General features: G+C 67.8%; 57 protein-coding genes, 1 tRNA gene, 3 pseudogenes and 1 riboswitch (2 of these 62 only partly in view). Of the genes and pseudogenes, 35 read left to right on the top strand and 26 right to left on the bottom strand.

Features of this window, described 5'->3' with window-relative positions:
• Positions 1-590: the start of an adenylate/guanylate cyclase domain-containing protein gene (locus G6N07_RS16470; RefSeq protein WP_085188311.1), read on the bottom strand. The gene continues 997 nt to the left of window position 1, outside the view; the window shows 590 of its 1587 coding nt (coding positions 1-590); it begins with the start codon at positions 588-590; its stop codon lies off the left edge, out of view.
• Positions 591-671: 81 nt separating this feature from the next.
• On the opposite strand from G6N07_RS16470, the gene G6N07_RS16465 reads away from it, so the two are divergent.
• The 3 genes from G6N07_RS16465 to G6N07_RS16455 all read left to right on the top strand — a co-directional run bounded on the left by G6N07_RS16465 (position 672) and on the right by G6N07_RS16455 (position 2457).
• Positions 672-1880: a DNA polymerase III subunit delta' gene (locus G6N07_RS16465; protein ID WP_085188313.1), complete on the top strand. Its 1209-nt coding sequence runs from the start codon at positions 672-674 to the stop codon at positions 1878-1880.
• A 65-nt stretch (positions 1881-1945) separates the two neighbouring features.
• Positions 1946-2018 (top strand) — tRNA-Thr (locus tag G6N07_RS16460).
• A gap of 253 nt (positions 2019-2271) precedes the next feature.
• Positions 2272-2457, top strand: a complete 186-nt coding sequence (locus tag G6N07_RS16455; RefSeq protein WP_085188315.1) for a hypothetical protein — start codon at positions 2272-2274, stop codon at positions 2455-2457.
• A 507-nt stretch (positions 2458-2964) separates the two neighbouring features.
• On the opposite strand, the gene G6N07_RS16450 is transcribed toward G6N07_RS16455, so the two are convergent.
• Both G6N07_RS16450 and G6N07_RS16445 read right to left on the bottom strand, forming a co-directional pair.
• Positions 2965-3660 (bottom strand): hypothetical protein, encoded by a 696-nt coding sequence (locus G6N07_RS16450; protein ID WP_133055516.1) that lies wholly within the window; start codon positions 3658-3660, stop codon positions 2965-2967.
• A gap of 194 nt (positions 3661-3854) precedes the next feature.
• Positions 3855-4148: pseudogene (locus G6N07_RS16445) on the bottom strand (IS3-like element IS1141 family transposase); the annotation flags it as partial.
• Between the two features lie 42 nt (positions 4149-4190).
• Here G6N07_RS16445 and G6N07_RS16440 point away from each other — a divergent pair.
• Together G6N07_RS16440 and G6N07_RS16435 are read left to right on the top strand one after the other, a co-directional pair.
• On the top strand, positions 4191-4439 hold the full coding sequence (locus G6N07_RS16440; protein WP_085188319.1) for a type II toxin-antitoxin system Phd/YefM family antitoxin: 249 nt from the start codon (positions 4191-4193) through the stop codon (positions 4437-4439).
• Between the two features lies 1 nt (position 4440).
• Positions 4441-4836 carry a type II toxin-antitoxin system VapC family toxin gene (locus G6N07_RS16435; protein ID WP_085188320.1) on the top strand — a complete coding sequence of 132 codons (396 nt, stop codon included), beginning with the start codon at positions 4441-4443 and terminating at the stop codon, positions 4834-4836.
• A 910-nt stretch (positions 4837-5746) separates the two neighbouring features.
• Here the strand turns inward: G6N07_RS16435 and G6N07_RS16430 are convergent.
• Entirely contained in the window at positions 5747-6073 is a 327-nt protein-coding gene (locus G6N07_RS16430; protein ID WP_085188322.1) for a hypothetical protein, read from the bottom strand.
• A 917-nt stretch (positions 6074-6990) separates the two neighbouring features.
• Complete coding sequence (locus tag G6N07_RS16425) at positions 6991-7269, bottom strand: hypothetical protein (RefSeq protein WP_085188328.1); 279 nt, start codon at positions 7267-7269, stop codon at positions 6991-6993.
• Between the two features lie 250 nt (positions 7270-7519).
• Between G6N07_RS16425 and G6N07_RS16420 the strand changes: the two genes are divergently transcribed.
• Positions 7520-7912: a hypothetical protein gene (locus tag G6N07_RS16420; RefSeq protein WP_133055517.1), complete on the top strand. Its 393-nt coding sequence runs from the start codon at positions 7520-7522 to the stop codon at positions 7910-7912.
• Positions 7913-8155: 243 nt separating this feature from the next.
• Here G6N07_RS16420 and G6N07_RS16415 read toward each other — a convergent pair whose 3' ends face one another.
• Positions 8156-8836, bottom strand: coding sequence for a DUF899 family protein (locus tag G6N07_RS16415; protein ID WP_085188331.1), 681 nt, complete (start codon positions 8834-8836; stop codon positions 8156-8158).
• A gap of 25 nt (positions 8837-8861) precedes the next feature.
• Between G6N07_RS16415 and G6N07_RS20750 the strand changes: the two genes are divergently transcribed.
• The gene (locus G6N07_RS20750) at positions 8862-8987 is read left to right on the top strand and encodes a hypothetical protein (RefSeq protein WP_263858046.1); all 126 of its coding nucleotides are present in this window, start codon (positions 8862-8864) and stop codon (positions 8985-8987) included.
• 123 nt (positions 8988-9110) lie between these two features.
• Here G6N07_RS20750 and G6N07_RS16410 read toward each other — a convergent pair whose 3' ends face one another.
• On the bottom strand, positions 9111-10409 hold the full coding sequence (locus G6N07_RS16410) for a class I SAM-dependent methyltransferase (protein WP_085188333.1): 1299 nt from the start codon (positions 10407-10409) through the stop codon (positions 9111-9113).
• 629 nt (positions 10410-11038) lie between these two features.
• Here G6N07_RS16410 and G6N07_RS16400 point away from each other — a divergent pair.
• Both G6N07_RS16400 and G6N07_RS16395 read left to right on the top strand, forming a co-directional pair.
• The gene (locus G6N07_RS16400) at positions 11039-11368 is read left to right on the top strand and encodes an ArsR/SmtB family transcription factor (RefSeq protein WP_085188335.1); all 330 of its coding nucleotides are present in this window, start codon (positions 11039-11041) and stop codon (positions 11366-11368) included.
• A pseudogene (locus tag G6N07_RS16395) lies at positions 11365-11613 on the top strand (SRPBCC domain-containing protein); the annotation flags it as partial. The gene G6N07_RS16400 and the pseudogene G6N07_RS16395, both read left to right, overlap by 4 nt.
• Here the strand turns inward: G6N07_RS16395 and G6N07_RS21200 are convergent.
• From G6N07_RS21200 to G6N07_RS16365, 7 genes are read right to left on the bottom strand one after another with little or no spacing between them, the layout of a single operon-like run.
• On the bottom strand, positions 11562-11921 hold the full coding sequence (locus G6N07_RS21200; RefSeq protein ID WP_420866508.1) for a hypothetical protein: 360 nt from the start codon (positions 11919-11921) through the stop codon (positions 11562-11564). The pseudogene G6N07_RS16395 and the gene G6N07_RS21200 overlap by 52 nt on opposite strands.
• Positions 11873-12052, bottom strand: coding sequence for a hypothetical protein (locus tag G6N07_RS16390; RefSeq protein WP_085188336.1), 180 nt, complete (start codon positions 12050-12052; stop codon positions 11873-11875). Before G6N07_RS16390 ends, G6N07_RS21200 begins: the two co-directional genes overlap by 49 nt.
• Before the next feature lie 56 nt (positions 12053-12108).
• Positions 12109-13863 (bottom strand): hypothetical protein, encoded by a 1755-nt coding sequence (locus G6N07_RS16385; protein ID WP_099050140.1) that lies wholly within the window; start codon positions 13861-13863, stop codon positions 12109-12111.
• Positions 13860-14849 (bottom strand): UDP-glucose 4-epimerase GalE, encoded by a 990-nt coding sequence (gene galE / locus G6N07_RS16380; RefSeq protein ID WP_085188338.1) that lies wholly within the window; start codon positions 14847-14849, stop codon positions 13860-13862. Before galE ends, G6N07_RS16385 begins: the two co-directional genes overlap by 4 nt.
• Positions 14846-16126, bottom strand: coding sequence for a lipopolysaccharide biosynthesis protein (locus tag G6N07_RS16375; protein ID WP_085188339.1), 1281 nt, complete (start codon positions 16124-16126; stop codon positions 14846-14848). Before G6N07_RS16375 ends, galE begins: the two co-directional genes overlap by 4 nt.
• Positions 16123-17451, bottom strand: a complete 1329-nt coding sequence (locus G6N07_RS16370) for a M1 family metallopeptidase (protein WP_085188341.1) — start codon at positions 17449-17451, stop codon at positions 16123-16125. The genes G6N07_RS16375 and G6N07_RS16370 overlap by 4 nt, the downstream gene beginning before the upstream one ends.
• Positions 17448-21383, bottom strand: a complete 3936-nt coding sequence (locus tag G6N07_RS16365) for a Pls/PosA family non-ribosomal peptide synthetase (protein ID WP_085188342.1) — start codon at positions 21381-21383, stop codon at positions 17448-17450. The genes G6N07_RS16370 and G6N07_RS16365 overlap by 4 nt, the downstream gene beginning before the upstream one ends.
• Before the next feature lie 277 nt (positions 21384-21660).
• Between G6N07_RS16365 and G6N07_RS16360 the strand changes: the two genes are divergently transcribed.
• Positions 21661-22689 carry a TerC family protein gene (locus G6N07_RS16360; RefSeq protein ID WP_085188344.1) on the top strand — a complete coding sequence of 343 codons (1029 nt, stop codon included), beginning with the start codon at positions 21661-21663 and terminating at the stop codon, positions 22687-22689.
• Positions 22690-22806: 117 nt separating this feature from the next.
• Here G6N07_RS16360 and G6N07_RS21095 read toward each other — a convergent pair.
• The 4 genes and pseudogenes from G6N07_RS21095 to G6N07_RS16340 form a co-directional block, all read right to left on the bottom strand.
• A pseudogene (locus G6N07_RS21095) lies at positions 22807-23467 on the bottom strand (hypothetical protein).
• 32 nt (positions 23468-23499) lie between these two features.
• Positions 23500-24510: an allantoicase gene (gene alc / locus G6N07_RS16350; protein ID WP_085188346.1), complete on the bottom strand. Its 1011-nt coding sequence runs from the start codon at positions 24508-24510 to the stop codon at positions 23500-23502.
• A gap of 22 nt (positions 24511-24532) precedes the next feature.
• Positions 24533-25054 carry a 2-oxo-4-hydroxy-4-carboxy-5-ureidoimidazoline decarboxylase gene (locus G6N07_RS16345; RefSeq protein ID WP_085188348.1) on the bottom strand — a complete coding sequence of 174 codons (522 nt, stop codon included), beginning with the start codon at positions 25052-25054 and terminating at the stop codon, positions 24533-24535.
• Positions 25055-25137: 83 nt separating this feature from the next.
• Positions 25138-25626, bottom strand: a complete 489-nt coding sequence (locus G6N07_RS16340; RefSeq protein ID WP_085188350.1) for an inorganic diphosphatase — start codon at positions 25624-25626, stop codon at positions 25138-25140.
• A 126-nt stretch (positions 25627-25752) separates the two neighbouring features.
• On the opposite strand from G6N07_RS16340, the gene dacB reads away from it, so the two are divergent.
• Genes dacB through hpt form a run of 4 tightly spaced genes read left to right on the top strand, consistent with a single transcriptional unit; the run spans position 25753 to position 29754 of the window.
• The gene (gene dacB, locus G6N07_RS16335; protein ID WP_085188351.1) at positions 25753-27141 is read left to right on the top strand and encodes a D-alanyl-D-alanine carboxypeptidase/D-alanyl-D-alanine endopeptidase; all 1389 of its coding nucleotides are present in this window, start codon (positions 25753-25755) and stop codon (positions 27139-27141) included.
• Positions 27138-28181 carry an Rv3626c family coenzyme F420 biosynthesis-associated protein gene (locus G6N07_RS16330; RefSeq protein WP_085188573.1) on the top strand — a complete coding sequence of 348 codons (1044 nt, stop codon included), beginning with the start codon at positions 27138-27140 and terminating at the stop codon, positions 28179-28181. Before dacB ends, G6N07_RS16330 begins: the two co-directional genes overlap by 4 nt.
• A complete protein-coding gene (gene tilS, locus G6N07_RS16325; protein ID WP_085188353.1) occupies positions 28160-29122 on the top strand; it encodes a tRNA lysidine(34) synthetase TilS in 963 nt (320 codons plus the stop codon). Before G6N07_RS16330 ends, tilS begins: the two co-directional genes overlap by 22 nt.
• Positions 29123-29169: 47 nt before the next feature.
• Positions 29170-29754 (top strand): hypoxanthine phosphoribosyltransferase, encoded by a 585-nt coding sequence (gene hpt, locus G6N07_RS16320; RefSeq protein ID WP_179959997.1) that lies wholly within the window; start codon positions 29170-29172, stop codon positions 29752-29754.
• Between the two features lie 26 nt (positions 29755-29780).
• On the opposite strand, the gene G6N07_RS16315 is transcribed toward hpt, so the two are convergent.
• Complete coding sequence (locus tag G6N07_RS16315; RefSeq protein ID WP_085188575.1) at positions 29781-30506, bottom strand: SIMPL domain-containing protein; 726 nt, start codon at positions 30504-30506, stop codon at positions 29781-29783.
• Between the two features lie 10 nt (positions 30507-30516).
• Positions 30517-30822, bottom strand: coding sequence for a hypothetical protein (locus tag G6N07_RS16310; RefSeq protein WP_133055518.1), 306 nt, complete (start codon positions 30820-30822; stop codon positions 30517-30519).
• Positions 30823-31014: 192 nt separating this feature from the next.
• Here G6N07_RS16310 and ftsH point away from each other — a divergent pair, with 192 nt between their 5' ends.
• The 11 genes from ftsH to G6N07_RS16255 all read left to right on the top strand — a co-directional run bounded on the left by ftsH (position 31015) and on the right by G6N07_RS16255 (position 40705).
• Complete coding sequence (gene ftsH / locus G6N07_RS16305; protein WP_085188359.1) at positions 31015-33357, top strand: ATP-dependent zinc metalloprotease FtsH; 2343 nt, start codon at positions 31015-31017, stop codon at positions 33355-33357.
• A gap of 46 nt (positions 33358-33403) precedes the next feature.
• Positions 33404-34009, top strand: a complete 606-nt coding sequence (gene folE / locus G6N07_RS16300) for a GTP cyclohydrolase I FolE (RefSeq protein WP_085188577.1) — start codon at positions 33404-33406, stop codon at positions 34007-34009.
• Positions 34006-34833, top strand: coding sequence for a dihydropteroate synthase (folP, locus tag G6N07_RS16295; RefSeq protein WP_085188361.1), 828 nt, complete (start codon positions 34006-34008; stop codon positions 34831-34833). Before folE ends, folP begins: the two co-directional genes overlap by 4 nt.
• Positions 34830-35207: a dihydroneopterin aldolase gene (gene folB / locus G6N07_RS16290; protein WP_085188363.1), complete on the top strand. Its 378-nt coding sequence runs from the start codon at positions 34830-34832 to the stop codon at positions 35205-35207. The genes folP and folB overlap by 4 nt, the downstream gene beginning before the upstream one ends.
• The gene (folK, locus tag G6N07_RS16285; RefSeq protein ID WP_085188364.1) at positions 35204-35734 is read left to right on the top strand and encodes a 2-amino-4-hydroxy-6-hydroxymethyldihydropteridine diphosphokinase; all 531 of its coding nucleotides are present in this window, start codon (positions 35204-35206) and stop codon (positions 35732-35734) included. Before folB ends, folK begins: the two co-directional genes overlap by 4 nt.
• On the top strand, positions 35734-36213 hold the full coding sequence (locus tag G6N07_RS16280; protein ID WP_085188367.1) for a DUF3180 domain-containing protein: 480 nt from the start codon (positions 35734-35736) through the stop codon (positions 36211-36213). The genes folK and G6N07_RS16280 overlap by 1 nt, the downstream gene beginning before the upstream one ends.
• Positions 36214-36289: 76 nt before the next feature.
• Complete coding sequence (locus G6N07_RS16275) at positions 36290-37495, top strand: DUF6779 domain-containing protein (RefSeq protein ID WP_085188579.1); 1206 nt, start codon at positions 36290-36292, stop codon at positions 37493-37495.
• Between the two features lie 83 nt (positions 37496-37578).
• Positions 37579-38520: a Rossmann-like and DUF2520 domain-containing protein gene (locus G6N07_RS16270; protein ID WP_085188369.1), complete on the top strand. Its 942-nt coding sequence runs from the start codon at positions 37579-37581 to the stop codon at positions 38518-38520.
• Positions 38517-39458: a pantoate--beta-alanine ligase gene (gene panC / locus G6N07_RS16265; RefSeq protein ID WP_085188370.1), complete on the top strand. Its 942-nt coding sequence runs from the start codon at positions 38517-38519 to the stop codon at positions 39456-39458. Before G6N07_RS16270 ends, panC begins: the two co-directional genes overlap by 4 nt.
• Positions 39458-39880, top strand: a complete 423-nt coding sequence (panD, locus tag G6N07_RS16260) for an aspartate 1-decarboxylase (RefSeq protein ID WP_085188581.1) — start codon at positions 39458-39460, stop codon at positions 39878-39880. The genes panC and panD overlap by 1 nt, the downstream gene beginning before the upstream one ends.
• A gap of 24 nt (positions 39881-39904) precedes the next feature.
• The gene (locus tag G6N07_RS16255) at positions 39905-40705 is read left to right on the top strand and encodes a type III pantothenate kinase (RefSeq protein ID WP_085188372.1); all 801 of its coding nucleotides are present in this window, start codon (positions 39905-39907) and stop codon (positions 40703-40705) included.
• A gap of 133 nt (positions 40706-40838) precedes the next feature.
• Here the strand turns inward: G6N07_RS16255 and trxA are convergent, their stop codons facing one another.
• Positions 40839-41336 (bottom strand): thioredoxin, encoded by a 498-nt coding sequence (gene trxA / locus G6N07_RS16250; RefSeq protein ID WP_085188583.1) that lies wholly within the window; start codon positions 41334-41336, stop codon positions 40839-40841.
• A gap of 483 nt (positions 41337-41819) precedes the next feature.
• Between trxA and lysS the strand changes: the two genes are divergently transcribed.
• The 6 genes from lysS to G6N07_RS16220 all read left to right on the top strand — a co-directional run bounded on the left by lysS (position 41820) and on the right by G6N07_RS16220 (position 48517).
• Positions 41820-43346 carry a lysine--tRNA ligase gene (gene lysS / locus G6N07_RS16245; protein WP_085188375.1) on the top strand — a complete coding sequence of 509 codons (1527 nt, stop codon included), beginning with the start codon at positions 41820-41822 and terminating at the stop codon, positions 43344-43346.
• A 114-nt stretch (positions 43347-43460) separates the two neighbouring features.
• Positions 43461-43802 (top strand): histone-like nucleoid-structuring protein Lsr2, encoded by a 342-nt coding sequence (gene lsr2 / locus G6N07_RS16240; RefSeq protein ID WP_085188377.1) that lies wholly within the window; start codon positions 43461-43463, stop codon positions 43800-43802.
• 352 nt (positions 43803-44154) lie between these two features.
• A complete protein-coding gene (gene clpC1 / locus G6N07_RS16235) occupies positions 44155-46698 on the top strand; it encodes an ATP-dependent protease ATP-binding subunit ClpC (protein WP_085188378.1) in 2544 nt (847 codons plus the stop codon).
• A gap of 86 nt (positions 46699-46784) precedes the next feature.
• Positions 46785-46974, top strand: a riboswitch (cobalamin riboswitch).
• Positions 46975-46980: 6 nt separating this feature from the next.
• Positions 46981-47145 (top strand): CbtB domain-containing protein, encoded by a 165-nt coding sequence (locus tag G6N07_RS16230; protein ID WP_085188585.1) that lies wholly within the window; start codon positions 46981-46983, stop codon positions 47143-47145.
• Between the two features lie 29 nt (positions 47146-47174).
• On the top strand, positions 47175-47969 hold the full coding sequence (locus tag G6N07_RS16225) for a CbtA family protein (protein ID WP_085188380.1): 795 nt from the start codon (positions 47175-47177) through the stop codon (positions 47967-47969).
• The gene (locus G6N07_RS16220; RefSeq protein WP_085188382.1) at positions 47966-48517 is read left to right on the top strand and encodes a histidine phosphatase family protein; all 552 of its coding nucleotides are present in this window, start codon (positions 47966-47968) and stop codon (positions 48515-48517) included. Before G6N07_RS16225 ends, G6N07_RS16220 begins: the two co-directional genes overlap by 4 nt.
• 8 nt (positions 48518-48525) lie before the next feature.
• Here G6N07_RS16220 and G6N07_RS16215 read toward each other — a convergent pair whose 3' ends face one another.
• Positions 48526-49905 (bottom strand): serine hydrolase, encoded by a 1380-nt coding sequence (locus G6N07_RS16215; protein WP_085188383.1) that lies wholly within the window; start codon positions 49903-49905, stop codon positions 48526-48528.
• Positions 49880-50209 carry a mycobilin-forming heme oxygenase MhuD gene (gene mhuD / locus G6N07_RS16210; protein WP_085188385.1) on the bottom strand — a complete coding sequence of 110 codons (330 nt, stop codon included), beginning with the start codon at positions 50207-50209 and terminating at the stop codon, positions 49880-49882. Before mhuD ends, G6N07_RS16215 begins: the two co-directional genes overlap by 26 nt.
• A gap of 38 nt (positions 50210-50247) precedes the next feature.
• On the opposite strand from mhuD, the gene G6N07_RS16205 reads away from it, so the two are divergent.
• A complete protein-coding gene (locus tag G6N07_RS16205) occupies positions 50248-51018 on the top strand; it encodes an alpha/beta fold hydrolase (RefSeq protein ID WP_085188386.1) in 771 nt (256 codons plus the stop codon).
• On the opposite strand, the gene G6N07_RS16200 is transcribed toward G6N07_RS16205, so the two are convergent.
• On the bottom strand, positions 50992-51255 hold the full coding sequence (locus G6N07_RS16200) for a hypothetical protein (RefSeq protein WP_085188388.1): 264 nt from the start codon (positions 51253-51255) through the stop codon (positions 50992-50994). The two genes, G6N07_RS16205 and G6N07_RS16200, sit on opposite strands and share 27 nt — an antisense overlap.
• A 71-nt stretch (positions 51256-51326) precedes the next feature.
• Between G6N07_RS16200 and G6N07_RS16195 the strand changes: the two genes are divergently transcribed.
• The gene (locus tag G6N07_RS16195; RefSeq protein ID WP_085188390.1) at positions 51327-52307 is read left to right on the top strand and encodes a GlxA family transcriptional regulator; all 981 of its coding nucleotides are present in this window, start codon (positions 51327-51329) and stop codon (positions 52305-52307) included.
• A gap of 16 nt (positions 52308-52323) precedes the next feature.
• Here the strand turns inward: G6N07_RS16195 and G6N07_RS16190 are convergent, their stop codons facing one another.
• Both G6N07_RS16190 and G6N07_RS16185 read right to left on the bottom strand, forming a co-directional pair.
• Positions 52324-54186, bottom strand: coding sequence for a putative bifunctional diguanylate cyclase/phosphodiesterase (locus G6N07_RS16190; protein WP_085188391.1), 1863 nt, complete (start codon positions 54184-54186; stop codon positions 52324-52326).
• A gap of 60 nt (positions 54187-54246) precedes the next feature.
• Positions 54247-55113 (bottom strand): HhH-GPD family protein, encoded by an 867-nt coding sequence (locus G6N07_RS16185; protein ID WP_085188393.1) that lies wholly within the window; start codon positions 55111-55113, stop codon positions 54247-54249.
• A 29-nt stretch (positions 55114-55142) separates the two neighbouring features.
• Here G6N07_RS16185 and G6N07_RS16180 point away from each other — a divergent pair, with 29 nt between their 5' ends.
• Together G6N07_RS16180 and G6N07_RS16175 are read left to right on the top strand one after the other, a co-directional pair.
• A complete protein-coding gene (locus G6N07_RS16180; RefSeq protein WP_085188395.1) occupies positions 55143-55763 on the top strand; it encodes a carbonic anhydrase in 621 nt (206 codons plus the stop codon).
• A 57-nt stretch (positions 55764-55820) separates the two neighbouring features.
• Positions 55821-56236, top strand: the 5' portion of a protein-coding gene (locus G6N07_RS16175) for a hypothetical protein (RefSeq protein WP_085188396.1). It continues 355 nt past the right edge of the window; only the first 416 of its 771 coding nucleotides appear in the window; the start codon lies at positions 55821-55823; the stop codon falls past the right edge of the window.

The following is a 56236-nucleotide window of genomic DNA, read 5'->3' as shown; positions in this document are numbered from 1 at the left end:
ACGACACCGGGCGCACGGAAGTTCTCCGGCACGCCGCCGCGCAGTGCCGCCACGGCGACCGGACGCAGCACCCGCTCGGACTGCAGATAGCCGATGATCGCCGTGGCCGTCGCACCCAGCGCGGTGGCAACGGCGACGACCGGCGCCGACTTACTGGCGACCGGCCAGCTCGCGACGATGAAAACGATCGACCCGAAAAACCAGTTCGCGAGGCTGATTACGGTCCGGTAGAAGGGCATCCGCAGCGCGCGGGCCCTGGCCAGGTCGGTGGTGTTGGTGTCGCCGTCGGCCAAGAGTGTGTCGCGGCGCTGCCATCGGATGACGGGGATGAGTAGCCGCAGGCTCAGGAAGGCGCCGACGACGAAGGACACGAACAGGTACCCCAGGAAGATCGCGAGGTTGAGCCGGGGTAGGTCCTGGAGGTGGAGGCGGTCCTCCGGCGGCAGGCCGAACCGCAGGAATCCCAGCACGAACAGTGCACCGATGATGTCGGCCTGCAGCATGCCGAGGGTGAAGACCGGCCATGGTGTACGCGCGACCCACCGGACGAATGCGCTGATTCGCCTGATCGGTATCGCTTCCGATGCCACTCGTTTACCGTATCGGGCGAAGGCGACGTTGAGCGTCGCTGTCAGCGAGTTCTGTCGGTCTGCCCACTATTGTCGGCGGTGATGGCTGGAGTTTTCTCCCGTTTGGTGGGCCAACCCGCTGTTGAAGCGGAGTTGGTCGGTGCTGCGCACGCTGCCCGCGGTGACGGCGGTCACAGTGCCTTGGCGACCCGCACCATGACACACGCATGGCTGATCACAGGTCCGCCGGGCTCGGGGCGGTCGATCGCGGCGTTGTGCTTCGCCGCCGCCCTGCAGTGCACCTCCGAGGGCGTTCCCGGCTGCGGGGAGTGCCGGGCCTGCACCACCACCATGGCGGGGACACACGCCGACGTCCGGCGGATCATCCCCGAGGGTCTGTCCATCGGGGTCGACGAGATGCGCTCCATCGTGCAGATCGCCTCCAGGCGTCCGGGGACGGGCCGCTGGCAGATTGTCGTCGTGGAAGATGCCGACCGGCTCACCGAGGGGGCGGCTAACGCGCTGCTGAAAGTGGTCGAGGAGCCGCCGCCGTCGACAGTGTTCCTGCTGTGCGCCCCGTCGGTGGACCCCGAGGACATCGCGATCACGCTGCGGTCGCGCTGCCGGCACGTCGCTCTGGTGACGCCGTCGGTGGAGGCCATCACCCGGGTGTTGATCGAGGGTGACGGGCTGACCGAGCAGGACGCCCGCTGGGCGGCGTCGGTGAGCGGCGGGCACGTCGGGCGGGCGCGCCGGCTGGTGGTCGACGAACAGGCGCGCGACCGCCGCAAACGCGCGTTGAGCCTGGCGCGGGACGCCGCCACACCGTCACGGGCCTACGCGGCGGCCGAAGAGCTGGTGGTGTCGGCGGAAGCCGAGGCCAAGGCGCTGACGGTGGACCGCAACGAGGCTGAGGCCGAGGAATTGCGCACGGCGCTGGGCGCGGGCGGCACGGGGAAGGGCACCGCGGGCACGATGCGTGGTGCGGCCGGCGCGATCAGGGATCTGGAGAAGCGGCAGAAGTCGCGCCAGACCCGGGCATCCCGCGACGCCCTCGACCGCGCGCTGATCGATCTGGCCACGTACTTCCGGGATGCGCTGCTGGTCGCGTCTGGGGCCGGACATGTGCAGGCAAACCATCCGGACATGTCGGACAACGTCGCGGCGTTGGCGGCGCATGCGCCCCCGGACAAGCTGTTGCGCTGCATCGAGGCGGTGCTGGAGTGCCGCGAAGCGCTCGCGGTCAACGTCAAGCCGAAGTTCGCGGTCGACGCGATGGTGGCCACCGTCGGGCAGGCGCTGCGAGACTGACCTCCGGCCTTTTTGGAAGCCGGTGGGCGCTACCGTAGACTCGTGCCGCCTGGCTCGCCTGGCACGCCGCCTTAGCTCAGTCGGTAGAGCGATTCACTCGTAATGAATAGGTCAGGAGTTCGATTCTCCTAGGCGGCTCTCATCTCGTCCCGCTTCGGGAGGCCGAGACGGGTTGTTGACGCCGTTGCTGGCGTCTCGCGTTTCGTGTCATCAGCCGTAGGCTCGGAGTCGTCGACCATCGGCGCCACCTCGTCGAGGTGGGTCTCCAACAGCCAGTGCCCGCCGCCGATCAAGGTGCACTGGGCGTCGGGCAGGTCTCGGCGGTAGGCGCGGGCCGACTGCTCGGGCAGGTAACCGTCGTACGGACCCAGACGATCAGTGTGGGCGGGCGATGCTCGCGGAGGTCGGCCAGTTCGTCGGCGAGCCACTGCAGCGTCGTGGGCTGGTCCTCCAGGATCTGATGACGTTGGGGATGCGCTCAGGAGGGTTCATCAGCGGCCGACGCAGGAGTGATGCGGTCGGCGACGTCGGCGGGCAGCTCGCCGAGGAACTCGGTCCCTTAAACCGTGGAGCCTGACGGCTGGGCAATCTTGCGTCGGTGCCGGCGTTGTTCCAGCAGTCCTCACGGAAGTGGTACTGGGACCGAAGGCGTCTTCTCTCGAGGTGAGTGAGGAACCGTGGGGAGGAGTTCGGCGGGACCGGCCGCGCGGTGGACGGTATCGATGCCGGCGACGGTGGTGCGGTGGTGGTGACGGGTCTCAAGTCGCTTCCAACACATCCGCGCACATCCGCGCCGCGCCATTCAATGCCGAGTTTTGCGTCGGCGATCCGGCGTCGCCGCTGGCGGTAGATCACCTCGGCGATTTCGTCCTCGGTCAGCCCGTTGATCAGGATGCCGATGGTGGCGAGGCTGCGGTCGCGACGGCTGAGGCCCTCGCGGCTCCAGAGCCGACCGAAGGTGTTGCCGCCGCCCATCTCGAGAAGGTACTCGCCGATGCGGCCGTCTTTACGAACTTGTCACCTTCGGGCAGAACGCCGGCGAGGAGTCACGGAGCGCCTGAATAATCCTGTTCGCGCGCGTCAGTCATGAGATCCAGGGTGGCATGGCTACTAAGGAAGGGGTTTCCGGCCAACCCGGGCTCGCGGGTGCCGTCGGGAAGAAGTCACGAGGATGTGACCCATCGATGATTTCGGCTCGCACCGGTGCAGGGTCGGGGGCTTTGTCGACGCACGTCCTCAGATCGGCCTCGTAGGTAGGCCATGCTTCGTCGAAACCTTGCTTTCCCTGCGTGAAGGAATCCAGTATGCCGCGGAAGCGCCAGTCACCGACGACGTCATCGACGGGGTCGGGGCGCGGGCCGGCTTGCGGCGGCATCGATGGCGAACGACCTGTCAAGCCAACTTTGGTGACGTATATCCCGCGCGTGTCCTTCGGTCCGGCGCCTGCCACGCTCCGATACGATCGGTCATCAGATTTCGAGGCAAGACGGTAGCTGTAACTACAAATTATTGCGGAGACATCCCCATCTGTGCGGATTATGGAGAGAAAGTGGTGAGCGATGTTTCCTACCGCCGGCTCATCACTAGGAACGTCGAGAGCTGGCCTGGTGACCCAAAGTTCGAAGCCATTTTCAGGCACCGCTCGGTCGAACCCCGGGTACGCATAGGCCATGTCCCCCACATACTGACTAAGCATGAACGATTCGATGAACGCGCGAACCAGCACGGCAGGGCCGGTCAGTACGTCGATTTCGGGTTCCGCGGTCCACAGGTACCTCATCTCTGCGATAGAACCCTGCCAGCGCTCGACACCGGGGTCGCTCGTGCACGCTGCAAGTAGGAGAGCGATGAGCAGAGTCGTGGCGATTCGCTGAAACACCCGCATCAGCCGCCGCCACCCGGGATTTCGGAACCTGTCAACCTGAATGAGGCACCGTTGCGCGGTATTTGCTGAGCGTCCTCCTCTGGATGGTCGGGTCGGTTGATCCACGAGATTTCGGGGATCTTCGGCGGTTCGGGCGGTTTGCGGGCGAACCGTTCCGGGTGTTCGGCGTAGGCGGCGTCGAGTACGCCGGCACGCTTCTCGCGAACTGCCTCGGCCAGGCCGTAGTGAACGTCAGCGGCGGTATGCAGGCCCAGCCCGCTGTGGCGATGTTCATCGTTATCCCAACCGAAGAAGACTTGGCAGTGCAATCGAGCTTCCTCGATCGAGCCGAACCGGCCGGGGAAGTCGGGCCGGTACTTCAACGTCTTGAACTTGGCCTCGCTGATACTGTAGCGAGGTGTAGCACACTATGCTACAGTCGCCGAATGGCTAGGACTATAGGGCAGCGTGAACTACGCAATGAAAATGCGAAAGTGATTGACGCCGTAGCGGCAGGCGAGTCATTTGTGGTTACCCGCAACGGCGAACCCGTCGCCGAGCTGTGTCCGATACGGGCCGGCCGGCGCATTTTCGTTACTCGTGATGAAGTGGCGAGTCTGGCGGGCGCGGCGGTGCGCATTGATCATCGTCAATTCCGCGCCGACCTCGACAAGCTGATCGATCAAGGACTGTGAGGTGGCGTCCGGTCTTCTGGATACGTCCGTAGTGATCGACTGGCACGATCCGGCGGTGATCGCCGGATTACCAGATGAGATGGCGATTTCAGCAATTACGGCGGCAGAGCTAGTCGCTGGTCCCCTGCTGGCCAAAACTCCGTTGGAGGCGGCCAAGCGCCAGGCGCGATTGCAAGAGGTGGAATCTCGGCTCGAGCCGATTCCTTTCGACAGTGGCGCCGTGCGCAGTTTTGGACTCGTCGTCGCGGCGGTGGTACACGAAGGACGAAATCCGAGAAGCAGGCTCGCCGATCTGTTGATCGCCGCGACGGCGCACGCGAATCGCCTGGATCTGTACAGTCGCAACGCCGACGACTTCTCGGGGTTGGATAACCTGATCCGCGTCGTGACCGTCTGACAATACTCGTTCGTTCTGCTCCAAACCACGATCCGCCGCCCCAGCGCCGCCGACCAGTACCAACCCGGATAGCTCTGCCCCCGAAACGACCGCACCGGCCCGCCGATCCCGTCGACCACCAGCGGCAGCGCCGCTACGGCACCAGCCGCCGCTCCCCCGACGCGGTCACAAATACCGCGTCCAACCCGTCCTCACCATTCGGCGGCCAAACCGGTGGGCGCTCGAAAGTATCCACCACCAAGTACATCCTCGCCACATTCGGCGAGAATTCGCCACAGCTACGACAAATCATCTAAAATTCGCCGATCAGCTGTGAGAGGCCGCAGCTCGTTGTCAGTGGTTCGGTCGTCCAGATGTCAACGCACAGCTCATCCGCCGGCCCTTTTGGCGGTGGGGATCCTGATGCTCCTCGGTGCTGTGGCCATTGAAGGTGGCGTCGGGGCTCGTGATCGTATGGCGCAAACGGCAGACGGACAATTTCCAGCATTGGCCGCCGTGGTGGGCAGCGGGTCGTCGAGACCGCGCGGCGCGTACTCGACTACATCGGCGCCGGCCTGGTGATGCCATGTACTGGCGCGAGATCAACCGGTCTCGCCCAACACCCAGTCCCGGTACGACACGTCGTCGATCGCCGACCAAGAAACCCTCCGAGGGCGCATCGAGGGCGAACACGCCATCCCTGCCCGTTCCGCGTCCAATGCCTCGAGCCCTACGCCGAGGCGGCCCGCACGTGTGAGTGGGGAGCGACGGCCTTGATCCGCGATGAAGCCGGTGTCGAACTTGCTGCCCAAGTACGGGGTATACGTACAGGTAAGGCGTGACTGCCGGGTCTGGAGGAGATTCGCGGCCCGGTAGGGGTGCTGATCGGGGCAGCGTGATCTTGCAGTGCGCCGCGGCCGCGCCGATATGCTCAAAGGTGAAACTCGTCGAGGCGAACACGCCGCCCCGTGGTGTTGTCGGACTCGGCGGCGAAGCAGCGGACCGCCTGCAGCAGCGGTCGGACGGCGGGCGGGACGGGGAAGACGGCGGTGATCGGGTGATGCCGCGAATCGTGAATGTGCTCGTAACCAGGGTGGCGTGTTGCGAGAACCAGGTCAGGCGCAGCGTGGCGGTCGACACGCAGCGCGTCGTTGACCGGTGAGAGCGTCTCCCAGGGCAGGCTGTGCAGGAACAGGATCGGCAGCTGGGTCAGGGAGGCTGAGCGCGATCCCGGTACCGATCGTCGGGTGGGCGACACCGGCCCGGATCCACTGCAGGACCGGCACGCTCAAGCCAGCGGCGCGCGTCCAGGCCCGGGCCGGTCAGCTGGCCGGTGACCATGAGCTGCCACGGAGGCAGCTTCAGGTCGAAGCTGCGGGCCGGAAACCGGCCTGGGCCCCCCGCAGCCGCGCAGGCTGTGATTGCGGGTCGGGCCGTCCTGGGCACGAGCTCGGTCAAAAACAGCTGCACCCGCTCGATGTCGAGAACGTTCCCCGCGCCGGTGAGGTGGGTGTCCAACCAGGCGCCGGCCGCGGCCCGCCCCTGCTTGTACACCGCGTCGTCTGCAGGAACCCCCGCAGGCCGATCGCCGCTGGCGCCGCGCTACGGTAGGTGTCGATTTGCTCGGTGGCGTAGAGCGGCAGATCGACAGACTCCGGCGCCGGCGCACGACCGCAATCGCAGCCTGGCGCGGCAGGGCCCGCCGCAGGTCGGTGAGGATCGTACGTGGTGCCCTCCAGGACGTCGGCCAGGGTCGGTGGGACGGCCTGGACGTGGCAGATGAGCAGAAGACGGGTGCCGGTGCGTCGGCATACCGCCAGCAGCCAGTCCCAGCCGGCCGCCGAGAGCCGGTCGGCGCGCAGCACCACTGAGTATCGGGCGGCCGAGAAGCTCCATGGGATCACCAAGAAGATCGTCGACGGTGAAGCGCCGCGCGATCGATACAGGTGGCGTGAGCGGTATTGCGTGGACCAGCGGTCCCGGGTTGTGTACGGGCCCGAAGACCACTTCGAGATCCCGCCGACGTATCGGCTCTGGTTGTGGCCCGCCGACGTTCAACCGGGCCGTGGGAGAGCTCAATCTGACACCCTGGCCACGACTCGCCGGCGCCGAGTAACGCCTCTGCCAGAATACATGGGACGAAATACTCCCCTCCTGGTGTACGGGCCCGCAGGGCTAGGCGCAGCGGAGTCGGTTCAGATAGTCCCGCAATTGAGCCGGGTCGGTGCAGGCGGTGGTGTTATAGCCGTCCAGCCATTCGTGTAGCCGCGCGATGACGTGGCCGGGTATGGCGCAGGCCCCGTGGACCGCCGCCCGAACCATGTCGTCAATGGCCAGGTCGCACTCGCCGACGCCGAGCTCGAGGGCAATCACCCTTTGGTCGCTCCAGGGCAGATGTTGGCAGGTACATTGCGCCAGCTCCTCGGCCAGCGCCGAGACATCGCGGTGATCCATGCCTCCAGACGGTAGCGCCCGGCGCTTAGAGCCCTCTGAACGACAGGTGATGTCGCGCGTAATTCCATGGCCAGGAATGATGCTGCGGGAAACTGGTGCGCCTCGGCGTAGGTTGCCGATGAACTTAGCCAATGTTTGCACTCCCGGCACCGCTACCATGCCGGTGAACCGGTCGCCCACCTGGCATACGGTCGCTTCGTTGCCAACGTCGACGGCCGGGTGAACATCCGCGTTCAGTGAATACGAAGTTGTGCTGCTGGTCGTCATCGTTGTTTTCCCTGTCGGAACAGGACTGAATCGGTCGGTGCAGAGTCTTTTGTCGTGGTTGAAAACTGATGGGGGCCGGCTGACCCCAGGGGGCGAATGGGCGATGCACCCACGTAACGTGCGTCCCGTTTACCGTGGCGACGCCGGCCGATTCGACCGCGAGGCTTCCGGTGAGCGCTTCCAGCGCGATCGAGGCGTTGAGGACCGCAACATACAGCCATCGCCTTGGATTCCCGCCGCCGAGGGACATGATGAGCAGGGACGCGGCGAGAAGGGCGACACCTCCGAGCAGCGGCTACCGCGAGAGTTCGTGCTGTTGACCGGGACTCAGGATGAGCATGACGGCGGCATTTGCGGTGAGGACGTGTGGGTATGAAGTGTCCCCCCGGGACGTGGCCGGCGCTCAGATCCAGCCAGCTTCTGTATGAGGACGCTCGCTACAACTAGCCGTACAGCGTCTCGAACGCAGCCGGGAAGCGCCCACGTCAGAGCCAGTGGCGGGATTCGAACCCGCGTAGACGGCTTTGCAGGCCGGCGCCTATCCCCTCAGCCACACCCGCATCAGGCATACCATGCCACCCACGCAGGCACCCGCCCAGCGTTCCGATCGTCGTGATCGCTACTCGTCCATCGGGACGCCGACGGCGTCGGAGCCTTGCGGCCAACCCGTTGGCGAGTCCTCCCACGGCTCCTGGCGGCCGTACGGTGTCAGATCGAGGAACGGATAGCCCGGCGCCGAATGGTGCAGCCCGCGCGCATACGCCGAGTAGGTGTGGAAGACCTCGTCGCCGCGCCGCAGAAACACGCTCGCGCCCGGCCAGTCTCCGCGCAGGACGTCCTCGCCGAACCCTGCGGCGTGCAGATCGTCGAACGACTTGTAGTTGTACTCGATCGGCGCCCGCGTCGGGTCGAGTGTGACGTGGTAGTCGTAGGTGAAATCGTTGTCGCGCGACGAGTACCACTGGAACGTCCACCCATGCTTGTCCCTGTAGCGCGCGATGCTGGCGTACGGCGCTCGCGACACCGCCGCGAACGTCACGCCCTTCGCGTTCAACAGCGCGCGGTCCTTCTCGGCGAGAGTGAGTTCCGCCGCCATCGTGCAGCTTGGGCAGCCTTCGTCGGCCGAGTCGATCCAGATGAAGTGGTGGATGTAGAGCTGGGGACGTCCCTCGAACATGTCGATGAACCGCAATTCGCCGTCGGGACCTTCGAACACGTGGTCCTTCTCCACCTTCACCATCGGCAGCCGGCCACGCTCGGCGTTGACGGCGTCACGTAGCGCATTGCGGCGTGGACTCATAAGCGCCAGGCACTACGAGGCGGTAATGACTGCACGGGTTCCAGCGAATTCGTCGGACGGCAGCGCTGTCGGGCCGTATGTGCGCACTATCGGCATCGACCCCGATGAACAGGCCGCCATGTCGGCCGCGGCGGCAGCAGCGGCGTCGTGAAGATGCCGCCGCTACGGCTCCGGTCAGTGTCACCGATGTGAAGTTGATTTGGGTCGGCACAACGGTGGCGATTCCCCGCATGGCATCCCCGGAGCGACAACCCATGTGATGCCAGCGGGCTCCTCATGGATTCGAGGCCCGGGATCGCAGTAGATCGGAGCGGGTAGCGGGCATTCCGCTATGGCCCTGTTCATCGCACTTGACGGCCAGAATCTGATTCACCCCGAGCCGGTTGGCCGTGAACCCCAGCGCTGAGCCAGCCATGTAGAGCCGCCATATGCGTGCACGGCCGGCGCTGCTGCACCTGACCGCCTCCTGCCAGTTGTCCTCGAGATTCGTCACCCAGGCTCGCAATGTCAGCGCGTAGTGTTCGCGAAGCGATTCGACGTCACGTACCTCGAAGCCGGCTCCCTCGAGCGCGTTGATCATCGTCTCCATCGGTTGGATTTCCCCGTCGGGGAAGACATAGCGATCGATGAACGAGGTCTTCGAAAACGCCGCAGGCTCGCGGGGTCGGCGGGAGATGGCGTGGTTCAGCAACCGGCCATGGGCACGTAGGAGCCCATACAGGTGAGCGGCGTAGGTGCGCAGCATCGCCGCTCCGACATGTTCGGCCATCCCGATACTGGAGATCGCGTCGTAGGGTCCGTCGGCGACGTCGCGGTAATCCTGGACGCGGATCTGGACCAACTCCCTTATGCCCTCTTCAACCATCCGCTTGCTGGCGTAGTCCGCCTGCTCGCGGGACAGGGTGACACCGACGACACGCACGCCGTAGTTGCGGGCGGCGTGCAGAGCAAAGGTTCCCCACCCACAGCCGACGTCGAGAACCCGCATTCCGGGCGCCAGACCCAGCTTGCGGGCCACCAGATCGCATTTGGCGAATTGAGCCACGGCCAGAGCGTCGTCCGGGCTCGTCCAATACCCGCACGAGTACGTCATCGACTCACCCAGTACCAGTCGGTAGAAATCGTTGCCGACGTCGTAGTGGTGGCTGATCGCCGCGGCGTCGCGACGTTTGTCGTGCCGGTGCCCGCGGGCGAGTTTCGCTTCCTCGCTCGGCGGCTTCGGTGGCGGGCCGACAATCCCAAGCTGCAGCGCAGCTTTCGCCAGGGCCCTCTTCGTTTCGGTGTCGATACGTACACCTGGGCCGCGCGCGGGATCCGACATTTGCTCCAGGACTTCCATGCCTGCGAGCAGGGCGCCTTCAATTTCGATATCGCCCGCCACGTAGGCGCGGGCGAAGCCCAGTTCGTTCGGCGCCCACAGCAAGCGCCGCAGACCCCTGCGGTTGTTGATCCTTATCGCCCACTTGGCGTTCGGCGGCCCTGATCGGCTGCCGTCCCAACCTCTGATTTCGACGGGAGCGTCTCGCCCCACGGCCGCGCGAACCAACGGTGTCACGGCCTCGGCAACAGTCATCGACGAACCTCCGTCCCCAGAATTCGGCCATCGCAAGGGCTCAGTGACCAGTGTTTGCGCTTACCCGCAGACTTCAGCCTGCACCTTCTCGCTCGACAACAAAAGTCCAAGAGGAAGAACACTCCGCTGACCAAGGTGCCGCTGTGCCACAGGGCTGTCTGCTTAAGTGAATCGATCGAGGTGGCGCCCCTGCGCGCCGCCAGTACTCCCGAGGTCATCGAACCGGTCCGAATATGCGGCGGTCGAATACGGCGTGTAACCGGTACACCTCGCCGTATTACACTGCTGTCCAGATCTTTTGATCCGACGGCGCCATGTTCCAGCGCTCAGAGGTCAACGAGGATGCGCAGTGCCGCATCAACGCGGCGCATGTCTTCGCGGCCGAGACACCCGACTCGTGCTGACCCAGCCGCCCCGGGTCGATTGCCGCGGTCTGCTCGGCAACCACCCGGGTGTGCACGCCGCCGATTTCAACGTCCGGACAAAAGCTGGTGGCACGAGCCGACGTGGATGTGGCGCGGCCAGCCAGGTCGACAGGGGCAGTTGCTCTGTCCGGACGACTACGGCGACCTTCGAATTGGTTAACCAGCTACTTGACTTATTCGCTACCGTCGTCGATAGTTAAGCAAGTGCCTAACCATCCAGGGTTTGATGGGGTTGGTCGCGTTTTTCACGCACTCGCCGACCCGACGCGCCGGGCGATCGTAGAACGGCTCGTCCGAAAGCCAGCGCCAGTCAAGGCGCTTGCTGAGCCGCTCGCTATGTCCCTGCCTGCGGTGATGCAACACCTCAAAGTGCTGGAGGAGGCGGGCGTGATCGTCACTGAGAAAGTCGGCCGAGTGCGCAGCTGCCGGATCGAACCGAAGGCACTGCGTGAGGCCGAAGGCTGGCTCAGTGGGCAACGCACGGAATGGGAACGGCAACTTGATCAGCTCGAAGACTACCTGAAGGGAAAATGATCATGGAAGTCACGCATTCGACGTTCACGCTCGAACGCCGCTACCCGGCCTCGGTCGAGCGGGTGTTTGAGGCATGGGCAAACCCGGACGCCCGCAAGCGCTGGATGGCTCAAGGGGCTGAGCACTCTCAGGACTTCGTGGTCGGTGGCCTCGAAACGGTCCACGGGTTCGATGGACAGGGCCACCCCCTGACCTACCAGGCGCAGTACGTCGAGATTACGACCAATGAACGAATTATCACGACATCCACACTGCACACTGCTGCCCACACTGGCAATATCGTCGACATAAGGCGACAGGCCGTGGGCATATGCCTTGACCAGTTCCGGGTTGTATTCACCAACGTCTGACCGCCTAGGTCCATCAATGGCCCCTTGTGCTCGCCCAGGTACCGTCCGTATGCCTCCGCCGTGGAGTCAGCGATATCCGAATCGAGGTGATTGTCGTGCGTCCAGCCGAACAGGGCCCCGGCTGCCTTGCCGTCGTCATTCCAAGGCATGTGGTTCACGTCATGGAGGAAATCTTGCCCGTCGCTACCGTGAGTTCCGAGCACATGGTCGTGCCCGACCCGAGATCGGTCAACTGCGGGCTCTTGTCGAAGTCGGTACCGGGCTGCGGCGTTCCCTGGCCGAACGTTCGCCGTGCATTTTCCCAGCTCTTGTAGAAGCCGTCGAGCGCGCTCACCCGGACCCCGGCCCGCCACGTCGCAACATCATTCGCCCAGTATCCCGTACCCCGGACTAGCGCGGTGCCACAAATCCGACCGGACCGGGCGATATGCACACCGACAGCGCGGCGGTGCTCGCGCTGACGGTGATAGCGTCACCGGCGCCCGGCAACCGAACGAACACCCGATTCAGCCCGGGACGTACCGGAACCTTCACCTCCGGGCCCTCCGACAACGCCATCAACAGCGACCCGTCGCTGTTCGCCAGGTAGTTGATCTCGGCGGTCCAGTCCGCCGGCAGCAGCGGCCCGTCGAGCGGCATCCGCACCGGGAAGTCCGGCTGCACCAGATACCCGCACTGCGGCGCCGGTCCGGGCACGATCGCGCGCACCCACGTCACCAACGCGTCGACCACCCGCCCCGACCGGTCCAGCGTCCGCAGCTCGGTGGTGCTCGACGCGAACTCCGGCCGATCGCCCAGCAACGCGAACATGTGGCTCGCCAGATTCTCCGGTCCGGCGACCCGCTGCAGGATCAGCGGATCGACCTCCTGGTCAAGCATCGGCTCGTCCACCTCGGCCAGGCCCGCCCGCGCATTCGCGACATATGCCGGCACCGGACTGTCCCGCCAGATTCGGTGGAACGTCACCGTCGAGTAAAGGCTGCTCGCCACGAACGCCGCCAGGGCGACACCGACCACAGCGGTGCGCCCACACGACGCGTCCAGCCACCGCGCTCCTGCCCGGTTCGGCGCGCAAAACCCGACGGCCATCAGCAGCGCCAGGACCACCACCAGATCCGGGAGGTACCGCAGCGTCTGCGCCAACTCCAGCGCCGTGAACCGCGACGACCGCATGAGGTAGATCGGCACCTGGCAGGCCGCCGCGTACCCGACCGCCACCGCCCACACCGCTCCGACCCGCTGCTTGCGGACGAACGAGACTGCGACGACGACCGCCAGCGCCACCCACCCCAGCACCATCACCGCGACCGGCGGCGTCGCCCACGGTGACGCCGGCGCCCATCGCTGCCAATCCCACGGTCCGCCGACCAGTCCCGGCACGATGCCATGGGTGACCGACCGCGCCAGAAGATCCCATGTCATCGCCAGATCGAAGCTCCACCGCTTCTGGTCGACGACGAGCAGATACACCCCGACCCACGCGGCCGTCACGGCCGGCGCCACGGCCCAGAGCCGAATTCCACGCCGCCACACCGTCACGACCGCCGCACGGTCACCGGTGACGTAGGCCAGCAGCGAGGCCACCGCGAACGCGACGAACGGGATGACCGCGGCCTTCTCGAAGAACAGCAGTCCGCCGACATACACAGCCAATGCCGTCGCCGCGTAGCGCTGCCGCCCGGTGCGCACCAGCAGAACCGCGTCCGCGCACACCCACGCCAGCGCCGCGACCATCGGCAACGAGTTCAACGCCGCCGCCCACCAGGCGAACCCGGGCACTGTCAGCGGTGTGAACAACGCCAATGTCAGGGGCAGCAACAGAACCGGGCGCCACCCCAGGATGACGTGCAGTGCACGTAGCAGCGCCAGCGACGCCAACAACTGCAGCACCACCAGGCTCAGGGCCGGCAGCACCCACGACCACGGAGCCGCCCTGGTGATCATCCCGGACAGCAGGAACGCCGCCGGCATCACATGCCCGTCGTGGTCGTCGAACAGGAAGGACGGCGACAACAGGCCTTGGGTGCCGGCCCGGCCGATGAGGATCAGGTCGTCCCAGTAGAAGTAGCCGCCGAACGCGAGCACCGCCCGGACGGCGAGGTGCACCGCGATCAGCCCGAAGGCGGCACCGGCTACACGATTCAGAACCGACCCGCTCCCGGATACCCGGACCCGGCGGCCTGGCGTGCTGACCACGCCGAGGCCACCATGTCCTCGAGCGAGTGGCGCATCTTCCAGTCGAGGTCCCGTGCGGCGAGGTCGCCGTTGGCCACGATCCTCGCCGGGTCGCCCGGCCGCCGCGGCATGATCTGCGGCTCGAAGTCAATTCCGGTGACCGTCCGGATGGCGCTCATGATCTCGCGCACGGAGGTTCCTGCCCCACTGCCCAGGTTGTACACCGGCTCCACCGGCTGGCGCTGTTCCAGGCGACGGGCCGCCGCGACGTGGGCGAGCGCGACATCGCTGACGTCGACGTAGTCCCGTACACAGGTGCCGTCCGGGGTGGGGTAGTCGTCACCGTTGATGCGGGGTGTCTCGCCGCGGTAGAGCATGTCGAACACCAGCGGGAACAGGTTGTGCGGGCTGACGTCGAACAGCGACGTCGACGCCGAGCCGACGACGTTGAAATACCGCAGGCTCGTGTGACGCAGTCCGGACACCCGGCCGGCGTCGCGCAGCAGCCACTCACCGATCAGCTTGGTCTCGCCGTACGGGGACTCCGGTTTGGTGGGCGTGGTCTCGTCGACGAGGTGAACGTCCGGGGTGCCGTAGGTGGCGGCGCTGGAGGAGAACACGATCGCATCGACGCCGGTGGCCTCCATCGCCTTGAGCAACGTCACCATCGCCGACACATTCTGCTCGTAGGTGTGCAGGGGGCGTTGGACCGATACGCCGGCGTACTTGAAGCCGGCCAGGTGGATGACCCCGGTGACCGCATGCTCGCGAAGGGTCCGTTCGACCAGGGGTGCGTCGAGCAGCGTGCCGCGGACACACGGAATGGACTCGGGCACGAACTGCTCCAGGCCGGTGGACAGGTCATCGATCACGACCACCGGCAGGTCGGCCGCGCCCAGTGCACGTGCGACGTGCGAGCCGATGTAGCCGGCACCGCCGGTGACGAGCCACGTCATGGAGCCCTCCTTCGTCGAGAACGCAGGATATGCGTCCGATCCTGTGGACCCGCAAGTCCGGCGAGGTGCACGACGATCCCGACCAGCGGACCCCACAGCAACGCAACCACGGTCCTGGTCTCGAGGGCCAGCGGGAGCAGCAGCAACAGCACCGCCGCCACCGTGGCGCTCACCCACCCGAGCGCGTACGTGCGGTGCATGCCCGCCGCGACCGTCGCTGCGCCGGTCAGCGTCAGCAGCGCAATCGTCACGGCGGCGGCCGTCAGCCACGCCAGCAGCGTCCCGTCGGCCCGGTACTGCTCACCAAACCCGGCGCGCAGCAGCCACGGTCCCAGCAGTCCCGCGGCGACCACACCGATCGCGCCGAGAGCCAACACCACCGCCGACGGGGCGACCAGCGCACGCAGCGGTGCGCTGCGCTGGTCAACGAAGTGGGCGATGAGGTTCCCCTGCATCGCCGTCAGGGGCACCAGCAGCGGCGCCCGGGTCAGCGTCACGGCGAGGATCACCACACCACCGGTGGCGCCCAGGTCGTCCGACGTCGCCTTGAGCACCACGGGGAACCCCATCACCAGGATGGCGCTGGCTCCTGCGGCGGCGATCGAGTGGGCAGTGCCGCGCAGGTACGTCGCCGTGCTGCCCGGTGTCCGCAGGCGCGCGGCGGCCCGCGTGGCGGGCGAGCAGAGGAGCAAAAGCAGCCAGGCGACGGCGCCGCCGACGGTCGCCCACAGGAATCCGCCCAGACCCCACCCGATCGCGAACGTCGCCACCGCCACCAGCACACGGATCACCGCGTCGGTCATCATCAACGCCCCGTACTGCGTCCAGCGGTTGGCGCCGGCCAGCATGCCCAACAGGGTCGCGTGCACACAGAAGCCGGCCAGCCCCGCGCCGAGCAACGCCACCGAAAGCCACCGCGCCTCGACGAAGACCAGGCCTGCCCACAGCGGCGCGGTCGCCACGACGAGGGCGGCGGCGCCGACCCCTACCACCGCTCCGATCCGCACCGGATGGGTGTGGGGACCGTCGGTCGGATGCTCGCCCCGGGCGTCGCGGACCTCCCGCGTCGCCTCCTGCAGCAGCCCGAACGCCGCGCCGCTGGCCAGCCCGAACGCGCCCCAGAACACACCGAAGACCGAGAAGCCCTCAGGCTCGAGGTCACGCGCTGCGAGGTAGAGCACCGCGTAGCCGCACAGCGCGGTGACCGCCGTCGCGACGCCGACCCGGGCCACGCTGCTCCGCGTGACCGGGCCGGTCGGCGGCGCGGCGTCGGTCACAGCTTCGGCAGGTCCTCGGCGTAGAGCCACGCGTCCCACAACGGGCGCAGTGACTCGTCGGCGTAATGGGCTGCCAGACCGGTGAAGTCGTCGGTCGACGCGGTGCTGTGCCGGTGACGCGCCGTCCAATCCCGCAGCAGGGCCAAGAAGTTCTCGTCGCCGATGCGTACGCGCAGCACGTGCAGGGTCAGCGCACCACGTTTGTACACCCGATCGTCGAACATGTCCTTCGGGCCGGGGTCGGACAGCAGCAGATCCTGCGGCAGCTCGGCCAACCGCGCGTGATAGTGGTGCGCCCATTCGTCGGCGCTGCGGCCGCCCGAGTTCTCCGACCACAACCACTCCGCGTAGCAGGCGAAACCTTCGTGCAGCCAGATGTCGCGCCAGCGCCGAACGGTGACGGAATTGCCGAACCACTGGTGGGCCAACTCGTGGACGATCAACTGTTCGGCCCCGCGCGTCCCGTTGCAGTGGTTGGCCCCGAAGATGGAGATGCCCTGCGCCTCAAGGGGTATCTCGAGGTCGTCGTCGGTCACGACCACGGTGTAGCCGCTGGCCAGCGGATACGGCCCGAAAAGTTTCTCGAACAGTTTCATCATCTGCGGTTGGCGGCCGAAGTCGTGATCGAAGTTGCGGCGCAGGCGGGCCGGCAGGGCGGCCTGCATGGGCACCGGCGATTTCGCCAGCTTGTGGATGTCGTACATCCCGACCTGCAGGGTGATCAGGTACGTCGACGTGGGTTCGGCCAGCTCGTAGGTCCACACGGTGTGGCCGGCCCGCGCGCGACGAGACACCAACTCCCCGTTGGCAACCGCGCGGTACGGGCTGTCGGTGCTGATCTGGATGCGGTAGCTGGCCTTGGCGCTGGGGTGGTCGTCACACGGGAACCACGAGGAAGCGCCGTTGGGTTGCCCCGCGACCAGTGCCCCGTTCGTCAGCTCCTCGAAACCGACGTCCCCCCACAGGGTATCGATCGGTTCGGGGTTGCCGCCATACCGGACCACCACGACCAGCGCCGCCCCGGGGGGCAATGCGGAGGACAACTCGACCCGCAATTTGCCGCGCGGACATGAGAATCGGGCCGGCCGGCGGCCGTTGACCGCCACCTTCGTCACCCGCAGCGTGTCGGCGAGATCGAGGGTGAAGGTCTGCAGGGCGACCAGCGTGACGGCGGTGATCGATACCGAGCCCGACAGTCGGTTGATGGCGACCTTGTACTCCAGGTCGAGTTCGTATCGCGACACCCGGTATCCGAAGTTGCCGGTTCCCGGCAGGTAGGGGTCGATGACGGCAGGGGTGTTCTTCGCCTTCTTCGAACGCGTCACGCGGCGGAACCCTCGCGGTCGCGGGTCGGCTTCTTCTTCTTGGCTGAGGCCTCCACCCGCTTCTTGCGCAACGGATTCCACGGTGCTATCGGATTGCCCTGCCAGCGCGTCGAGGCCGGAACCTCGTCACCGCGCATCACCAGCGAACCCGGTCCCACCGTCGCGCCCGCACCCACGCGGGCGGCGGGCAGCGCGACGCAGTGCGGTCCAAGGGTGGCCCCGTCCTCGATCACCACGGTGTCCGTCCGCATGATGCGGTCGTGGAAGAGATGGGTCTGCACGACGCAACCGCGGTTGACGGTGGCGCCATCGCCGAGGGTGACCAGATCCGCCTCCGGTAGCCAATAGGTTTCGCACCAGACACCGCGGCCGATCTTCGCGCCGAGACCGCGCAGCCAGACGTTCATCACCGGTGTGCCGCTGGCCGCCCGGGCGAACCAGGGTGCGGCGACGGTCTCGACGAACGTGTCGGACACCTCGTTACGCCACACGAACGACGACCACAGCGGGTGCTCGATCGCCTCGATGCGGCCGATTACCAGCCGCTTCGCCAGGACGGCGATGGCCCCCGCCACCGCTCCGGCGACCAGCAGCACCGCCCCACCGAGGAACGCCGCCCACAGGTAGCCGAGGTGGAAAACCAACGCCTGCAGGGACAGCAGTACCCCGACGCCGATCCCGAACGTCACGATGACCGGGACGAGGCGGCACATCTCGACCGCACCGCGCATGGCCTTGAGCCGCGGCGTGGGATGGAAGGTGCGTAGCGCGTCGGCGGCGGTGGGCTGGCGGCGCAGCCGGACCGGAGGGCTGCCCAACCACGACGACCCGGCCTTCGCCTTGGGTGGGGTGGCCGACAGCACCGCCACCAGACCGTCGTCGGGGACCTTGCGGCCGGGCTGCGTGATGCCCGAGTTGCCGAGGAACGCGCGTCTGCCGACGGTGGCCTTCGCCACGTGGATCCAGCCGCCGCCCAGCTCATAGGACGCGACCATGGTGTCGTCGGCGAGAAACGCGCCGTCCTCCACGACGGTGAACTTCGGCGTGAACAGTGCGGTCGAGATCTCGGTGCCGCTGCCGACCTGCGCGCCCAGCACCCGCAGCCACCACGGCGTCAGCAGGCTGGCGTACAGCGGAAACAGATAGGTGCGGGCGGCGTCGAGGAGCCGCTCGGTGGCCCACACCTGCCAGCCGATCCGGCTGCGCACCGGGTGGTAGCCCTCCTGCAGACCCAGCGACAGCAGGCGCACCGCCGCCACAGTCGACGCCGCGTAGAGCAGTACCGCGACCACCGTGGCGAACGGCGTCCACAGCAGCGCGGGAACGATCGCGTCGCTGACCGACGCCGTGTCGCGAACACCCCAGCCGATCACCGCCAGCCCAGACGCGAGGGCGAGCAGCGGCAGACCGGCCAGCAGCAGCGACGTCACCCCGTAGACAGCGGCCCACAATGGGGCGCGCGGCGGGCGGTGTCCCGGCCACGGGTGCCGGGCCTTGCCGGACTTCGCCGCGGGCGAACCTGTCCAGTACTGGCCGTTTTTGACCTTGCCCACGACGGCCGATCCTGCGGCCACGTCGGCGTTCTTACCGACGACGGCACCGGGCAGCAGCGTGCTGCGCGCGCCGATGGTCGCGTCGTTGCCGATGGTGACGTGACCGACGTGGAACTGGTCGCCGTCGATCCAGTGCCCGGACAGGTCGACTTCGGGTTCGACCGACGAACGGTGCCCGATCTTGAGCATACCGGTCACCGGTGGCGCGGAGTGCAGGTCGACTTCTTGGCCGATCGAATTGCCAAGTGCCCGGGCGTAATACACCATCCACGGCGCACCGGCGAGGTTCTCGGCACCGCTGGCTGCAGCGAGTCGTTCGGCCAGCCACACCCGCAGATGTACCGCGCCGCCGCGGCGGTAGGTGCCCGGCTGGAGGTTGCCGAGCAGCATGCGTGCGAACACCGCCGCGATGCCCATCCGGCCGACAGGGGAGACGAACAGCAGGAAACCGGCCAGCACCACCCACCAGTTCAGCGGGACCGCCCACGTCACCAGTGAGAATTCGGCGGCGACGTTGTTGAGCAGCGCCAGCCACACCACCCACTGCAGGGCCGTCAGCGTGGCCAGCGGCAGCGTGAGGACAACCTGCGCGGCCTGGGTCAGCCGGGGTGTCGGCGCGACGTCACGGGCCACGACATCCGGCGGCGGGGCGAGTTCGTCGAGGTATCCGGCCAGTGAGCCGAGGCGGGGGTGGTCGTAGAGGTCGGCCACCGTCACCATCGGGTAGCGCTGCCGCAGCGCCACGACCAGTTGCGCCGCCGACAGGCTGCCGCCGCCGCAGGCGAAGAAGTCGGCCCCGGGGCCGTCGACGGCGGCGGCCAGGACGTCGCGCCACAGGTCGGCCAGCCAGCCGCTCGTGCCGCTCATCGCGGGGGTCTCGTCCTCGACGCCGGCGACTGGCCAGGGCAGCGCGTCGCGATCAACCTTTCCCGAGGTTCGGGTCGGCAGTTCGTCGACCACGACGAGCCGGGGGACCATCGCGGCGGGCAGCGCATCGGCGAGTGCGGCGCGGGCCGCGGCGAGGTCGAACGACGGATCCGCGCTCGCCACGTAACCGACGAGCAGCGGTGTCCCGCTGGCGGTGCGCCGCACCGCGGCGGCGCCACCGCTCACCCCGGGCAGGTGCACCAGCGCGGCGTCCACCTCGCCGAGCTCGATGCGCCGGCCGCCGACCTTGACCTGGTCGTCGGCCCGTCCCAGGAAGTACAGACCCTCCGATTCCAACCGGACCAGGTCACCGCTGCGGTAGGCGCGGTCCCAGCCCAACGTCGGCATCGGAGCGTATTTCTCGGCGTCCTTGTCCGGGTCGAGGTAGCGGGCCAACCCCACACCGCCGATGACGAGCTCACCGACCTGCCCTTCGGCGACCGGCACACCGTCCTTGTCGACAACCGCCAGGTCCCAGCCGGGCAGCGGTAGGCCAATGCTCACCGGGCTGCGTCCGTCCAGGCGTGCGGCGCATGACACCACGGTCGCCTCGGTCGGACCGTAGGTGTTCCACACCTCCCGGCCGTCGATCGCCAGACGCTCCGCCAGTTCCGGAGGGCAGGCCTCACCGCCGAAGATCAGCAGCCGCACCGCTTCGAGGGCCTCGGCCGGCCACAGCGCGGCGAGGGTCGGCACCGTCGAGACCACCGTGATGTCGCGGGCGACCAGCCACGGGCCCAGATCCATCCCGCTGCGCACCAGCGAGCGGGGCGCGGGCACCAGGCATGCGCCGTGCCGCCACGCCAGCCACATCTCCTCACACGACGCGTCGAAAGCCACCGAGAGCCCGGCGAGGACCCGGTCGCCGGGCCCCAGCGGATTGTCGGTCAGGAACATGTCGGCTTCGGCGTCGACGAAGGCGGCGGCGCTGCGGTGGGTGACGGCCACGCCCTTGGGGACGCCGGTGGATCCGGAGGTGAAGATGATCCACGCGTCGTCGCGGCTCAGCGGCGCGACCGCGCGCCATCCGCGCGAGGATCCGGGGCCGCGCGCGAGCCCCTGTTCGGTGATGACGGCGACGACGTTGGCCTCGCTGAACACCAGGCGCGCGCGCTCGTCGGGGTCGTCGGCGTCGACGGGGACGTACGCGGCGCCGGTGGCCAGCGTGGACAGAATCGCGACATAGAGCGCGTAGCTGCCCGACGGCATCCGGATGCCGATGCGGTCACCGCGCCCGATCCCGCGGGCGGCCAGCCACTCGACGCTGTCCTCGATGTCGGCGATCAGCTCGGCGTAGGTCAACTGGACCGTGCCGTCGTCGATGGCGGGCGCGTCGGGATAGCGGGCGGCCGTCTCGTGCAGGATGTCGACGAGGGTGCGTGGCGCGGCGGCGAACGTGGATTGAAGGTACTGGTGGGAAAGGCCTGCGCCGGGAACCGCTGCTGTCACCACTCCAAACTACTAAGCCGCCGGCCCGTCGCACCCCGCGGCGCGAGCGGGGGCGGTGACAATTCCGTCAAGGCGGGTATCCACGGTCCGAACAGGTTTATCGGACCCCGATTGGCCTCGCCGGTGACGGCCGGGCACAATCTGCGCTGGAGGGGAGTATTCCTTCGCCGCGGTGTCGTCACTACGTCGTCCATCACTGGGCGGCCGGTGCTGCGGGCCGACACGCGTACTGCGTCGGCGGAAGAGACCTCCGGCGTATTCGACGACCGGAGGTACACGAGTGAACGTTTCCGCCCTGGAGTGGGGCATCACCATCGCGGTCACGGTGGCGGTCCTGCTGTTCGACGTGGTGGCCATAGCGCGGCGCCCACACGAACCCTCGATGAAGGAGTCGTCGATCGCGCTGTCGGTCTACGTGTCTCTGGCCATCGCGTTCGGGGTGTGGGTATGGGTGTACCACGGCGGGGACTACGGCCTGGAGTTCTTCGCCGGCTGGCTCACGGAGTACAGCCTGTCCGTCGACAACCTGTTCATCTTCATCATCATCATGGCCAGCTTCAACGTGCCCAAGAAATATCAGCAGGAAGCGCTGATGGTGGGCATCGTCCTCGCCCTGATCTTCCGCGGCATCTTCATCGCGCTCGGCGCGGTGGCGATCAACCAGTTCTCCTGGGTGTTCTACATCTTCGGCCTGTTCCTGGTGTACACCGCGTGGAATCTCGCCCGCGACACCGGCCACGAAGACGATGGCGACAACGCGGTGGTCAAGTTCGCCCGCAACCACCTGGCGCTCACCGACAAGTGGGACGGCCTGAAGCTGTGGATCAGACAGGACGGCAAGCGGCTGATGACACCGATGTTCCTGGTGATCGTGGCGCTGGGGACCACCGACCTGATCTTCGCGCTGGACTCGATTCCGGCCATCTTCGGTCTGACGCAGGAACCGTATCTGGTGTTCACCGCCAATGTGTTCGCCCTCATGGGTCTGCGGCAGCTGTTCTTCCTGCTCGGCGGTCTGCTCAAACGGCTGGTGTACCTGTCGCAGGGGCTGGCGTTCATCCTGCTGTTCATCGGCGTGAAGCTCGTCCTGCACGCCCTGCACGAGAACGAGCTACCCTTCATCAACGGCGGTGAGCATGTGCCGGTGCCAGAGATTCCGACTCTGCTCAGCCTGGTCGTCATCGTCGTCACCCTCGTCGTCACGACGGTCCTGAGCCTGATGAAGACCCGGGGTAAGGGCACCGACGCGGTCGGTGAGGCGCAGGACAAGATCGAGGACGACGGCGAGAAGTCCTTCGGCTCCCCCTGATTCCAACCGTCAGACCCGCATCGGCCGCCGCCGAGCGTGACCTCGGTGGGACGCGGTCGGCCCTCAGGTGATCACCGCGGGTTGGGCGCGGCGGACATACCACCTGCTCCTGCGGCGTCAGGCGTAGGGACTCAGCGACAGCACAGCGACGTCCGGTGGCGCACCGATTCGCACCGGAAGACCCCAAAGCCCACGCCCCGACTCACATACAACTGGGGCCGTTCACCGTCGACAGCCCCGCAAGGGCCGGTTGCACGGCACTGACCGCATAGTGGAACGGCCACATCTGCCCTCCGGGGGTGTGCCCGGACAGCTGCAGGTCCACCCCCGCGGGGGACCGAGCGCGGTGGCTACCCCCACGCCGACAGGCGCACCGAGGCCGCGCCCGCGGCGACGGCGCCGGCTCTCGCGGGGAATATCCGCTGGTTGAGCCCGGCGTCCACCGGCGGCTCGGTCGACTCCTCGGCGGGCGGTGCGGTACGTGTCGTCCAGCCACGAATGGGCAGCCGCACCGGCTCGACCACCAGGAGCGACAAGAACAGGTAGCCGGCCAGCCCGAACCAGAGGTAACCCGGCCAGGTGAACCACTCCGACTCCCGCACTCCCAGCACCCCGGGTACGACCAGCGTCGCGAACAGCAGCGCGAACAGATCGAGCAGGACGGCGGTGAGGATCCGCCGGACACCCCCGCCCGGGTGGTGTCCTTGACCAGCCGCTTGCCCAGGTAGAGACGGATCAGCGCAAGTATTGCAACGAGGATGATGATGAAAACGAGGATGACGATGAAAACGAGGATGACGATGAAACATGTCAGCCGGACAGACTCCACCGCTCCGACGCGGCGCGGAGCCCGTCGTCGGTGAGCCGCCCGAACAACCGCAGCCGCGCCATGCCGCCGTCCGGGAAGACGTCGAGCCGCGCCTCGGTCACCGGCCGCTCGGACTCGATGAGGAACCGGTGGCGCGTATCTGGCTGCAACGCCACCTCGTCCAGCAGTTCGAACCATCGGCCCTCGGCGTCACATCCCCGCAGCCGCGCGGACTCGGGCGCGTTACCGATGAAGTAGGACGTGTCGAGTTCGGCGAAACCCAACACCCCCTGCGCCGCCAATCGCACCTGCACCCAGTCGTTTCCGGCGTCGCGGCGCCGCGATGTCTCCCATCCGTCGCCCATGGTGCGCGCCGTGCCCGGCAGCAGCAGATTGTTCGGTGAGCTGTAGAACATGTTGGAGCAGCCCGTGATCCGGCCGCCGTTGTCCAGCGCCGCCAGGTCGAGCGGCAGCTCGGCGAACTGCGGGTCCAGCAGCCCCTCACCGTGCACACGTAGCCGGGCAACGCCGCCGTCGGGGTGGATGGACAACCGCACATGCGACCAGCGGCGGCCCGAGGTCACCTCGAACGGATTGCGGGTGTCGCCGTCGACCGGGCTGCGTTCCACGATGGTGGTCCAGTGGCGCTCGACCAGCTCACGGGCCGAGGGATGGCCGGCAACGTAGGCGGCCTCGACCGACACCTCCGGTGGGTAGTTGCCGGTGAACCAGGCTGTATCGACGACGACGCCGCGCACGACACCGGGCACACCGAGCCGCACGATCGCCGCATCGCAGGACTCCCGGTCCGCCCCGCGGCTGCGGCGCGTCTCCCACCCGTCGTAAACCTGACCCTTGTGGCCGAAGGTCGCCGGCCGGTGTTCGGCCGGCGCCGGAACGATCAGGTTCTCCTTCTCGGCGAACAGTTCGTCGTTGGCCCACACCACTGCGCCGCCGGCCGCGCGCGAAGCCAGATCGGGCAGCGAGAGGAAATGGGAATGTGCGGTGCTCACCCGCGCAGCGTAGGCGAGCAGCTCACCAGTTGTGGTAGCCGCCTTCGGGGCCGAGCATCCGTCCCAACCGGGTGCGGTTGATGCGCGCCAGTTCGTTGCGCACCACCTTGCGTTCGGTGTCGACGTCGTTGTGCAGGCGGTCAGTCATCGCGGCCAGCACGTCCTGCGCACCCTGGTCGTTGACCAGCATCACGAAGCCGAAGCCGAAGTGCTCCAGGTAGCGGCGCGAGGCCGCCCTCAACTGCGCCATCACTTCGGGCCGCTCGTCGAACACCGCGCATTGTTCGGCGGCCGACTTCGCGCTACCGGGGCGGCGGCCGATGTCCGGATGCGCCTCGAGGATGGAATCGATCGACTCCTCGGACAGTGCGAAGAGCAGCGCGTCCGCCTTGCGGAACAGCGCGTCGTGGTTCTCGTACGGCCGGCCGCGGGCCAGATCAGCCGCCAATGGCACGCTGTAGCAGCACTCGTACACCGCGTGGATGGCACGGCGGAACGGCATGGCGTTGTAGGCCGCGAGGCCAATGCCCTGGTGCAGAAGCATGGCCCAATGGTGCGAGCGTCAAACCACGACCGCGTTACGCCGTGTTACAGCGGCGAAAATTTACGTCCGCGTTCTTTGTCGAACTAGTGGCCTTCGGTTTTGAACCGCTCGAACGACCGTTGCACCTCGGCCTCGGCGGCATCGCGGCCGGTCCAGTCGGCGGCCTGCACGTACTTGCTTGGTTCGAGGTCCTTGTAGTGGACGAAGAAGTGCTTGACCTCTTGGAGCACCTGTTCCGGGACGTCGGCGAGGTCGTTGACGTGGTCCCAGCGCTTGTCGCCCGCGGGCACGCACAGCACCTTGTCGTCGCCGCCCGCCTCGTCGGTCATCTGGAACATCGCCACCGGGCGGGCATCGACGATGCAACCCGGGAACACGGACTCGGGCAGCAGCACCAACGCGTCGAGGGGGTCGCCGTCCTCGCCCAGCGAGTTCTCGATGAAGCCGTAGTCGGTCGGATACGCCATCGACGTGTACAGGTAGCGGTCCAGCTTGAGCCGGCCGGTCTCGTGGTCCACCTCGTATTTGTTGCGTGACCCCTTGGGGATCTCGATGACGACCTCGAACTTCACCGCTGTCGGCTCCTTCGTCTGTGTACGCACCGGGTCGTCGGGTGACGACGACGCGGGTCCACAGTAAACGAGCGATACGCTGCTGCAGGAGGGGTGGCGGTCACCCCCTTCGAGCGCAGGAGAGTTATGCGGCCCACCGGGTGGCGGCGATCGACCCACATGCTGCTCGCGCTGGCCGTGCTGGTGCTGGTGACGGTCGTCGTCGCGGTCACCGCGGTGCTCGCTATCGGTAGCGATTCCGATGCACAGGCCGCCAAACCCCAGCCGCCGCCGGCCACCGCGAAGCCGGCCGTCGTGCCGGTCTCCGAATCCGCGCCGACACCGACCAATGCCGGTCTCGCCGCCGCGCTCGCACCCGCCCTGGCCGATCCGAACCTCGGCAATCTGGCCGGCCGCGTCACCGACGCGATCACCGGCGACCGGCTGTGGGAGCAGCGCGCCGGCGTGCCGATGCAGCCGGCCTCCACGAATAAGATGCTCACCGCCGCGGCGGCGCTGTTGACGCTGGACCGAGACGCCCGGCTGACCACCACGGTGGTGGCCGGTGACCAGAAGCGGGACCCGGGATTGGTGGTGCTCCAAGGTGGCGGCGATCCGACTCTGTCCGCGGCCCCCCGCGGCACCGACACCTGGTACCGGGATGCCGCCCGGATCAGCGAGCTCGCCGACCAGGTGCGGCGCAGCGGGATCGAACCCACCGCCGTCGCTGTCGACACCAGCGCCTACACGGGGCCGGAGATGGCGTTCGGCTGGGATGCGCTGGACATCCCCGGCGGCGACATCGCGCCGATGGTGCCGATCATGCTCGACGGTGGCCGCACGCAGCCGGTCAGCGAGGAGTCGCGGCGCTCACCGACCCCCGCCGCCGACGCCGGACGCGCGTTGGCCACCGCCCTGCGCATCGACCCCGCGACGGTGACGGTGCTGCCAGGGCCCTACCGCGGCGGTCGGCAGATCGCGGCCGTGCAGTCACCGCCGCTGATGGAACGGCTGCGTGTGATGATGAACCTCTCCGACAACGTGGTGGCCGAGGCGATCGGCCGCGAGGTGGCCGCCCAGCTCGGCCGCCCGCAGAGCTTCGAGGAAGCCGCCAAGGCGGTGCTCGGGCAGCTCCGTGAGGTCGGCATCGACACCACTGGCGCGCGGCTGTTCGACTCCAGCGGGCTGTCGGTCGACGACCGGCTGACCGCGCTTACGCTCGATGAGGTGATGACGGCGGCCGTGGGCGAAGACCATCCCGAGCTGCGGCCGCTGGTGGATCTGCTGCCGATCGCCGGGGGTAGCGGGACGCTGTCCAACCGCTACCTCGACACCGCCACGGGCCGCGAAGCCGCCGGCTGGCTGCGCGCCAAGACCGGGTCGCTGACCGCAACGAACTCGCTGGCCGGCATCGTCACCGACGCCCGCGGCCGGGTGCTCACGTTCGCACTGATGTCGAACGACGCCGGCCCGAGCGGACGCACCGCGCTCGACGCCCTGGCCGCCACGCTGCGCGCCTGCGGGTGCGGCTCGTGAACGCGTCGTCCGCTGAGTTCACGGTCGGGCGCACAGTGGACTGGCGGTTCGCCGCCACCGTCGGCGCCAAGCTCGCGCGGCCAGGTCCGCCCGCCACCGACTACACCCGCCGCCAGGCCATCGAGCAGCTCGCCACGGCGTCGCGGGGGGCCGAACTGCCCGTGCGTGAGGTCACCGGGCTCAATGAGGGCAACGCCGTCACCGAGGCGCGGATCGTCGACCGTCCCGACTGGATCCGGGCCGCGTCGCAGTCGATGCGGACGATGACCGGCGGCACGGACCGGCCGAGCAGTTTTCTGACCGGCCGCGTCACCGGCGCCCAGACCGGGGCGGTGCTGGCGTTCGTGTCGTCGGGCATCCTCGGCCAGTACGACCCGTTCGCCGACGGCGGTGGTGAACTGCTGCTGGTGTGGCCCAACGTGATCGCGGTGGAACGCCAACTGCGGGTGTCTCCCGAAGACTTCCGGCTCTGGGTGTGCCTGCACGAAGTGACCCACCGCGTCCAGTTCCGGGCCAACCCGTGGCTGGCCGACCACATGGCGGCGGCGCTCGCGGTCCTGACCAGAGACGTCGGCGAGGACGTCACCGAGGTGGCCGCGCGGCTGGCGGGATACGTGCGCAACCGGCACGCGCACACCCACCCGGACTCGACCGGCGTGCTCGGCTTGATGCGCGCGGTGCAGGCCGAACCGCAACGGCGCGCGCTCGACCAGCTATTGGTGCTCGGCACCCTGCTCGAAGGACACGCCGACCACGTGATGGACGCGGTCGGCCCGGCCGTCGTGCCGTCGGTCACCACCATCCGCGCCCGCTTCAACCAGCGGCGGCAGCGCAGACAGCCGCCGGTGCAACGCATCCTGCGCGCGCTGCTCGGCGTCGATGCGAAGATCAGCCAGTACACCCGCGGTAAGGCCTTCGTCGACCATGTCGTGGCGGAGGTCGGGATGGAACGGTTCAACACCATCTGGTCCGGGATTGAAACCCTCCCGCTGCCAACAGAAGTCGACGAGCCGCAGCGATGGATCGACCGCGTGCTGTAGCCGGGCTGCGCGCCGAGGTGGCCCGGTTCGCCCGCAAGCACCTGGCCGGCGCGCAGCGCTGGTGTGTGGCGCTGTCCGGCGGACCAGATTCGCTGGCGCTCACCGCGGTGGCCGCCGACCTCCTGCCCACCACCGCGCTGATCGTCGACCACGGGCTGCAGCCGGATTCGGCCGCCGTCACCGACGCCGCGCGGGGCGAGGCGCTGCGGCTCGGCTGCGCTGACGCGCGGGTGCTGCGCGTGAGCGTCGGCACCTCGGGAGGGCCGGAAGCCGCCGCGCGGACGGCCCGGTACGACGCGCTGCGTGCCGCGCACGGGGACGCTCCGGTGCTACTCGGCCACACTCTCGACGACCAGGCGGAGACGGTGCTCCTCGGGTTGGGTCGCGGCTCGGGTCCGCGTTCCATCGCGGGTATGCGGGTGTGCGACCCGCCCTGGTACCGCCCCCTGCTGGGGGTGCGGCGTGCCGTGACCGTCGCCGCCTGCGCCGACCTCGGCTTGCGACCGTGGGCCGATCCGCACAACCGAGACCCCCGGTACACCCGCAGCCGGCTGCGCGCCGAGGTGCTGCCGCTGCTCGAGGACGTCCTCTCCGGAGGAGTGGCCGAGGCGCTCGCCCGCACCGCCGCGGCGCTGCAGGAGGACAACGACACCCTCGACACGCAGGCCGACCTCGCGTTGGCCGACGTGGCGTGCGGCGCTGGACTCGACGCTGCGCGGCTGGCGAAACTGCCTGCCGCCATCCGACGCCGGGTGATCCGAAGCTGGCTGCTGGCCGGGGGCGCCCGAGGGTTGTCCGACCCCCAGATCCAGGGCGTCGACGCACTCGTGAGCGCATGGCGGGGACAGGGCCCAGTGGCGGTCCCCTCCAACTCGGTGCGTCAGCGCCTGATCGCCGCGCGTCGCAACGGGATGCTCACCCTGCATCGTGAGCCGATCTAAGATCAGCCGCGTTGGTTCCGGCGGTGACGGCATGGCACGCTGTGGGCGTGCCTGCGCATAGACCTGAGCTGTACGAGGGCGACATCAAGTCAGTGCTGCTTTCGGAGGAACAGATCCAATCCCGCACGGCGGAATTGGCCGCGCAGATCGCGGAGACCTACCGCACCGCCATCGGCGAGAGCGGTCAGGATCTGCTGCTGGTCACGGTGCTCAAGGGCGCCGTCATGTTTGTCACCGACCTGGCCCGCTTGATCCCGCTGCCCACCCAGCTCGAATTCATGGCCGTCAGCTCGTACGGTTCGTCGACCTCGTCGTCGGGTGTGGTGCGCATCCTCAAGGACCTCGACCGAGACATCAACGACCGCGACGTGTTGATCGTGGAGGACATCGTCGATTCTGGTTTGACGCTGTCGTGGTTGCTGCGCAACCTGGCCACCCGTCAGCCGCGGTCGCTGCGGGTGTGCACGTTGCTGCGCAAACCCGATGCCGTGCGCGCCGCCGTCGCGATCGAGTACGTCGGCTTCGACATCCCCAACGAGTTCGTCGTGGGGTACGGCCTGGACTACGCCGAGCGCTACCGCGACCTGCCCTACATCGGCACCCTCGAACCGAAGGTCTACAGCGGTGACTGATCGGACGAGGCCGGGTTGGTCGCGGGTCAGTCGAGCTCCCAGATCACCGTCACGCTGAACCCGACGGTCTGCCGTCCCGGCTCGAGCGGCACCGCCATGGCCGCCTCGCCGCGCGGCATGGGGTTCGGCGGTGTCGAACCGGGTGACTCCGAGATGGACACGACGTTGCCGAGGTCGGAGCCGGACAGCTGGGCGTACTGCTCGGCGCGGTTCTTGGCGTCTTCGAACGCGCGGGCCCGGGCGTCCTGGATCAACTGCGAATCGTCCTCGATCGAATAGTTGACCGAATTGACGCGGGTCGCGTCACCGCCGATGCTCGCGATCAGCGCCAGTGCCTGCGACGCCGTACTGAGGTCGCGGATCTTGACGTCGATCGAGTTGCTCGCGCGGTAGCCGATGATCTCGGTGCCCTCGGCGCCGAACTGCGGTTGCAGGCTGACCTGTGTGGTGCTGACGTCCTCGCGGGAGATACCCGCGTCGACCAGCGCATCGATCACGGCCTGCTGGCGTTCACCGGACTGGTTCATCGCCCCGGTGACGTCGGGAGCGATCGCCTCCATCGCGACGCCGGCGGTCAGCGTGTCCGGGATGCCCTTCACCTCGCCGGATCCGACGACCGTGACCTGTCGGGTGTCCGCGGATCCGGTTGCCGCCGGACCCGAGGTGGCGTCACACCCGGCCACACCGCCCATCGCCACGGCCGCGGCGACGAAGGTGAGTAACCGGGTCTTCGCGCGCGCAGAGATCGGCATGCGAGGCACCCTACCGTCGGCGGCCACCACGTTTTGCATCTCTGTCGGGCCGCGACAGCGAGGTGGAGGCGTGGCCCACGCCGTCGAGACCGTCGATCGCGCCTTCGGCGATGGCCGTCAACGTGCTCACGAACCTCCGCGGATCATAGGCGAGCACGATGTGGATGGAATCCGCGGCCGCGCTGCAGGGACTGACGCGGGTTGCGGCCGAGGTCGGCGTCGACGACACCGCTGGTCGCGCAGGAGTACGCCAGTTCCCTCCGGCAAGCCGTCGGACTTCATCCACGGTTCCCTCCGGCAAGCCGTCGGACTTCATCCACGGTTCCCTCCGGCAAGCCGTCGGACTTCATCCACGGTTCCCTCCGGCAAGCCGTCGGACTTCATCCACGGTTCCCTCCGGCAAGCCGTCGGGAACAACCAGACGTTGGTCTAGCGGTAGCCTGAACTATCCCAGCTGCACGTATCGGAAGGACGTGGCCGGCAGACACCATCGCGGGCCTAGGAGAAGATGAACCGAAAAAATGTGATCCGCACGCTGATCGTGATCGCGGTCGTGCTGTTGCTGGGTTGGTCGTTCTTTTATTTCAGTGACGACACCCGTGGATACAAGCCCGTCGACACCTCGGTGGCGATCGCGCAAATCGACAGCGACAACGTCGAGAGCGCCCAAATCGACGACCGAGAACAGCAGCTGCGGCTGGACCTGAAGAGCGGTAACGGCGACACCCAGGACAGCGACAAGATCCTCACGAAGTACCCGACGGGGTACGGGGTCACGCTGTTCGAATCCCTGCAGGACAAGAACGCCAAGATCAACACGGTCGTCAACCAGGGCAGCGTGCTGGGGTCACTCCTCGTCTACATGCTTCCGCTGCTGTTGCTGGTCGCGTTGTTCGTCTTCTTCTCACGGATGCAGACCGGCGGCCGGATGGGCTTCGGCTTCGGCAAGTCGAAGGCCAAGCAGCTCTCCAAGGACATGCCCAAGACCACGTTCGCTGACGTCGCGGGTGCCGACGAGGCCGTCGAAGAGCTCTACGAGATCAAGGATTTCCTGCAGAACCCGAGTCGATACCAGGCGCTGGGCGCCAAGATCCCCAAGGGCGTACTGCTCTACGGTCCGCCCGGCACCGGTAAGACACTGCTGGCCCGCGCCGTTGCCGGCGAGGCCGGCGTGCCGTTCTTCACCATCTCCGGCTCCGATTTCGTCGAGATGTTCGTCGGTGTCGGCGCCTCCCGCGTGCGCGACATGTTCGAGCAGGCCAAACAGAACAGTCCCTCCATCATCTTCGTCGACGAGATCGACGCGGTCGGCCGGCAGCGTGGCGCCGGTATGGGTGGCGGACACGACGAGCGCGAGCAGACCCTCAACCAGCTGCTCGTCGAGATGGACGGCTTCGGCGACCGCCAGGGCGTCATCCTGATCGCAGCGACCAACCGCCCCGACATCCTCGATCCCGCCCTACTGCGGCCTGGCCGGTTCGACCGGCAGATCCCGGTCACCAGCCCAGACCTCGCTGGACGCCGCGCCGTGTTGAAGGTCCACTCGCAAGGCAAGCCGATGGCGCCCGATGCCGACCTCGAAGGGCTGGCCAAGCGCACCGTGGGGATGTCCGGTGCCGATCTCGCCAACGTCATCAACGAGGCCGCGTTGCTGACCGCGCGCGAGAACGGCACGGTCATCACCGGTCTCGCGCTCGAGGAGGCCGTCGACCGAGTGGTCGGCGGGCCCCGCCGCAAGAGCCGCATCATCAGTGAGCACGAGAAGAAGATCACCGCCTACCACGAGGGCGGCCACACCCTGGCCGCCTGGGCGATGCCCGACATCGAGCCCATCTACAAGGTGACGATCCTGGCCCGCGGCCGCACCGGTGGCCACGCGGTCGCCGTCCCCGAGGACGACAAAGGCCTGATGACCCGCTCGGAGATGATCTCCCGGCTGGTGTTCGCCATGGGTGGCCGTGCCGCGGAGGAACTGGTGTTCCGCGAGCCCACCACCGGCGCGGTGTCCGACATCCAGCAGGCCACCAAGATCGCCAGGGCGATGGTGACCGAGTACGGGATGAGCTCCAAGTTGGGCGCGGTGCGGTACGGCACCGAACACGGCGACCCGTTCCTCGGCCGCACGATGGGCACGTCGCCGGACTACAGCCACGAGGTCGCGCAGATCATCGACGACGAGGTCCGCAAGCTCATCGAGGCCGCCCACACCGAGGCGTGGGAGATCCTCACCGAGTACCGCGACGTCCTCGACACGCTCGCCGGTGAGCTTTTGGAGAAGGAGACGCTGCACCGCGCCGAACTCGAGGCCATCTTCGGTGAGGTGAAGAAACGCCCGCGTCTGACCATGTTCGACGACTTCGGTGGCCGGGTGCCGTCGGACAAGCCGCCGATCAAAACCCCTGGCGAGCTGGCGATCGAGCGCGGCGAGGAGTGGCCGCAGCCCAAGCCGGAACCCGCTTTCAAAGCGGCGATCGCCGCAGCCAGCAAGGCCGCCGAAGAAGCCGCCCGAAAGAATGGCTCCAACGGCACCAACGGGTCCCCGAACGGGGCGCCCAATGGTGTGACGCAGCCCGACTACGGTGCCCCCGCCGGCTGGCACGCGCCCGGTTGGCCGCCGTCGCAGCAGCCGCCGGGGCAGCAAGGTGGCTACTGGTATCCGCCGCCTCCGCCTCCGCCGCCGAACCCGGGTTGGGGCGACCCGCGGCGGCAGCAGCCCTATCCGCCGTACCAGCACTACCCCCATCCCGGACACGGACCGCAGGGTGGCAATGCGCCCGGCGATCCGCAACAGGAGCGGGGAGGCGACGGCGACCGTCCAGGTGACCGTCAGCACCCGCCTGCGCAGAACTGACAACTTCACACGGGAGTTCACACGGGAGTTCACACGGGAGGCATCGATGACGCGGGCGTACGGTTCGGCGACGGTCAAGATCGCCGAGTTCGACCAACCGCGCGCCGAAGCCGCGGTGCGCGAACTGCTGATCTCGGTCGGGGAGGATCCGGACCGCCCGGGGCTGGTGGACACCCCGGCTCGGGTCGCGCGGGCGTACCGGGAGATGTTTGCGGGCCTCTACACCGATCCCGATGACGTCCTCAACACCACCTTCGACGAGCAGCACGACGAGATGGTGCTGGTCAAGGACATCCCGATGTACTCAACATGCGAGCACCACCTCGTGGCGTTCCACGGGGTGGCGCACGTCGGATACATCCCGGGCGTCGACGGCCGGGTGACGGGGTTGTCGAAACTCGCGCGGGTTGTCGACCTGTACGCGAAGCGGCCGCAGGTCCAAGAGCGGCTGACCGGCCAGGTCGCCGACGCGCTGATGCGCAAACTCGACCCTCGCGGAGTGATCGTCGTCATGGAAGCCGAACACCTCTGTATGGCCATGCGCGGTGTACGCAAGCCCGGCGCCACCACCACCACCTCCGCGGTCCGCGGCCAGTTCAAGACCGACAAAGCTTCGCGGGCCGAGGCGCTGGATCTGATCTTGCGCAAGTGAGCGCCAACGCGGTGCAGGTGGTGGGGGTCGTCAATGTCACCGACGACTCCTTCTCCGACGGCGGCCGGTTCCTCGATCCCGGCCACGCCGTCGCACACGGGATGGCGCTGGCCGCCGAGGGCGCGGCGATCATCGACGTCGGCGGCGAGTCGACCCGGCCGGGCGCCACCCGGGTCGCCCCGGATGTCGAAGCCGCCCGGATCATCCCGGTGGTCGAAGCGCTCGCCGCGGCGGGGATCACCGTGAGCATCGATACGATGCGCGCCCGCGTCGCGAGTGCCGCCCTCGACCACGGCGCCGCGATCGTCAACGACGTGTCCGGCGGCCGGGCCGATCCGGACATGGCTCGGGTGGTCGCGGACGCCCGGGTGCCGTGGATCCTGATGCACTGGCGGTCGGTCGCCACCGAGCGCCCACACCAGGTGCCGGTGTACGGGGACGTGGTGGGCGAGGTGCGCGCGGAACTGCTGGCCAGTGCGGACGCCGCGGTCACCGCAGGCGTGGATCCGATGAACCTGATCATCGACCCGGGCCTAGGATTCGCCAAGACCGGACAACACAACTGGGCGCTGCTGCACGCGCTGCCCGAGCTCGTGGCGACGGATATCCCGGTACTGGTCGGAGCGTCACGCAAACGGTTCCTCGGTGCGCTGCTCGCCGACGCCTACGGCGCGGTGCGTCCCCCCGACGGTCGGGAGACGGCCACCGCGGTGATCTCCGCGCTGGCCGCACTACACGGGGCGTGGGGTGTACGGGTGCACGACGTGCGTGCCTCGGTCGACGCCGTGAAAGTGGTGGGGGCCTGGGAGGGAGGTGGGCAGTGACTGACCGGATCGAGCTGCGCGGGCTGGCCGTACGCGGCAACCACGGCGTCTTGGACCACGAGCGCCGTGACGGTCAGGACTTCGTGATCGACCTGACCGTGTGGCTCGACCTGAAGGCCGCGGCGTCCAGCGACGACCTGGACGACACCGTGGACTACGGCGCGCTCGCGCAGCGCGCGTACGACATCATCTCGGGCCCGCCGCGCGATCTCATCGAGACGGTCGCGGCGGAGATCGCCGAGGACGTCATGAAGGATCCACGCGTCGAGGCCGTCGAGGTGGTGGTGCACAAACCGCAAGCGCCGATTCCGCTGAACTTCGCCGACGTCGCAGTGGTGGCGCACCGGACGCGCGGACGTGAGGAGCGCACGTGAGCAGGGTCGTGCTGTCCATCGGGTCGAACGTCGGTGATCGCCTGGCGCGGCTGCAGTCGGTCGTCGACGGTCTCGGGTCGGCGGTACGCTCGGTGTCACCGATTTACGAGACCGAGGCGTGGGGCGGTGTCGAACAGGGGGCGTTCCTCAACGCGGTGCTGATCGCCGACGATCCCGACCGGGACTGCCATGGTTGGCTGCGCCGGGCACAGCAGCTCGAGCAGGCGGCCGCCCGGGTCCGCGGGCAGCCGTGGGGGCCGCGCACGCTCGACGTCGACATCATCACCTGCCACGACGGGGGCATCGAAATGCGTTCCGGCGCCGCGCAACTGACGCTGCCGCATCCGTACGCGCATCTGCGGGCGTTCGTCCTGATGCCGTGGCTGGCGGCCGAACCCGATGCGACGTTGACGGTGGCGGACACGACGCGGCCTGTCGCACGGTGGCTCGAGGAACTCGACCCCGCCGAGCCTGCGGGCGTGCGGCTGACCGACCTGGCACTGCGCACGGAGATCGTGGCCGACTGATGGGCCCGACCCGTAAACGCGACCTTGCGGCCGCGGTTCTCATCGCGGGCATCGGCGGGTACTTCGCCGCGCTGCTGGCCTATCCGAGGCTGTTCCCGCCTATCACCGTGTTCACCGGCTTACCGCTGCTCGGCGTCGCCGTCGCGATTGCGGCGTGGGGGGTCAACGTGCGCAACAAAATCCGCGACGGTGAGATCGGCGACGGTCCCGGCCGCCTGCATCCGCTGGCGGTGGCCCGCTCCGTCGTGATCGCGAAGGCGTCGGCATGGGTCGGCGCCCCGGTTCTCGGCTGGTGGGCGGGGGTCCTGGTGCAGATCTTGCCGCAGCGCGGCGCACTGCGGGCGGCCGGTGCGGACACGCCGGGTGTGGTGATCGCGGCGGTCAGCGCACTGGCGCTGACGACCGCCGGTCTCTGGCTGCAGAATTGCTGCAAGTCGCCGCCCGAGCGGCCCGAGGACCCCGACACACCGGCGGCCTGAACAGCTCCCCGAGGTGGGCAGTGGAATCGCCGCGCGGGTCGACACGCTCGGTGACCTGTGGCGGTACAGTCGGCCCATGACTGTCCTGCCCCGCGGACCGCGCGCCCGGCGCGGCAATCGCAGGCCGGGCTGGATGCTGCTGACAGTGTTGCTGGTGCTGGCGATCGCGGCAAGTTCTGCGCTGGTGTTCACCAACCGGGTGGAGTTGCTGAAACTCGCTGTCATCCTGGCTTTGTGGGCGGCGGTGGCCGCGGCGTTCGTCTCGGTGATCTATCGCCGGCAAAGCGATCAGGACCAAGCCAAGGCGCGCGATCTCAAACTGGTCTACGACCTCCAACTGGACCGCGAAATCTCGGCGCGCCGCGAGTACGAGCTGACGGTGGAGACACAGCTGCGCCGAGAACTGGCCAGCGAACTGCAGGCGCAGGCCGCTGACGAGGTGGCCGCCCTGCGGGCCGAACTCGCCGCGTTGCGAACCAATCTGGAGATTCTGTTCGACACCGACCTGGCGCATCGACCGGCGATCGAGCACGACCGCACCACCGTGCGCGCCTACCGCGATTGGGCGCCGGACACCGAGACCACCGGTCGTGTGAGCAGCAGCAGGCTCGACGAGATGCTCCGCAACGCCGACGTCGGGCAGAGCGAGTCGCGCACCGAGGAAAGCCCCATCATCGACGTGCCCGCCGAACCGCATCCGCCCGAACCAGATGTGGCGTCACCGCCCCCAGGGTTCGGCGGTGCCCACCGCCGCCCCTCGGAAGCGAAACCCCAGACCCAAGAAGAGCCGCGCCCTCGGCGGCGCCGTGCGGAAGAAGCGTCCCTGCCAGGGGAGGCGCCGGCGTGGGCGGCTCCCGCCGCCGCGCCGAGCCCGCCGCCGCGTCGCGAGCCGACAGGTGAGCCGCTCTTACAGCCCGACCCCGACCCCGACACCAATCCAGGAATCTCGCGGCTGTCGGAGCCCCCCGTCGCGTGGGAGCGGCCCGCGCACGCCCAGGAGCCGCCGCCGGAGTACGTCGGACGACGGCGCGCGCAGGAACCCCCGACCCCGCCGCCGCCCGAACCGCGCCGCGGCAGGCACTCCCCGCCGGGCGACGGCGGCGAGGCCGAGTCCGCGGTGCCGAGGTCCGGGCCTGTGCAAGGTCCACAGGAGACTGCCGACGAGGCGCACGCCCGGCGTCGGCGCAGCCTCGAGGACACCGGCGGTCAGTCCGTCGCCGAATTGCTCGCGCGGCTGCAGGCCAACCCCACCGGCGGTGGTCGTCGGCGCCGCGAGCCGTGAGCTAATCTGCTAGCGACCGTCCGGTACCCGAGCACGAAGGACCGGAACGTAACGAGAACTCAAGACTTGCGAGGTCGCCGGTAATGGAGCAGCCCTCAGTACCGTCGTGGGGTCCGCCCGACGGACTCCGCCCGGCTCGGCTGTCGGTCGGCATCATCTCCGCCGGCCGGGTGGGCACCGCGTTGGGTGTCGCGCTGGAGCGCGCCGGCCACGTCGTCGTCGCATATAGCGCCATCTCGCAGGCTTCCCGCCGGCGTGCCCAGCGCCGACTGCCCGACAGTGCGGTGATGCCGATCCACGACGTCGCGGGCCGTGCCGAATTGCTGCTGCTGGCGGTTCCCGACGCCGAACTGGCCGCGGTGGTCTCCGGTCTGGCCGCCACCGGCGCGGTCCGGCCCGGGGCGATCGTCGCGCACACCTCCGGTGCGAACGGGGTCGGCGTCCTCGCGCCGCTCGGTGAACGCGGGTGCACACCGCTGGCCATCCACCCGGCCATGACCTTCACCGGAGCTGACGAGGACGTCGCTCGGTTGTCCGACGCGTGCTTCGGCGTGACCGCCGCCGACGACGTCGGATACGCGATCGCGCAGTCGTTGGTGTTGGAGATCGGCGGCGAGCCGTTCCGGGTTCGTGAAGACGCCCGCCCGCTGTACCACGCGGCGCTGGCGCATGCAGGTAATCACGTCACCACTGTGATCCTCGACGCCGTCGAGGCTCTGCGGTCCGCACTGTGGGGCCAGGAGCTGTTGGGTCAAGAACTCGTCGGGGACACACCGGGTGGGATCGCCGAGCGCGTGATCGCCCCACTGGCCAGGGCATCGCTGGAGAACGCGCTGCAGCGCGGTCAGGCCGCCCTGACCGGTCCGGTGGCGCGTGGCGACGCCCCGGCGATCGGTGCGCATCTGCGTGCGCTCGCCGAGGTGAACCCCGAAATCGCAGAGGCGTATCGGACCAATTCCCGGCGTACCGCGCAGCGGGCGCACGCATCCGACGACGTGTTCGCGGTCCTGGCGGCGCAGTCATGATCACCCGCCGGCCGGCACAATTCGCCAGAGGCCAACTCAACGTCTACCGGACTCCGCGTGACGTCGCCGACGTGTCCCGCGCACTGCGAACCACGGGGCGCCGCGTGGTCCTCGTCCCGACGATGGGGGCGTTGCACGAAGGTCACCTGAAGCTGGTCCGGACCGCCAGACGGGTGCAGGGTGCGGTGGTCGTCGTGTCCATCTTCGTCAACCCGCTGCAGTTCGGACCGGGGGAGGACCTCGACGCCTATCCACGCACCCTCGACGACGACCTCGCTGCCCTGCGGGAGGAGGGTGTAGAGATCGCGTTCACCCCCACGGTCGCCGACATGTATCCCGACGGCACCCGGACGTCGGTTCATCCCGGTCCGCTCGGCGACGAGCTCGAAGGAGCCTTGCGCCCAGGGCACTTCGCGGGGGTTCTCACGGTGGTGTGCAAGCTGCTGCAGATCGTGCGGCCCGACCGGGCGCTCTTCGGGGAGAAGGATTACCAGCAGTTGGTGCTGATCCGGCAAATGGTGACCGATCTCAACATCGATACCCAGATCGTCGGTGTGCCGACGGTCCGCGAGGCGGACGGCCTGGCCCTGTCGTCGCGCAACCGCTACCTCGACGAGGTCGAGCGCGAACACGCCGGCGCCCTTTCGGCCGCCCTGTTGGCCGGGATGTACGCCGCGTCCAACGGTGCGGCGGCCACGCTGGACGCCGCGCGCGCCGTCCTCGACGAGGTTCCCACCATCGACGTCGACTACCTGCAGCTTCGTGATCCGATGCTGGGACCGGCGCCGTACGAGGGGGCGGCTCGCCTGCTGGTGGCGGCGCGCCTCGGCCGGACCAGGCTGCTCGACAACATCGCCGTCGACATCGGCGCCTCGGGCGGTATCGACGGCCACCCCCGCGTCGGGTCTCCCGACCATCAACTGCCATGGAGGAACTGATGCTTCGCACGATGCTGAAGTCGAAGATCCATCGAGCCACCGTTACGCAGTCTGATCTGCACTACGTCGGCTCTGTCACCATCGACGCCGAGCTGATGGACGCCGCCGACCTCATCGAGGGTGAGCAGGTCACGATCGTGGACATCGACAACGGCAATCGATTGGTGACCTACGCGATCACCGGCGCCCGCGGCAGCGGTGTGATCGGAATCAACGGCGCCGCAGCGCACCTTGTGCACCCCGGGCATCTGGTGATCGTGATCGCCTACGGCACCATGGAGGACGCCGAGGCACGCGAATATCAGCCGCGGGTGGTCTTCGTCGACGCCGACAACAGGCAGGTCCACCTCGGCAGCGATCCAGCCCTGGTACCGGACACCGCCGACGGCCTGATGTCACCCCGGAGAGCAGGAACGAAGTGACCCGAGAGATGACGAGGTAGCGAAGTGCTGCTCGCCATCGACGTCCGCAACACCCACACCACCGTCGGGCTGATCTCCGGAGCCGGCGACCATGCGAAAGTCGTCCAGCAGTGGCGTATCCGGACCGAATCCGAAGCCACCGCCGACGAACTCGCGCTGACCATCGACGGTCTGATCGGTGACGACTCGGAGCGCCTCACCGGTGCCGCCGGGCTGTCCACGGTGCCATCGGTGTTGCAGGAGGTCCGCCTGATGCTCGAACAGTACTGGCCGTCGGTTCCGCACGTGATGATCGAACCGGGTGTCCGCACGGGCATCCCGCTGCTGGTCGACAACCCCAAGGAGGTCGGTGCGGACCGGATCGTCAACTGCCTGGCGGCCTACCACCGGTTCGACAGCGCCGCGATCGTCGTCGACTTCGGCTCATCGATCTGCGTCGACGTCGTCTCGGCCAAGGGGGAGTTCCTCGGAGGTGCGATCGCGCCCGGAGTGCAGGTGTCCTCGGATGCGGCAGCGGCCCGGTCGGCGGCCTTGCGCCGCGTCGAACTGAGCCGGCCGCGGTCGGTGATCGGGAAGAACACCGTGGAGTGCATGCAGTCCGGCGCTCTGTTCGGATTCGCCGGGCTGGTCGACGGTCTGGTAAACCGAATCCGCGAAGACGTCGACGGGTTCTCCGGCAACGACGTCGCGGTGGTCGCCACCGGTCACACCGCACCGCTGGTGCTTCCGGACCTGCACACGGTCGCGCACTACGACCGTCACCTCACCCTCGACGGCCTGCGGTTGGTCTTCGAACGCAACCGGGAGGGCCAGCGACGACGTTAGGACTGTGCACGCGGCTGGCCGAGCCGGGCTCCCACCGATTCGCGCGACGAGCCAGAAGGTGGGTGCTGCAGCGGGTGAAGGGAGCAGCCCAACCTCCACAGTGGCTCAGGTCATACCGGCACCTCCCGGCCTCCTACCGGTCAACCTCGCTGAGCTGGCCGTCCACCCAGTTCTGTAGCTGTGCCAGCGGTACGGCGCCGGCGAGGCGGCCGATCTCGCGACCGTCGCGGTGCAGCACCAGCAGTGGGATGCCTTGCACGTGGAAGCGGGCAGCCGACGACGGGGCCTGATCGACGTTGAGTTTGACGATCTTGAGCCGGCCGGCACGTTGCTGTGCGAGTTTTTCGAGGTTGGGGGCCATTGCGCGGCAGGGGCCGCACCACGGTGCCCACAGGTCCACCAAGACGGGTACCGACGACTGCAACTCGGCGTCGAACGTGGCCGCTGCAGCCTCCACCAGCCAGGGCAGCGGTCGGTGACAGGATCCGCAACGTGGCGTTCCCCGAGGGGTGGGGCGGACGCGGTTGGACTTCCCGCAGTGCGGGCAACGGACGACCGAGGCCGCCGAGTCGGCGGCGGCATGGTCCCCGGTCGTCGTCTTTCTTGCGAATTCTTTCTCGCCCGTGCTCATGTCACCCATGCTGGTCATTCTTCGTCAAGATCGCTATGCACACAGTGGTTCAACGCTCGGATTCCGAGAGTGCTGGTTCACATTCTTCGACAATTCGAGGCGCGCAGCCATTCCCGATGGCGACGCGGGCTTGGCTGCTCCACCGGCCGCGTCATCGCGCTGCGGTGATGCGGGCCCAGCCTTGCGCCCGGCGGTCACCGGCACCTGGCCGGTCTGGAACGCCGCGGCCAACCACTCGACCGCGCTCCGCGCGGCCAACCGCTCGACCGCGCTCCGCGCGGACTCCCGCAGATCTGCGCGGGCGAGGCGCCCCACCATTCGGCGGGAGTCCCTTGAACCGCCAGTCGAGCGCCTGATCAGCTAGCGCGGCGACGGCGTCGTGATCGATGCGGCTGCGCATCGGTTCGTCAAAGGCGCTGAGGTCGCCGCCGACGATTGCGGCGTGCAGGGTGGTGGCAAAGACAGCAATTAAGCTGGCACCCCGTGACACCGACCGCCGGCGGCGACAACACGCCCGAGAACGATCCTGACATCCCCGAGCAGTTCCGCATTCGTCAGGCCAAGCGGTTGCGTCTGCTGGCCGACGGGCGCGACCCCTACCCGGTGGCCGTGGACCGCACGCACACCCTCGCCGAGGTGCGGGCCGCTTTTCCGGACCTGCCCGTTGACTCCCAGACCGGAGAGGTCGTCGGCGTCGCGGGCCGCGTCGTGTTCGCCCGCGACTCGGGGAAGCTGTGTTTCGCCACTATCCAGGAAGGTGACGGTACGCAGCTCCAGGCCATGGTCAGCCTCGCCGAAGTGGGGCAGGAATCGCTCGACAGCTGGAAAGCCGACGTCGACCTGGGTGACATCGTGTTCCTGCACGGGCAGGTCATCAGTTCGCGTCGCGGCGAGCTGTCTGTGCTGGTCGATTCTTGGCAAATCGTCTCCAAGTCGCTAAGACCGTTGCCGGTTGCGCACCGGGAGATGAGCGAGGAGGCGCGCGTGCGGCAACGCTACGTCGATCTCATCGTGCGTCCCGAGGCCCGCACCATCGCGCGTCAACGCGTTGCCGTCGTACGCGCTGTCCGCAACGCGCTGGAGCGGCGTGGATTCCTCGAACTCGAGACTCCCATGCTGCAGACCCTGGCCGGCGGCGCGGCGGCCAGGCCCTTCGTCACGCACTCCAACGCGCTCGACGTGGACCTATACCTACGCATCGCGCCGGAACTGTTCCTCAAGCGCGCCCTGGTCGGCGGTTTCGAGAAGGTCTTCGAGCTCAATCGCAACTTCCGAAACGAAGGTGTCGACTCAACGCATTCCCCTGAATTCGCGATGTTGGAGACTTATCAGGCATACGGCGACTACAACGATTCCGCTGTCATGACCCGGGAACTAATTCAGGAGGTCGCCGACGAGGCGATCGGCACCCGTCAAGTGCCATTGGCAGATGGTACTGTCTACGACCTCGACGGCGAGTGGGAGTCGGTGGAAATGTACCCGTCGCTGTCCGCGGCGCTGGGTGAGGAGATCACGCCGCAGACCACTGCCGAAGAACTCTGGCGGATCGCCGACCGACTGGGTATGGAGATTCCGCGGGACCGCGGATACGGCCACGGGAAATTGGTGGAGGAACTGTGGGAGCACACCGTCGGCGAGGATCTCTGGGCGCCCACCTTCGTACGGGACTTCCCGGTGGAGACCACCCCGCTGACGCGGTCGCATCGCAGCATGCCCGGCGTCACGGAGAAGTGGGATCTGTATGTCCGCAAGTTCGAGTTGGCCACCGGGTATTCCGAACTCACCGACCCGGTAATTCAACGGGACCGATTCGAGGCACAGGCGCGGGCGGCGGCCGCCGGTGACGACGAGGCAATGATTCTCGATGACGATTTCCTGACGGCATTGGAGTACGGCATGCCGCCGACCACTGGTACCGGAATGGGCGTCGACCGGTTGTTGATGGCGCTTACCGGCCTGTCAATTAGGGAGACAATTCTCTTCCCGATTGTTCGCCGTCACGCCAAGTGAACTCCTGCGAAAGCGGCGTTGTTGAATCGTGTATATTCATATGACACATGGGAGGCCGCGATCCGGTAACCACAACTATCCGCCAAGCGCAGGCAGAAGGGTCAGTGTGAATTGATGGCGAAGAAAGTCACCGTCACGTTGGTCGATGATTTCGACGGTGAAGGTACCGCCGATGAAACGGTTGAATTCGGACTCGACGGAGTCAGCTATGAGATCGATCTCTCCAGCAGGAACGCGAAGAAGCTGCGCGAAGACCTGAAGCAGTGGGTCGACGCGGGGCGCCGCGTCGGCGGTCGCCGCCGTGGCCGTGCCACCGGACCAATCAGGGCCCGCGGTGCCATCGATCGCGAGCAGAGCGCAGCGATCCGGGAATGGGCCCGCCGTAACGGTCACAACGTCTCTACCCGCGGCCGGATCCCCGCCGACGTCATCGACGCCTTCCACGCCGCAACCTGAGTTCGGCAACAATGGGCAACGCCTTGGTGCGTTGCCCGTTTCGCGTCTGATGCCCGGGCAGAGGGGCTTTCGCTGCTGGCGAACCGATCGTCGCCGCGCTCCGGAAACGAATCCCCGGATTGCAGCGTTGACATGGTCAGCAGCAACAACCAGGGCGAACGGTGCAGTACCGACGGCGTCGGAGGTCCGGGCAAACTGGTATTCGATGGCGGTACGGACCGCCAATCACGGCGCTCGCTGCAGCCGACCGATAGAGTGGACGGCAGGTGTACTGAAGTTCAGTGGCAACAGTCAGTAGCGGCGCCTCTGGGCAACGTACGCCACCTATGCGATGGAGAGCAGGTAACCACCGATGTTCGAACGTTTTACCGACCGTGCCCGCAGGGTCGTCGTCCTGGCTCAGGAAGAAGCCCGGATGCTCAACCACAATTACATCGGCACCGAGCACATCCTCCTGGGACTTATTCACGAGGGCGAGGGTGTAGCGGCCAAGTCTCTGGAGTCGCTGGGCATCTCCCTGGAAGGCGTGCGCAGCCAGGTCGAGGAGATTATCGGCCAGGGCCAGCAGGCGCCGTCCGGCCACATCCCCTTCACCCCGCGCGCCAAGAAGGTCCTGGAGCTGTCCCTGCGCGAGGCGCTGCAACTCGGCCACAACTACATCGGCACCGAGCACATCTTGCTCGGTCTCATCCGCGAGGGTGAGGGTGTCGCCGCCCAGGTCCTGGTCAAGCTCGGCGCCGAGCTGACGCGCGTGCGGCAGCAGGTGATCCAGCTGCTCAGCGGCTACCAGGGCAAGGAGTCCGCGGAGGCCGGTACCGGCGGCCGCGGGGGAGAGTCCGGCAACCCCTCCACCTCCCTGGTGCTCGACCAGTTCGGCCGCAACCTGACCGCAGCCGCGATGGAGGGCAAACTCGACCCCGTCATCGGCCGTGAGAAGGAGATCGAGCGGGTCATGCAGGTGCTCAGCCGCCGCACCAAGAACAACCCCGTGCTGATCGGCGAGCCAGGTGTCGGCAAGACCGCGGTCGTCGAGGGCCTCGCCCAGGCGATCGTCCACGGCGAGGTGCCCGAAACGCTGAAGGACAAACAGCTCTACACACTCGACCTGGGGTCACTGGTAGCCGGTTCGCGCTACCGCGGTGACTTCGAGGAGCGCCTGAAGAAGGTCCTCAAGGAGATCAACACCCGCGGCGACATCATCCTGTTCATCGACGAGCTGCACACCCTCGTCGGCGCGGGCGCCGCCGAGGGCGCGATCGACGCCGCCAGCATCCTCAAGCCGAAGTTGGCCCGCGGTGAGCTGCAGACCATCGGCGCCACCACCCTCGACGAGTACCGCAAGTACATCGAGAAGGACGCCGCCCTGGAACGCCGCTTCCAGCCGGTCCAGGTCGGTGAGCCGACCGTCGAGCACACCATCGAGATTCTCAAGGGTCTGCGCGACCGCTACGAGGCGCACCATCGCGTCTCGATCACCGACAGCGCGATGGTGGCCGCAGCGACACTGGCCGACCGCTACATCAACGACAGGTTCCTGCCGGACAAGGCGATCGACCTGATCGACGAGGCCGGTGCCCGGATGCGGATTCGCCGGATGACCGCTCCACCAGACCTGCGCGAGTTCGACGAGAAGATCGCCGATGCCCGCCGGGAGAAGGAGTCCGCGATCGACGCGCAGGACTTCGAGAAGGCCGCGAGCCTGCGCGACAAGGAGAAGCAACTCGTCGCCCAGCGCGGGGAGCGGGAGAAGCAATGGCGCTCGGGTGATCTCGACGTCGTGGCGGAGGTCGACGACGAGCAGATCGCCGAGGTGCTCGGCAACTGGACCGGCATCCCGGTGTTCAAGCTGACCGAGGAGGAGACAACTCGGCTGCTGCGTATGGAGGACGAGCTGCACAAGCGGATCATCGGCCAGGAAGACGCCGTCAAGGCCGTCAGCAAGGCGATCCGTCGCACCCGCGCCGGCCTGAAGGATCCCAAGCGCCCCTCGGGCTCGTTCATCTTCGCCGGCCCGTCCGGTGTCGGTAAGACCGAGCTCTCGAAGGCGCTGGCGAACTTCCTGTTCGGCGACGACGACGCACTCATCCAGATCGACATGGGCGAGTTCCACGACCGCTTCACGGCGTCGCGGCTGTTCGGTGCCCCTCCGGGCTACGTCGGCTACGAAGAGGGCGGCCAGCTCACCGAGAAGGTGCGCCGCAAGCCGTTCAGCGTCGTGCTGTTCGACGAGATCGAGAAGGCCCACCAGGAGATCTACAACAGCCTCCTGCAGGTCCTCGAGGACGGCCGCCTCACCGACGGTCAGGGTCGCACGGTCGACTTCAAGAACACCGTGTTGATCTTCACCTCGAACCTCGGTACCTCCGACATCAGCAAGGCGGTCGGGCTCGGCTTCACCAAGGGCGGTGGCGAGAACAACTACGAGCGGATGAAGCAGAAGGTCAACGACGAGCTGAAGAAACACTTCCGCCCGGAGTTCCTCAACCGCATCGACGACATCATCGTGTTCCACCAGCTGACGCAGGACGAGATCATCAAGATGGTCGACCTGATGATCGGCCGGGTGTCCAACCAGCTGCGGGCCAAGGACATGACGATGGAGCTCACCGACCGGGCCAAGGCGTTGCTGGCCAAGCGCGGGTTCGATCCCGTGCTCGGGGCACGGCCGCTGCGTCGCACGATCCAACGCGAGATCGAGGACCAGCTGTCGGAGAAGATCTTGTTCGAGGAGATCGGACCCGGTCAGCTGGTCACCGTCGACGTCGACAATTGGGACGGCGAGGGGACAGGCGAGGACGCGAGATTCACCTTCATCGGTGGTGCGAAGCGGTCTGAGCCCCTCGAGCCAGATCTGGCGCAAGCCGGCGCCGCCGGTGCGCCGGGCGCAGCCGAGTAACGACGAGTCGCAAACGGGCGGTCACCTCACGGGGGCCGCCCGTTTCGTCTTTCCCGGACGTTCGACCAGGGTGACGGCGCGATTTCGCCGCGCCATGCTTAGGATGTGCGATGTAATCGGCAGGCGTAGGAATCTGGTGAGAATCCAGAACGGTCGCGCCACTGTGAGAGTCAGACCCGACGCCTGCTTCATTCCACTCGGGACGCGAAATCCCGGAAAGGACCCCTGATGACGTCACCGCAAGCGCGCCAGACCCGCGTTCCGGCCATCGACCTGTCGGCCATGCGCGCCACGGTCTGGTTGTCGGCCACCGCGTTCCTGGCGCTGCTGGTGCTCTACTTCCTCGGCTTCGATCAGGGGGCGAGGTCGGTCTTCGGCGCCGACAACACGGCGATCCACGAATTCGTCCACGACGCACGCCATCTCCTCGGCTTCCCCTGCCACTGACCGACCGGCAGAGGAGGGACGAAGTCAACATGGAGCGGCAGATCATCGGGCGCGGCCTTCTGGCCGGTGCCCTCGCAGCCGCGGTCGCGTTCGTCTTCGCGCGGATCTTCGTCGAACCCGTCATCGACCGGGCCATCGCGTACGAAGGCGGTGTCGGCGCCGCTCACCAGGCGATCGAACACGCCGGACACGGCCACAGCCACGGCGAGGACGGCGGGGGATTCTCCCGCGCCATCCAGATGAACGTTGGCCTGGGCTTCGGCATGCTCACGTTCTGCGTCGCGATGGGCGCATTGTTCGCGATCGTGTTCGCCGTCGCCTACGGACGAGTCGGCAACGTCTCCGCTCGGTTGCTGTCGCTGTACGTGGCCGCCGGCATGTTGTTGAGCCTCTACGTCGTCCCGTCTCTGAAATATCCGGCGAGCCCGCCGGCGCTGAGTCTCGACGAGACCCTGCGGCAGCGGACGCTGCTGTACCTGCTGGTGGTCGCCATGTCGGCCGCGCTGCTAGTCGGAGCCGTCTATTTGGGGCGCCGATTGCAGGAGCGGCTCGGCACCTGGAATGCCACGCTGGCAGGCGCGGGTGCCTACGTGGTGGTCAGCACGGTGTTGATGCTGGTTCTGCCGACCGTCGACGAGACGCCCGGTCCCGTCCGTGACGACGCCGGGGTGATCGTGTACGAGGGCTTCCCGGCCGACGTCCTCTACGACTTCCGGCTGTACTCGCTGGGCACTCAGGCAGTGATGTGGGCGACGATCGCGTGCGTGTTCGCACCGCTGGCGTCGCGTCTGCTCGACGGCCGCCGAGAGATCCTCCGGGCGTGAGCGAGGTCGTCCGGCTGACACTGGTGTCGCACGCGATGACCGACGCCGTGTCGGCCGGACGGTTCCCCACCGACGAGCCGCTGAACGCCCAGGGTAACCGCCAGGCCGACACCTGTGTCGAGCTGGGGCCCACCGACGCCGCGTACTGCGGACCGGAGAAGCGGACCAGGCAGACCGCCGAGCTTCTCGGTCTGCACGCCGTCGTCGAACCGCTGCTTGCCGATCTCGACTGCGGCCGGTGGCGCGGCGACGTGCTCGGCGGTGTGGAGCCGGCCGAGCTCGCGATCTGGCTCACCGATCCGGCCCAGGCGCCGCACGGCGGGGAGACGGTGGTTCAGGTGATCGAGCGGGTGCGTCGGTGGATGGACTCACTGGCGCGTCGGCGCGGCAGATTGGTGGCCGTCACCCATCCTGCTGTCGTGCGCGCGGCCATCCTGGTCGTGCTCGACGCGCCCGCGAAGTCGTTCTGGCGCGTGGACATCGCGCCGGTGAGCCGCACGGTGCTGCACTTCCGCGGCCACGCGTGGACACTGCGGTCCCCTCTTTGACTCGCGCGTCAGTCGGCGACCGGCACCATCGCGAAGGTCTGGTGCACGATCGACAGCAGCCATCTCGCTGCGGTGCGACTGCGGTACCGGGGCCAGTTGAGCTGGAAACTCACCACCCACGGCTGGCCGGTGTGGTCGACGGCGTACCAGCTGAATGTCAGGTCGCCGGGCAGGTTGCCGCCCTTCGCCCCGATGTATGGCCATTTCGCGCGGTCGACATCTACCCCGGGGATGGCCGAAAGGATGTCCTTGACGGGGGCGGCCTCGCCGACAGCCGCGGCCTGCAGCGCGGCGTGGACGCGGCAGATGTCGGATGCGCTGCCGTACCACTCGGCGCCGTAATCGGAGGCCGGCGTATGCGTGCGGGCCGGGTCGGGTTCGTACGGACGCGAATCGGTCTGCTTCAGCAGCGCCGCGCGGCCGGCAGGGTCGGCCTTCTTCCACTGCTCGCGCAAATCGGGCTCACCCCAGCCTACGGAGAACATCTCGTGCATGGTCGGGAACGGCGTCATGCTGGCCGGATCGTGGTGGCCGGCGGCTACCAGCGCCCGCTCCACCGCACCCGGGCCGAGGCGCTCGATCAGCAGGTCGGTGGCCATGTTGTCGCTGGCGGAGATCATCTGCTGGGCCGCGGAGCGGACCGATACGGTCGCACCGGTCGGCAGTTCGTCGAGGCCGGCCGAACCGACGGCCTTCGAACGCTCGGTGATGGTGAGCTGGTCGTCCCAGTTCACGCGGCCGGTGGTGACGGCGTCGGCCACGGCGAGCAGTACGTAGAGCTTGAAGATCGACGCCAGCGGCAGCGACATCTCGGTGTTGGTGCCTGACACCTTTTGGCACTTGCCGATCGGGCCGCCCTGGGTGACCCGCGACACCTGGTAGGAGTAACGCGCGCCGGAGCTGCCCAATACGGCGTCGATGTCCGCCCAGTTCTCGATCACCGGCGGGCGCAACGTCACGTCGAACCGGTCGACCAAACCGTTGTCGTCGGTGCGCAGATCGATGTCCTGTTCGGCGCCGTACGGCGTCTCGACGCGCAGGGTCGCGGTGCCCGCGCGGATGTCGACCCCGGTGACGGTGATCGGGCGGTCCCACCACAGGTTGCCCATGGCGTCGATGATGCCGTCGACCTCGGCCTCGACGGCCATCGTGCGCACGTTGACATCGCCGATGGGCCAGTCGGAATTGACCATGTCCATGGTCTGCTTGGCGCGCAGGCCCTGTGGCGTAGTGGTGCCGATGTGCGCGCCGTAAGCCGCGTCGGCCGGTGCGGTGCGCTGGTCGCCGCATCCGGACACTGAGGAGACGACGAGCGCGGCAGCAGTCGCCAGGCCGGTCACCCGGCGTGCTGTTCGCGTCGCGTCAGGCCTTCTCGCCGGACCCCGCAACGTCGAGCACGACCTCGAATTCCAGCAGCGAGGCACCGGTCGCGACCGGGTTGGCGGCCTGACCCTTGTGCGCCTCGATCGCCGGGCCGGTCGCCCAGGCTTGGAATGCCTCTTCGGTTTCCCACTGCGTGACGACGAAGTAGCGGTTCTCGCCCCTGACGGGCCGCAACAGCTGGAAGCCGAGGAAGCCGGGCTGGTTGTCGACGGCGTGTGCGCGGTGCGCGAACCGCTTCTCCAATTCCGGGCCGGCGTCCGGCGGGACCTCGATTGCATTGATCTTCACCACAGGGTTCTGGCTGGGCATGCGGTTAGGTTACCGCTTGGGCTGGGCAAGATGAGCACATGCACTCGCCACTGTTGACCCCCCGGGGTGGCGACGGCGCACCGCTGGTCCTGGTGCACGGCCTGATGGGACGCGGCACCACGTGGGGGCGTCAGCTGCCGTGGCTGACCGGTCTTGGCACGGTCTACACCTACGACGCGCCGTGGCACCGCGGCCGGGATGTGGTCGATTCGCATCCGATAGGTACAGAGTGCTTCGTGGCCGAACTCGGCGACGCGGTCGCGCGCATCGGCTGCCCGGCCACGCTGATCGGTCATTCGATGGGCGCGCTGCACGCGTGGTGCCTGGCCGCGGACCGGCCCGACCTGGTGACCGCGGTGGTGGTCGAAGACATGGCGCCGGACTTTCGCGGCCGCACCACCGGACCCTGGGAACCGTGGCTGCGCGCGCTGCCCGTCGAGTTCGAAACCGAACAACAGGTGTTCGCCGAGTTCGGCCCGATCGCCGGGCGCTACTTCCTCGAGGCCTTCGACCGCACCGCGACCGGGTGGCGGCTGCACGGGCGGCGGCGTCACTGGATCGACATCGCCGCCGAGTGGGGGCGCCGCGACTTCTGGCATCAGTGGCAACAGGTGCGGGTCCCGGCCCTGTTGCTCGAGGCGGGAAACACCGTCACGCCGCCGGGACAGATGCGTCAGATGGCCGAAACCGGTTACCGCACGAGGTATCTGAAGGTGCCCGACGCCGGTCATCTCATTCACGACGAGCAGCCGAAGGTGTACCGCGGCGCCGTGGAGGCATTCCTAACGTCGCTCCCCCAGCACGCCTGAGGCCGGCCGCACCGGGTGTTCCTCGAAGCGGGTGCGGATCGCGTCGAGGTCGTGTTGGACCCGGTGATAATCGCGGTCCTCGTCGCGCCGGCTGTCGAATCGTCCTGCCATCGGGGCCCACACACGGAACTGGTCGAGGTCCCAGCGCAGGATCCCGGCCCGGCGTGCTGTCCAGATCAGGACCGCCGTCAGGGCGAACGGATTCAACACGGCGAGGGAGATCAGTGCTGTAGTCACGGCAGTTATCTTTCGACTGGGCACAGTCCGCCAACAGTGGCAGGACTGACCGCTTACGCTAATATGCTGCCATGCCGCTGAGAAGCGTATCGACACTCGTGCTCGACGGGCTGGCGGTTTTCGAGTTCGGCATCATCTGCGAGGTTTTCGGTATCGACCGCTCCGCGGATGGCGTCCCCGTTTTCGACTTCAAGGTCTGCGGACCGGTGGCGGGTGAACCCGTGCGCTCGACGATCGGCGCTCACCTCAGCCCGCGGCACGACTTCGACGATCTCCTAGGCGCGGACCTGGTCGCCGTACCCGCGATCGCCTCCGGCGGCAACGGCTACCCGCGCGAGGCGCTCGAGGTGCTGCGCGAGGCGGCCGCACGCGGATCGATCATCCTGACGGTCTGCTCGGGGGCCTTCGTCGTCGGCGCCGCGGGGCTGCTCGACGGCAGGCCGTGTACGACGCACTGGATGTATGCCGATCTGCTGGCGCGGACGTACCCCACCGCTCGGGTCGACCGTAACGTGCTGTTCGTCGACGACGGCAACCTGATCACGAGTGCCGGTACCGCGGCCGGAATCGACGCCTGCTTGCACCTGGTCCGGCGCGAACTGGGCAGCGAGGTCACCAATCGGATCGCCCGCCGGATGGTGGTGCCGCCCCAGCGCGACGGCGATCAGCGGCAGTACATCGAACAGCCGATCCCCCTCAGACGCTCGGAACGCTTTGCGCCGCAACTAGACTGGATCGTGGCCAATCTCGAGAAGCCGCACACCGTCAGCACGCTCGCGCGGCGGGCCAACATGTCGGCGCGCACCTTCGCCCGTCGCTTCGTCGAGGAGACGGGCACCACCCCGATGCAGTGGGTGACCGATCAGCGGGTTCTCTATGCGCGTCGGATGCTCGAGGAGAGCGATCTCGACATCGAGCGCATCGCCGAGCGGTCCGGATTCGGTACGGCCACCCTGCTGCGCCACCACTTCCGCCGGACCGTCGGCGTGACCCCCACCGACTACCGCAGGCGGTTCTGTTGCAACGACACCGAGGCCGAGCCTACGGCGTAGGGCTGCTGCCGTCGGTTCACGGTTGCGGCGTCGTCACGCCACGCCAGGCGTCGACGGCGATGCACCCCTGACGAAACAGTGCCTCCATCGCGGCGCCGTCGACCGGACGGGACAGCATGAAACCCTGGGCGCGCGGGCAACCCAGGTCGAGCAACGTCGTGGCGGCCGCGACGGTCTCGACGCCCTCGGCGACGACCTCGAGTTCGAACGCGTCGGCCAACGCCAGGATCGCGCGAACGATCGCCAGGTCGCCGGGGCTGGCGCCGAGGTCACGCACGAAGCCACGGTCGATTTTCAGGGTGTCGACCGGAAGTGACTTCAGGTGCGTCAGAGCGCTGTAGCCGGTGCCGAAGTCGTCGATCGCGATACGCACGCCGACCTCTTTGAGCGCCGCCAATGTGTGGCGGGTGGCCTCGATGTCCTGGACCACCACACTCTCGGTGATCTCCAGGCAGACAGCGGAACCGCCGACCCCGAACTCATCGAGGGTGTCCGCGACAGTGGCCGCGAACCCGTCCGAAACCAGTTGCACGGGGGAGACGTTGACGCGCAGGACCGCGTCGCAGGCCGTACGCCGCGACCTCCAGCGGGCGAAGTCCGCGCACGCCGAGCGCATCACCAGGCGACCGAGTTTTCCTGCCAGATTGATGGACTCGGCCACGCCGATGAACGACTCGGGCAGCAGCAGGCCCCGCGTCGGATGCCGCCAGCGGACCAGCGCCTCGGTGCCGAGCACCTTTCCGGTGCGCATGTCCACCTCGGGTAGGTAGTGCAGGACCAGAGCGCTACTGGCTTCGTCGATCACCCCTTCGAGATGCATCTCGATGTCGTTGCGGATGGCGTGCTGCGACGCCATCTCGGTGGTGAACACCGCGGTCCTGCTGCCCCCGGCGCTCTTTGCCGACAGCGCGGCCTGGTCGGCTCGGCGCAGTAGGTCCGACGTGGTGTCGTCACCGGGGGTCCCGACGGCCACACCGATACTCACCGTACGGGCGAGCATCTCCCCGTCGATCTCCACCCTGCGCTGCAAGAAGGTCTGCAGCTGGCGGGCGAAGCTCTCGACCGTCTCGACATCCATCGGGTCGTCGGGCACCACCACGAACTCGTCACCGCCGACGCGGGCGATCGCGGCGGGTCTCTCGGTCCCGGCCCGCAACCGTTCGGCGAACATCTTGATGAACTGGTCGCCCGCGCTGTGCCCCAGGTAGTCGTTGACGGTTTTGAGGCGGTCCAGGTCGAGGAAGAGCGCCGACACCGGACCGGGGCGCCCCTCGGCGAGACGCTGGTCGAGGTGCGCCATCAGGGCCCGGCGGTTGAGCAGCCCGGACAGGTCGTCGTGCTGGGCGAGGTACTGGAGTTGCTCTTCGGCGGCGATGCGGGCCTGCAACTGGGCGAACAGCGTCGCGATCGCCTGCAGCGCGTTCAGCTCCTCGGGGGTCCACTCGCGGTCACCGACCTTGATGAATCCGAGGATGCCCGAGGTCGTCTCTCCCGAGAGCAGCGGCACGCACGCCATCGACACCGACGGCACACCTCGGCCCTTCTCGATGCGGCGCTGGTAGTCGTCGTTGTCCGGGTCGGGTCGCACGATGAGGGGCGTCTTGAGGTATTCGGCCTGCCGGAAGATCGGGTCGGCCTCGGAGAAAAAGATGACCCCGATCGGATCCGGGTCCGGAATGTGATCGCGGATCGGCCATTCGGCCACCAGCTTGGTCGCCTTGATGATGTGGTCGTTGTGACGCAGGAAGCTGAAGTCGACGCCGAGATGGGCGACGACGTCGGCGAGGACCCGGGTGCAGCTGTCGACCACGTTGGCGGCGGTGGCGGCCATCAACTCCGCGGCCGCCGCGGTGACGACCTGATCCAGGCTGCGGGTCATGTGCTGACGGTATCCCCCAGGAGGTTCCCCGGGTGGGTCACCATCCTGGTATCGCCGCGTTCACGAACCCTCGCCGGCGAGCGCGAAGCGGCCGTCGGTGGCCTGCTCGACCAGCCCGTCGGCGAGGAGCGAATCCAGTGCGCGGTCGCGCTGTGCCGGGTCCGTCTGCCACGCGACGTCGAGTTGGGCGCGCGACACCGGCGACTCGCGGTCGCGGAGCACATCGAGCAGCCGGCCGCGCACCTGCCGATCGGTGCCCGCGTAGCGCTGCACTTTGCGGGTCGGTGTGGTCGCCGCCGGATACCCCAGCGAGCGCCATGTGCACGCGCCCAGTGGGCAAAAGCCGCAGCGCGGTCGGCGCGCCCTGCATACCGTCGCCCCCAGTTCCATCACCGCAACCGAGAAACGCGGTGCCTCAGGGCCTTCCGGGAGCAGCGCGGCCACGTCGTCGAGGTCGCGGCTGCTCGCCGGGCTGTCGGCACGGCCATGCACGGTACGTGCGACAACCCGGCGGACGTTGGTGTCGACCACCGGCACCTGCTGCCCATAGGCGAAGCAGGCCACAGCTCTGGCGGTGTATGCGCCGATGCCCGGCAGGGTCAACAGGACCTCGACGTCCGACGGCACCTCGTCACCGTGCTCGGTCGCGATCACCGTCGCGCATTCGTGCAGACGTTTGGCCCGGCGCGGGTACCCGAGCTTGCCCCAGGCGCGCAGCACGTCGGCGGCACCAGCGGCGGCGGTGGCCGACGGCGTCGGCCACCGTGCGATCCAGCTCAGCCAGGTCGGTTCGACGCGGGCCACCGGCGTCTGCTGCAACATGAACTCGCTGACCAGGATCTGCCAGGGCGTCACACCCGGCCTGCGCCACGGCAGGTCCCGCTGCTCACGGTCATACCAAGCCAAAAGCCCGGCCGCGTCGATCATCTCTCAACCACTCAGGCAGAATATGCCGCATGCCGAATACCAGCCCGGTGACTGCATGGAAGGCACTCAGAGCGGGAAACGAGCGCTTCGTCGCGGGTCGGCCCGAGCATCCGAGCCAGGGCATCGAGCACCGCGCCGGCCTCGCGGAGGCCCAGCGGCCCACCGCGGTGGTATTCGGCTGCGGTGACAGCCGGGTGGCCGCGGAGATCATCTTCGACCAGGGCCTCGGCGACATGTTCGTCGTGCGCACGGCAGGCCACGTCATCGACTCCGCGGTGCTCGGCTCCATCGAGTACGCGGTGACGGTCCTCGAAGTGCCGCTTATCGTGGTGCTCGGTCACGACAGCTGCGGTGCGGTGAAGGCGACGCTGTCCGCGCTGGACGACGGCGTCGTGCCCGGCGGCTATGTCCGCGACATCGTCGAAAGGGTGACTCCGTCGATCCTGCTGGGTCGTCGCGACGGGTTGACCCGAGTCGACGAGTTCGAGGAGCGCCATGTCAACGAAACTGCGGTGCAACTGCACGACCGGTCCACCGCGATCGCCTCGCGCATCGAGGCGGGCACGGTCGCCATCGCCGGTGTGACTTATCACCTGGCCGACGGCCGCGCACAGCTGCGCGCCCACCTGGGCGACATCGGCGAAGCCTGAGGCGACACGCCGAAGCACCTCGGCCGATTGGGCGTGACCGGGCTTTACCGTGGTCATGTGCTGGATCTGGAACCGCAAGGCCCGCTGCCTACGCAGATCTACTGGCGGCGCAGGGCGCTGGCGCTGGGCGTCGCGGTGGTGGTCATCGGGATCGTCGCCGCAGTGGTCGCGATGGTGGTGTCGAGCGGTTCGGACGCAGAGACGAAGAACGCCGAGCAGTCGGCTACCGCCGAGGTGGGGCCCGCGCCGCTGCCGGGGGAGAACCCAGAGGTCAAGACTCCGATCGTGCCGCCGCTGCAGCAGGCTCCGCCACCCACGCCGACGCCCACCGCGGCCGTCGCACCGCCGCCGGTGCTGCAGGAGGGCGACGACTGCCCGGATTCCACGCTCGCCGTCAAGGGCATCACCAGCCAGCCCGAGTACGTCGTCGGCGATCAGCCGAAATTCACGATGGTCGTCACCAACATCGGCCT

Origin of the sequence: Mycolicibacterium doricum, assembly GCF_010728155.1 — a bacterium.
Taxonomy (GTDB): Bacteria; Actinomycetota; Actinomycetes; order Mycobacteriales; family Mycobacteriaceae; genus Mycobacterium; species Mycobacterium doricum.
This window is presented reverse-complemented; position numbering and strand designations above follow the sequence as displayed.

Bases quoted from the DNA above. Each gene is read 5' to 3' on its own strand.
- G6N07_RS16465 (WP_085188313.1), top strand. From the start codon at position 672: ATGGCTGGAGTTTTCTCCCGTTTGGTGGGCCAACCCGCTGTTGAAGCG.
- G6N07_RS16455 (WP_085188315.1), top strand. From the start codon at position 2,272: ATGCTCGCGGAGGTCGGCCAGTTCGTCGGCGAGCCACTGCAGCGTCGT.
- G6N07_RS16450 (WP_133055516.1), bottom strand. From the start codon at position 3,660: ATGAGGTACCTGTGGACCGCGGAACCCGAAATCGACGTACTGACCGGC.
- G6N07_RS16440 (WP_085188319.1), top strand. From the start codon at position 4,191: ATGGCTAGGACTATAGGGCAGCGTGAACTACGCAATGAAAATGCGAAA.
- G6N07_RS16425 (WP_085188328.1), bottom strand. From the start codon at position 7,269: ATGGATCACCGCGATGTCTCGGCGCTGGCCGAGGAGCTGGCGCAATGT.
- G6N07_RS16415 (WP_085188331.1), bottom strand. From the start codon at position 8,836: ATGAGTCCACGCCGCAATGCGCTACGTGACGCCGTCAACGCCGAGCGT.
- G6N07_RS20750 (WP_263858046.1), top strand. From the start codon at position 8,862: ATGACTGCACGGGTTCCAGCGAATTCGTCGGACGGCAGCGCTGTCGGG.
- G6N07_RS16410 (WP_085188333.1), bottom strand. From the start codon at position 10,409: ATGACTGTTGCCGAGGCCGTGACACCGTTGGTTCGCGCGGCCGTGGGG.
- galE (WP_085188338.1), bottom strand. From the start codon at position 14,849: ATGACGTGGCTCGTCACCGGCGGTGCCGGCTACATCGGCTCGCACGTC.
- G6N07_RS16345 (WP_085188348.1), bottom strand. From the start codon at position 25,054: ATGCTTCTGCACCAGGGCATTGGCCTCGCGGCCTACAACGCCATGCCG.
- dacB (WP_085188351.1), top strand. From the start codon at position 25,753: ATGCGGCCCACCGGGTGGCGGCGATCGACCCACATGCTGCTCGCGCTG.
- tilS (WP_085188353.1), top strand. From the start codon at position 28,160: ATGGATCGACCGCGTGCTGTAGCCGGGCTGCGCGCCGAGGTGGCCCGG.
- G6N07_RS16315 (WP_085188575.1), bottom strand. From the start codon at position 30,506: ATGCCGATCTCTGCGCGCGCGAAGACCCGGTTACTCACCTTCGTCGCC.
- G6N07_RS16310 (WP_133055518.1), bottom strand. From the start codon at position 30,822: ATGAAGTCCGACGGCTTGCCGGAGGGAACCGTGGATGAAGTCCGACGG.
- ftsH (WP_085188359.1), top strand. From the start codon at position 31,015: ATGAACCGAAAAAATGTGATCCGCACGCTGATCGTGATCGCGGTCGTG.
- folE (WP_085188577.1), top strand. From the start codon at position 33,404: ATGACGCGGGCGTACGGTTCGGCGACGGTCAAGATCGCCGAGTTCGAC.
- G6N07_RS16280 (WP_085188367.1), top strand. From the start codon at position 35,734: ATGGGCCCGACCCGTAAACGCGACCTTGCGGCCGCGGTTCTCATCGCG.
- G6N07_RS16275 (WP_085188579.1), top strand. From the start codon at position 36,290: ATGACTGTCCTGCCCCGCGGACCGCGCGCCCGGCGCGGCAATCGCAGG.
- G6N07_RS16270 (WP_085188369.1), top strand. From the start codon at position 37,579: ATGGAGCAGCCCTCAGTACCGTCGTGGGGTCCGCCCGACGGACTCCGC.
- panC (WP_085188370.1), top strand. From the start codon at position 38,517: ATGATCACCCGCCGGCCGGCACAATTCGCCAGAGGCCAACTCAACGTC.
- panD (WP_085188581.1), top strand. From the start codon at position 39,458: ATGCTTCGCACGATGCTGAAGTCGAAGATCCATCGAGCCACCGTTACG.
- trxA (WP_085188583.1), bottom strand. From the start codon at position 41,336: ATGAGCACGGGCGAGAAAGAATTCGCAAGAAAGACGACGACCGGGGAC.
- lsr2 (WP_085188377.1), top strand. From the start codon at position 43,461: ATGGCGAAGAAAGTCACCGTCACGTTGGTCGATGATTTCGACGGTGAA.
- clpC1 (WP_085188378.1), top strand. From the start codon at position 44,155: ATGTTCGAACGTTTTACCGACCGTGCCCGCAGGGTCGTCGTCCTGGCT.
- G6N07_RS16230 (WP_085188585.1), top strand. From the start codon at position 46,981: ATGCGCGCCACGGTCTGGTTGTCGGCCACCGCGTTCCTGGCGCTGCTG.
- G6N07_RS16225 (WP_085188380.1), top strand. From the start codon at position 47,175: ATGGAGCGGCAGATCATCGGGCGCGGCCTTCTGGCCGGTGCCCTCGCA.
- mhuD (WP_085188385.1), bottom strand. From the start codon at position 50,209: ATGCCCAGCCAGAACCCTGTGGTGAAGATCAATGCAATCGAGGTCCCG.
- G6N07_RS16205 (WP_085188386.1), top strand. From the start codon at position 50,248: ATGCACTCGCCACTGTTGACCCCCCGGGGTGGCGACGGCGCACCGCTG.
- G6N07_RS16195 (WP_085188390.1), top strand. From the start codon at position 51,327: ATGCCGCTGAGAAGCGTATCGACACTCGTGCTCGACGGGCTGGCGGTT.
- G6N07_RS16190 (WP_085188391.1), bottom strand. From the start codon at position 54,186: ATGACCCGCAGCCTGGATCAGGTCGTCACCGCGGCGGCCGCGGAGTTG.
- G6N07_RS16185 (WP_085188393.1), bottom strand. From the start codon at position 55,113: ATGATCGACGCGGCCGGGCTTTTGGCTTGGTATGACCGTGAGCAGCGG.
- G6N07_RS16180 (WP_085188395.1), top strand. From the start codon at position 55,143: ATGCCGAATACCAGCCCGGTGACTGCATGGAAGGCACTCAGAGCGGGA.